A 57,671-nucleotide genomic window follows, 5' to 3' on the forward strand; every position below is an offset into this window, starting at 1 on the left:
GGCGGCATCGGGCACCATACAAAAACCACAGCGCAATTGATCCATCACCGTGACTGCATTTTTATGTTGTTTTCGCCAGCTGCAACAGCCCCCGGGACTTCTCTTTGTTACTTTCTCTTGGTCACAAGAGAAAGTAAGGCCAGGGGCCTGCGTTCCCTGTTCTACCGTGTACGACATTCACGCCCGCCTAGCCGTACTGGTGGCGATGCTCACACATTCAGCCAGTCAGACAAGCCAGCCTTCTCAGTGTGACAGCTTTTAATATCCGCCTCCCTCTCCTAATGCGTTAGGGGAGGGCAGGGTGGGGTCACCCGTTGGCCCCCTGGTCCAGGTCCATGTCCTCCACCTCGGGCAGGGCCGGCCGGCCCGGGCCCCCGGGCTTTTCCGGGGCGAACATCCCCAGCCCGGCCATTCTCCAGGTGAAGGCCAGCCAGGCCGCGGCCAGCAGGGCCGCCTGCTGCCAGGGCGGCAGGAAAAGGGCGGCATAGCCCAGGGCCGAAAAGAACAGCCCCAGGCCCCACATCATCCAGTCCACCCGCCAGACGCTTAAGGTCCTGGCCTGCAGCAGGTCGTAGACGTGCCGCCGGTCGCCGGTGAAGACGTCCCTTTTGCCCAGCAGACGCCGGACGATGGCCAGCCCGGTGTCCAGGACAAAGGGCGACAGCACCAGCAGCACCGGGATGATGGCCCCAGGTCCGGTCCTGACTATGTTCAGCCCCATGCCGGCCAGGTAAAAGCCCAGCATCAGGCTGCCGCAGTCGCCCATGAAGATCCGGGCCGGCGGCCGGTTGAAATGCAAAAAGCCCAGGGCCGCCCCCATGCACACCAGCTTCAGGCTGATGCCCTCGAAGGTCTGCAGCTGCAGGGACAGCAGCAGCAGCCCCAGGCCGGCGGCCACCGCCATCCCGGCGGCCAGCCCGTCCATCCCGTCCATCAGGTTGAAGGCGTTGCAGCCGCCCATCAGCACCAGCACCGCCAGCAGGAAATCCAGCCGCTCATAGCCGGTCAGCGGGACCGCGGTCATTATCAGCACCGTCACCAGGCAGGCGGCCAGCAGCAGCACCGCCTTGACCCAGGGCTTGATCTCGCGCAGGTCGTCCAGCAGGCCCACCAGGAACACCACCATCCCGCCGATCATGTAGGCGATCATGTTCCGGGAGCCCATCAGCCCGGGATTGATCAGCATTACCGCCAGCAGGCCGGCATAGAGCCCCATGGCTATGGCGATGCCCCCGGTCCGGGCCAGTTGGAACAGGTGGGTGCGGTATGACAGGCCGTCCGGGACGTCCCAGGCGTTCATCCGCCGGCCCATGATCTGGGCGAAAGGCATGGCCAGCACGGTGGTGGCCAGGGCCGTCAGGAAGATGAAAAGGTAGTTAATCATCGGTCATCCCTAGGTTGATGTTTGGGGTATCCGGGTACCTGCTGCCACCAAGACACTAAGACACCAAGATACTTGGATCGTTACAGCCATTGCGAAAACACTCCCTGCCGAACAAACGAAGCAATCCCCTATTGTCATCCCCGTCCTCTCCCTGCCTGCCGGCTTCCCTCTCCGCTGCGGGGAGGGAGTGAGGGTGGGGTTGGGGATCCAGGGTTTATTGGCCACAGAATGCACAAAAATCACAAGGAAACTTGGATCGTTACAGCCATTGCGAAAACACTCCCTGCCTTCCAGCGGAAGCAATCCCCTATATTGTCACCACTTCGAAAGTTTGTTTTTTGCCAACCTCAGTGCAGGCTCTGAGGTCTCTCTCATCAGGCGTGTCGAACGGGTGACGATACTCACACATTCAACTTGCCAGGCAAGCCAGTCTTCTCAGTGTGACAGGCCATTAACTTTGGTTACCCAGAAAAGATCCGTGTGAATCCGTATAGATCCGTTGAATCCGTGTTCTATTGGTCCCCCGGGTACCTTTAACCACAAAGGCACCAAGACACAAAAGATTTTATTTAATGCCACGTTTCATTGCTTTCGTCATTCTGGGCCCGGCGTCACGCCTTGCCAGCCGAAGGATCCTTTTGCCACAGAAGGCCTGCCCTAAAGACTTTTGATAACCTAGACGATCAGTTCTTTGGCCGCAGCCAGGAATTCTTCGGCATCATTGACCAGCTGGACGGCGCTGTCGAAAGAAAACCTTCCGTAATAATCGGCATTTTCCCTGAGCACTTTAGCTAGCTGCAGCGCTTCCACCAAACGGACATCCAGTTGTTTGGTTTTAACGTACAATTCCCGCAGGGCATATTGCAGGCAATGATGGCTTCTTTCGCGCAACCCGGCCCGGTACACCAATGCCCGGGCGGCATGAAACATGGCGTAATAGGCCTGAATGGATGCCCATTTATGGCTGCCCTGGGCCAGGCTCTGCCGGGCGGCCAAAAGATCCGCCGCCGCCTGCTCCAACTCGGCCGGGGCCAGACCGGCCGCCTGGGGGAATATTTTAAGCCGTCCCTTCTCCAGGCATTCCCGGTATTCCGGGCTTATGTTTTCTGCCACAGCACCATTCCCCGTTCTACTTCATGGTAAAATATTTCGCCGCGTTTCTGCATTCCGGCCCACTCCACCGGATCCTTGACCACGGTTTGGATCTTCGGGGCAAAGATGAGCGCCGCCCGGCGGGCCGCCTCAGGCTGGTTGGATAGTACCAAGATATCCACGTCGCTGTCTTCCTGATCCTGGCCCAAAGCGGCGCTGCCGTAAAGCACTATTTTTATCGACAGGGGGTTCAGTTTTTTCAAGAACCCCGCCAGTCCCATGATGGTGTCAGTTATTTTCACCTGGCAGACAGCCGGGTGCCCGGAAACCACCCGGTAATGTTTCATTCGGCCGCTGGACCGGACCGTTACCCAGCCCATATCCGCCAGCCGCCTCAAGGCATAGTTGGCGGCGCTTTTTCCCACCCCCGACCTGACGGCCGCCTCCCGGCCGTAAAACTCGGTTTGGGGATGCCGGGCCAGATGCAACAGCACTTTTTGTAAGGCGCTTTCCCAGAACAGGGAGCTGACGTTCTTTTTCATATGTGTCCTTTATAATGGATATATGTCCATTATATTGGTTTTATGTCCTTTTGTCAAGGGGTTCATTCTTAACCACAGAATGCCCAGAAATAACCAAGATACTCGGATCGTTACAGTCATTGCGAGCAGGCCTTCGTTTATTCTGACGAAGCAATCCCATATATTGTCACCCTGAGATCTCTTCCCGCCCGCCTAGCTGAACGGGTGACGATACTCACACATTCAACTTGCCAGGCAAGCCAGCCTTCTCAGTGTGACAGGCCATTAACTTTGGTTGTTCAGTAACGATCCGTGTGCATCCCCGCCATTAGCAAGTAGTCCATATAGGCGGGCAAGCCGCCCCATCCGTGTGAATCTGTGTTCCATGGTCCCCCGTCCTTTTGCCACCACGATACTCACACATTCAACTTGCCAGGCAAGCCAGCCTTCTCAGTGTGACAGGCTTTTACTCTTTCAACTTTTAACTTTGAACTTTAAGCTTAATACTGTCTACTGTATACTTCGGGAATGCTTTCTTCTTTTATCTTTCCGCTATTCGCTAACCGCTGCACGCTATCCGTTGGTTTCCGCTTTCCGCTTTTTGCTCTTTGATTTTTGATCTTTGATCTTTAACCTGCGTCTCCATCGGTTATCTCTTCAGCCAGCAGATCCGCCGGAACCGTCTTGACCAGGCATCCGTTTACTTTACGCTCCGAGACAGGCCCCGAAGAGCAGACGATCAGCGCCCGGGCCGGATGGTAATTATCTATGAAGGATGCCAGCCCGGACGGCCTGGCCCCGGGCTTAAGCTTGACCTCTACCGGCAGCAGCGACTGGCCGGTTTGAACCACAAAATCAACCTCGGCTCCGGCCTTGGTCCGCCAGTATTTTAACGAAACAGATTGCTTCAGCAGTTCGGTGAAAACATAGTTCTCAAAAAGGGCGCCTTGATCCTCCAGCGAAGCGGGATACTGGCCCAGCACCGCGTTCCTTAAGCCGTTATCGATAAAATATATCTTGGGCTGTTTGACGATCTCCTTGTTGGGGTTGGCGGCCAGGGGCGTGATCAGCCGGACCAGATAACTTTTTTCCAAAGCTTCCAGATATTTTTTAAGGGTGGGATACGAGACCCCGGTGGCCCGGGCGGCTGTTTGAAAGCTTAACAATGAGCCGATATTATTGGCCAAAAAGCGAACCAGGCGTTCCAGCCCCGCCAGATCCGTTATGGAAAAATTCTGGGCCACATCCTTATACAACAGGGTATTGTACAGGCTGTCCAGTATGGTCCTTTTATCCGCCAGTTCTGGAGTAAGGGCGGCTTTGGGATAACCGCCATAGACGGCATGTTCCCATAGCAGGCGATCCTTAATGGCGGGAGTGGTCTCCACCAGGCCGGCGGCCTGCCCAAACTCCGCCAGGGAAAAAGGGAAAAGCCGGATGATGCCCACCCGGCCCACCAACTGGGAAAGGATCTGTTTGCTGAGCATCAGCTCCGAAGAGGAGGAAATTATCAGCCGGTGCCCCCGGTCGGCCAGATATTTCAGCTTGCGCCCGGCTTCGCTTCCGTAATGCGCTTCATCCAGCCCGGTCAGCCCCCCCGCCACCAGATATTGCCTCTCAAAATGCTTGATGTCCCGGTCAAACAAGGCCAGGACGTCCGGGTCGTCAAAGGAAAGATACCGGCTGCCGGAGAGCGATTCCAAGCGCTTCCGCATCAGGGTGGTTTTCCCGGCCTGCCGGGGCCCCACCAGAGCCGTTACATTGAACAGCTTGATGTGCTTCTGCAATTCCGATTCTATGCTGCGTTTTATATACATTTCTATTGCGGTATGACTATAGTTTATATTGATTTTAAGTTTAGTTATTGTAACGCTAACGGGGTATTTTGTCAAGCGGTTAGAGAACCGGAAAATATTTTGACCCCCGAAACATGCCCTGAGTTAAACCACCAAGGCACTAAGACACCAAGGGTTTTTAGTTATTAGTTATTGGTTGCTGGTTATTCGGAAAAAATCCGTGTGCATCCGTATATATCCGTTGAATCCGTGTTCTATTGGTCCCCCGGGTACCTTTAACCACAAAGGGCACAAAGCGCACAAAGAGATTTAATTTATGTAACGATCCGTGTGAATCCCCGCCATTAGCAAGTAGTCCATATAGGCGGGCAAGCCGCCCCATCCGTGTGAATCCGTGTACCATGGTCCCCACTCACACATTCCGCTTTCGCTTCCATGTTTGGCTTCCACGTGTGCCAAAGCTTTAGCGGAGGCAATCCCCTATATTGTCACCCTGAGATCTCTTCCCGCCCGACAAGCTGAACGGGTGACGATACTCACACATTCCGCTTTCGCTTACATGTTTGGCTTCCACGAGTGCCAAAGCTTTAGCGGAGGCACTCAACCTGCCAGGCAATATCGAAAATTTAAACCCAAAACATCCTTGTTGTTTTAGTGTTTCCGTGATCAGGTTTTATTTAGTAATTCGTAATTCGTCTTTCGTAATTATCGCTTCTTTCTTGCCGCCCAGCAGGGAAGCGAGATGAGCCCCCATAGCGATCCCAGCCCGTAGGAAAAATGCAGGGTCATAAAGACGATCGGGAGCAACAGCAGGGAGCCGAAACTGAATGACGAATTACGAATTACAAATTCCGAACCACCGGGTTGTTTGTTTGTTTCCCCCGGTCCCCCAACCGTTTCAAACGTTTTGACCACCCCGCCCTTGGCAGCACCCTGTTTGCTGTACGCTGTACGCTGTACGCTGCGCCCTGCCCGACCTACAAAGTAAAGCATCGCGCCGAAGTAGGCCCCCAGCACCAGCGCCAATAGAAGCAGAGCTATCGGGCCAAAACCATTAACTAATCCCTCTCCGCTTCGGGGAGGGTAGGGAGGGGTCGGTCCGCTGAAACCCGTTGAACCTGTTGAACTTTTTAAACTTATTAAACTTGCCATTATCAGCAGCAGAATAGTCGAGACGAAGATCAGGGGGATGAAGTGGCGCAGGCTCAGCGCATAGGGCGCAATATATTTGGTATACACCACCCACTGGCCGTTCTTGAAGTTCTGGGACCATAAACCTGATAATGTATTCCGGCAGTAGTAATAGCTCTTGATCTTGGGGGTCAGATATATCTTGCCCGGGGCTTCTCTATCCGCAGATTGCGCAGATTTCCGCAGATTACTTTCTTTCTCGGTTTTTTCACTTTTTATGCCACACCCTCCTGTCATTCCCGACCCAATCGGGAATCCAGGCTCTTTTTCCTCACACAGAGCCGCAGAGACACCAAGATTACTTTCTCTCTCGATTTCTGAATTTTGAAATTTGAAATTTGAAATGAACTTAATTCCCCGCCTGATGCGGGAATTAAGTTCAATGTCCTGGTTCCTGGTCAGCCGGGCATCGTACAGGCCGTACCTGGCGAAGGTCTCCTTTTTGTAAAAACCCAAATACACCGTATCCACGTAACCTTCGAAATCCCCCAGACGGAAAGCACCGCCGCCCAGGCCGAACGGACTTAAGTGTGCCATACTGATTGCCCGGGCTATGCTGTCGTTTTTTAGATCTATTGGTATTGCCGGGCCGCCCACATTATCAGCGTCTTTATCTTTTATGGTTTTTATACATTGTGTTAAATAATCTGGTGCTATCAATGAATGCCCGCTTAATATAAGTATGTAATCCCCTTTGGCCTTGTTTATACCAATGTTCATTCCATAAGGCGCGGTCTTATGTGGATTATCAATTATTTCCCAGTGCTTAAGATTCTTGGCCAGAAGGTTGTTTTTTAAACAATTACCTGCTACCTCCTTGGTATTGTCTACAGAATTTCCATCGATCAACAGAACTTCAATGCTGTATAAAGGCAAGTCCTGGGAAATAATAGACCCCAGGCAATTTTCTATAAACTTGGCTTCATTTCTAATGGGCAGTATTATTGATACAGTTGGCTGCATTAAAATAAGGCGATTGTTTTTTAATTTTATATAAGGTTTTGTTATTTAGACAACCGTGTTACAAACAATTCTGCCATTGCCCGGCCATTCTCAGTTATATCGTACATTCTTTCTACTTTCCTTCTGCCATTTTTTCCAAATTCAGCGGCCCTTTGTGGTTCTTTCATTAATTTTATTATTGCATTGGCTAAAGCTTCTGGGTTTTTGGGCTCTACCAAGTAGCCAGTTGAACCATCCTCAACAATTTCCGGCACACCGGTTATCTTTGTAGCCACCACCGGCATTCCTGTTGCCATTGCTTCCATTATTACTACCGGGATGCCTTCGCTTAAGCTGGCCAGAACAAATATATCCGACTCATTGCAATATTTACTTATTTCCTCTTGCGGGCAATATCCCCTTAAAAATACTTTGTTGTCTAAATTATGGTCGGTGATAAATACCTTTAACTCGTCAAATAGTTGGCCATCACCTATAATATTTAGTATAAAATCCTGCCCGGTTTTATCAAGCAAGACACAAGCATTCAATAAGTATTGGTAGCCCTTTACCGGCGCCAACCGTCCCACACACAGTAATCGTAGCCTATCACTATACTGACGTTTCGGCACATATTTAAACTTCGCCAGGTCAACCCCGCAGCGTATTACCTTAATATCTGTATCTTTAAGGACCGCATATTTGCCAAGTAGAAACTTTTTATTGTATTCGGATATGGTGCGAAAAAATACGGCATTTTTTATCCTGTCAACCAGATCGTGAGGCGGCATAAAATGAAGGTCAAAACCATGCCCGCTAAAACTATACCCTATGCCGGTATATTTTGAGATCATTATGGCGATGGTGGCCGGCACCCCGGCAAATTCGGCATGGATATGTCCAACTTTTTTCTGCTGGCAGATAAAGGAATAATAGATGCCGATCGGCAGCAGCAATAAATTACGAATCCCGCTGGTGGTCCCCTTCTTAATTGAAAAAAGGTTAGTGCCGGTGGTTGTAATGGCATACTGGAAACAATGCCAATACTTGACAGGATGCATCAAAGGCGCAAGTAAATTGTAAAATACTGCCGTTAAAAAATGATCATACCAGGCAGTAACAAACGGTAATCCCTGCAGGGTCAATTGCGACGTTTTTTGTTTTGACCGTTTAACCGGAAATACTGAAACCCCAATGCCCTTTTGGGCAACAGCCAACACTTCACTTGCGGTAAAGGTGGGCAGCGGATAAATGCTTGCGATATAACCTATGTTTAGGCCTTTAATTTCCTGCGTCATATTACTTTTTATTGGCTTTTAGGTTATATATTTCCCGGTATATGTTCTCGGTTTTCCGGGCCAACTGCATAAAATCACAATTGGCCTGCACCCATTCTTTTCCTGCCTGCCCCATGGCCCTCGACTTGATTGGATCATTGAAAAGCTCCAGCAGTTTTTGGGCCATGGCCGGGGCATCGTCCGATGGCACCAGATAGCCTGTCTTGTCCGGCGTTATCAGATCCCGCACCCCGCCCACGTCAGTTGCCACTACTGGCAGGCCGGTGGCCATGTATTCCAGAATTGAATTAGAAAAGCCCTCCCATTTCGAGGTTAGTAAGCCCACATTTGACGCCGCCAGAAGGTTGGGCACATCAAGCCGCTGACCCAAGAACCTAAAATTATTCATCAACCCGGATTCTTTAACCAATTCCCTGATTTCTTTTTCGGCCACCCCTTGGCCGACAACCAGAAAAAAAATGTTTTTTTTCTTTTCGATTGCCATTGCAGCTGCTTTGACCAGCATTTGATGATTCTTAACCGGCTTGATGCTGCCGGTTATGACCGCCAAAAAGCAATCGTTTTTTAAATTCAGTTCCCGGCGTACCGCACCCCTTTCCGACAATGCATTAAACTTGTCAAGGTTATACCCGTTGGGAACAAAATATGTTTTGTTTTCGGGTATACCTATAAATTGTGTCAAACGTATACGGCCGATGTTGGTATTGCTGATGATGCCATCGGCCAAAGGCCATAACATTCGTTCAAACCATAATTCTTTTTTTTCGTAATGTATCCCACCGGATCGATTGGAGGTCAGCAATACTTTCACACCCACCAACCGGCCAGCCAATCTCCCCCATAGATCTGCCCCAAACAGAAAGGTTTGCAGAACATCAATGTTACGCTGCCGCAACAGACGGATCAGCTTGAAAATTACCCTTATATCGTATTTGGATTTTTTGTTAAGGCAAACAACTTCAGTGCCCCGGCTGGCCGCTTCATTGGCCAGTGGACCGAGCGAATTAAGGCAACATATTGTTACCTTGTGTCCCAGTTCTTTCAAGCCACAAGCCAGCTCTACCACCTGCCGTTCGGCCCCGCCGACCTCAAGGTTTTGAATTAATAATAAAAGGTTCATTCGTCTATTTTATTGTGCCCAGCAGATCTTCCAATATGGCATCCTCCGGGTGGGTATGCCCTTCATGCCAGTTTAATTTCTGATCCCAATGCCCGGGGCAGTCATAAACCGCTTTGGGCTGATAGCCGTAGCTGACCTCGACTATTTTAGGCTTGCCGTTTTCATCCTTTATAAAATCAAAGGCCATGCTCTGGGATCTCATTTTTTCAGCCACAGCAAAGGCAATTTTTACGTATTCCATGTCTAGGCGCTTTAGATCATAACTGATGGAACCACTCCCGGAGGCCCTGAAATCATTGGGCCGGACATCACGGGTAAATCCAAAAGCCCGGTTGCCGACCAACGTTATCCTGGTGTCGTATTGGTTGCCCGGCATAAACTCCTGAAAGTAGACATAATCCTTTTCCCGCGGCATTTGCTGTTTGGTAATGGCCGAGCTTAATAAATACTTGGGAAACCTTTTCAGCTTACCAACAAACTGGGGGAAAGTGCCAATTTTGCGAAGTTTTGTTTTGGCATCGCCAAAATACCCGTGGTATGAAACGAACCCCAGGCCAAATGCCTGTTGGCATAGTTTTATTGCCTCATTTTTATCTTTTACTAAACGGACATTGGCCGAACCGGCCCCGCTCTTCAGTTTAAATACCTTTGGATAGGTTGCCTGCTCTGCCCATTCAAGGGCTTTTTCTTTTTGGTAAAATACATAGCTGGGCACCAGCGGGGCGCCTAAAGCTTCCAATAAATATTTTTGGGCGATCTTATCGTCAAAGTGCCAGCAGGTAACCGTATCGGGAAAAACAATTATGCCGGCCTGTTCCGCAGACGCTATTATTTTTCGCGAATGAGCTATGTCTGCCAGTACATCATGCGTAATGGGCCATAGCAAATGGGTAAAGCCATTCAGTTGTTCAATGATGTCATTATCATAGCAATTAATTATTTTATGCCTTATGCCATGCAATTGGCAATATTCCAACCAACGATCGGAAAAACTGCCTGAACGGTGGTGAATGGCAATATGAATTTTATCCTTCAATATGTCCTCCCCAGCCCTTGGGCGGCGTAAAGTTAAAACCAGACTTGGGCAACTGGTTTATTTTGTCATTCCATTCTGGTTTATTACTGCTGACTGTCATGTCATGATAACTGACATCAGACAAGGGATATTTACCGTCCGCCAATGATTCACGCAAGGCCGGTATTTTATTGTGATCGTAGCCCATCAGCCAGCAGGCGGCGGCATCACCAGCTGCGGCATCCAGACCGGCGATGATGCACCCCACCGCCTTGGCCGCAGGCTCCAATGGCCCTTCTCCCTCGCCGGCAATTATGGCATCAACCAGATTTATTTGCACCCGTTGTCTTGCAGGTTTCAAAATACCATTTTTATCGGCAAAGATAAGTATTTTGTTGAGATCATTAACAGTCCGCCAGATAGTATCGTTGCCGTGCCAGCTGCCTTCACCGATATCAAAATGATGCCTGCTCGCACTTGAAGCCTTGAGTGAAGGTACCTTGGATAATGTTCTTAATACCCGCTTAAACGCCACGCCAACCAATAATATAAATTTGCCTACGGGTTTTGGCATTGTAGCCAATGCCTCTATGACACTACGTTCCGTTTTATTGTAAATTCCCCGCCCGGGGTATTCGTCGCCGCCTTGTCCTGACCCGCCGCGCCGGTGATGCGGCAGGTATTCCTTTTTTCCGTTGATGCCCACCATGTTTTTAAGACAGCAGGTCATTCCGGCCTTTTTGTGGGTCTTAAGTTTGGGCATGTTTATTACCACCTCAGACGAAAGCACCGTCTTGGAGATCAAATACTGGTGCTTGCCCGGGGCATGGCTGTTGATGGTGGTTTTTTGATCGTAACCGGAGACCTCAAACAGGCTGGAATCATTGCTTATCGGCTCCAGGGCGCTTTTATCCTTCAGGTCTATCAGGCAATAGCCCAAGGGATCTCCGGGTGTCTCATCCAGCATGGTTCTTCTGCCCAGGCTATCGAACCTGGTTCGGACCATTCGCAGGTCAATGATATCGACCGGAAGCCAGCCGGGCTGGCGTAGAGCCTCTAAATATTCATTTATTCTGTTAAAAGCCAACAGTCTTTCCCAGTCGGCGCCTTGGATCGGGGCATCGGCGATGGTGATCGTGCCCCTGCCCTGCAGGGCCGGTTGGACCAGGGAAACGGTAGCGGCTATCAGCGAACTATGGGTTATTAAGGCATCGGACCAAGAGCCGTCATCTTCCCTGACCCAGTTTGGTTTTATAACCACGGATTGACCCGGTTGGATATGTTTCCCAAAAATATTATTTTCGTCACCGACGCCAGCAAGACCCAGGGCATGCACAATTTCCCGGCGTAAAAGCCCCAAGCCTTCCACATCATCGGGTCGGGGATACCCTGAAATGGTAGTTTGCAAAAGTGAAACAATTTTTTGTCTATTTTGTGTCGTCAATTGTGGAATCCGTCTCTTTAATGGTTTCCCTAGCGCTTATGTTTGCCAGAACCACCGATATCCCGGCCATAATAAATATTAATTTATCCAACGGACCGCTGCCAAAAATACCGGCAACCGCCAACCCTATGGCTAGGGCCAAAAGATAACGGGAGCTGTCGGTCGTAACTGTATTTACTTTGATGGAAGTTTTAATATTTTTATATATGGTTGTAAAAAAAGCCAGATATAACGCCAAACCTATTATTCCCTGCTCGCAGAGCATGCCCAGATACCAGGAATGCATAACATAAGGTATTAGCGAACCATTAACCTTTGGGAAACTGAACGCCCCCCAGCCCCATAGCGGGCTTGCTAAAAATAATTCCCAGCCCCTTCTATACATCCAGGCCCTTATTCCCGTTTCGCTCTGTACGGAGCTGTAGACAGCATGGCCCGGCAACGGTATATACTGAAACCTCTGCCAGAATATCTCCGGCGCAATGTAAAGGAATAAAACAAACAGTGAAAATATCAATATCAGAGTGGATGGTTTTTTTATGAAGTTCCTTAAAAGGATGAAGGCAGCAACCAACAAACCGATGCTGGCGCTGCGGGAGGCGGCAAAGCCAAAGGCTAAAAGGAACATCCCGGCAAAACCGGTCAGTAGGGTGTTTTTTAACGAGAGAACGGGTTTTTTTAAAAATGACAGGGCCAGGGTCAAGCCGATTATGCAATTATAGGCCAAGGCATTGGCATTCCCGGTAAGGCCGGACATTCGCCCCTTGCTGTATATTACAAATCCGCTGACTGCTGTCACCAGGCAGGCCAGCATGATAACTGCCAACACTTTATTTAACTCTTCCCGATTCTCAACAAATAATACCACGGCCGCCAGCACTATCAAAGATGGTATGGTGTCAATAATAAACGTTCCGATATATTCCGGATAGCTTACCAGATCGGTAAAGGCGCCCCAGAGTACCAGGACAACGGCTATTGCCGTAGTTCTGTTGCTTTTAAGATTTTGCCAGCGTGACCGGTTGAAATGGGTGGCTATGGCCAGCAGCAACATCAGGCCAAATATCCGGGTGGGGGTTATGGGAAATGTTTGTCCCAGGGCTTGCTCAAAATTGGCCGGAAAGAAAATAGTGGCCAGGGTTACTAATAAAATGTAAAATGGCTTTTTTATAGCCAGGTAAGTAAAGAAACTCAATATCACCAGGGATCCCAGCGCTATGGCCCCAAAGCGCCAGACAAACCAGGCGGTAACGCCGAACAGAACTAAGTATGCGATAGCCGCAGATGGTTGCCGTTTTAAAATAACATTGGGGTTTATATTTCTGAGATCAATTATCATTTAAGCGCCGCCCCCTGCAAGACCAACTTCAACCGGGACGATTTTTCGGACCAACCGTTGGCCAGCGCTTCAAGCCGCCCGGCCCGGCCCATACGTTGGCAAAGGTCTGCATCACCCAATAATCGCAGGATCGCTCTGCTAATTTGCCCTGTATCGCTTCCGTCAACCAATAAACCGCTTACGCCATCTTCCACCGCGTCCGGCACCCCGCCGTCCCGGCCGCCGATAACCGGTTTCCCCCAATATCCCGCTTCCAAGTATACGATGCCAAAGCCCTCGTTATCGCCATTTGGCAAAGCACGGTTGGGCATTATAAATATTTGGCAATGCTGGTATAGGTATGCTACCTCTTCATCCGTGGCATCGGTTACGACGGTAACCTGTTTTTGCAAGCCAAGGTCTGCGATCAGGCCTTTCAGCCGGGCTTCCTCCTGGCCCGCCCCGGCGATCACATAATGAACCCCCGGGTGATCCTTTATTATTATCGGCAAAGACCGCAGGACCATATCCTGGCCCTTGCGTTCAATCAACCGTCCTACCGTCAGCAATATACTTTTATCCTTGATCCCAGACCAAATCCCGGGTTCCTTGGCGGAGGTTGCATTACATTTGGCGCTGTCAAACCCCGGGGTTAGCAGGGTGATCCTTCCCGGTTCAACGCCATGTTCGATCAGTTTATTTACCGCATATTTGCTGATGGTTAAAACCCCATCAGCCCGCCGCAAGGCCATCAACACTAATTTTCGCCTGATCGGACCTGCCGTATATATACCGGTCAGGTCTTCACCCATTACGGTTGCCACCCAATGCTTGCCGGTTGTCAACGACAACAGCCAACCAATAAATGCCCCAGGATAAAAATTGCCTATATGTATGACATCTGTTTTTTCTTTGACAATTAGACCCCAGGCGGCAAAGAACTGTTTTATAAGGTTAACTGCCTTGGCCAAGTGCGCTTCATTTATCGCTGTCCGTTTAATGAAGTTCCTGCGAATAACCCGATATGGCAGCAAAGCATCGAATTCTGCTGTACCTGGTGCTTGTGCGGTCAACACGACCAATTCCTCTGAAACAAACGCTGAATGAAGGTAATAATAATAAACAACCGACCCGCCAACCATGGGGGGCGGATAATCTGGATTTATGAATAGGCATTTCATAGCAGGCCCTTATACACGTCTATTGTCTGCCGGGCGCATTTCTCCCAGGAAAACAACGTTGCCCTCTTTTGCCCTTTAAGCCGGTAGTCACCGGCCAAAGCACTGTCCGTTGCAAACCGCTGTATCGCCGCGACCCAGCCCTCATGATCGTTGGCATCCAACAGCACCGCGGCCTCCCCGGCCACTTCAGGAAGGGACGAATTATTTGCCGCTATCACCGGACAGCCGCAGTTAAAGGCTTCCAGCACCGGCAGGCCAAAACCCTCCATCAGGCTGGGATAGCAAAAACAGGCGGCAGTATTATACAAACGAACCAGCACTTCCGTTGACGGGCTGTTTAAAACAGTGATGGATCCCCTGGCCGGACTGTCGGCCAATGCCTGGTGGAATCCGGGATACGGCAGGCTCTGGCGGCCCGCTATTACCAGTTTTAAGCCCGGTGCGCGTTTCAAGGCATCAGCAAATACTTCTACCAGAAATGTCAGGTTTTTTCTGGGCTCAATATTTCCCACGTATAATATGAACGGCAGGCCGATGCCAAGCTCTTTTTCCATTTCTGCGGCGCATTGGGACCGGTCCAGTTGCCGGTATTCCGGCCCGCAGCCCAGGGGAATGACATTTATTTTGCTTTCAGCTATTTCCCAAATATTGATCAGGTCGTGTTTTGTCGCCTGCGAGTCGGTTATCACCCTGTCCGCCAGCTTGGCGGATCTTAGCCCGTATTCACGGTAATGGTCGGTTTGTTTTGTCCGGGGGTAGAAGGTGGCAAACGACAGATCGTGCACCGTAAGCACGGTCTGGCAACGGGGGTATTTTGCACCTATCAGGCTGGGGAAATGAATGATGTCCGCGCCGCTCTTTTTCACAAACGAACCCAGGTACCAGCGATGCCACATTTGATACGCCAGCCGGTCGGACAGCGATTGCGGCACCCAGGCCTTGAAATATCTTGCTTTTGTTGTGGCAGGGAAATGCGGCAAGTCGCCGCTTTTTTTATAACGGTTGGCTATGAAATGTATCTCTTCAATTTCCGGCAAGCGGCACAGTTCCCCGGCCAGATGATACATATAATTACCCACGCCGGAGCGATTGCCCAACAGCAGGGTGGATTCAAAAGCCAGTTTCATTTCCGGCTCCGCTTGACTGCTATCGTGTGCAACCCTATGCCCCAGATCAATTGGGCCCAGTTCACCAGGAAATATTCCATGAGGCCTTTAAAATACCTGCTTTGCCAGAAAAAACTGCTGATCTTGAAACCAATTATCTTCAATGGATTTCGCAGATCGCGGGAGGAGGTTTCCAATTGTTTCCGCCAGGTTTCCGATAAAAACAACTTGGGCTTCAGGCCCGCCCGTTTCATTGCCTGCTTGTAACGGTTGATGGGATAGGCATGTTCGTTAATTCCCAGTTCTATTTCTTCCAGATCCTGGCCGTAATCAAACAACCCGGACACCGTATCGTTGATGGCTACGAACCGTCCTCCGGGCTTCAGCACCCGGCCGGCTTCGGCGCATAGCTGGTCAAGATCGGGTGAGTGATGCACGGTGGCGGTAGAGAAAACCAGGTCGAAGGACTTATCGGCAAAAGGCAGCCGTTCCATATCGGCCAGAATACGCTCAAAGAACAGTTTTTCTGTCAGATATACCTCTGCGCTCTCCAATCCTATATATTTGTCCCTGACCACGTCCAAAGCGGTCACTTTACAGCCCAGCCTTGCGAACGCGGCTGATGCCCAGCATCGCCCCGCACCCAGTTCCAGTACTTCCTCGTTGCCTACGAGGTTCAATTGTTTTAAGGCCAGGTCAAAATTATCGGCGTGTTGGTTCCAGGCTTCAATGCTTTCGGGGTCGGGGCTGACGCTGGCATCCAGCCTGGGGAGTTTAAGCAGCCATTGGTCTTTGAACTGTTCGGGGTTGCGCTGCGGGGTGTGATATTTCTTCCATCCGGCGATCTCGCTGCTGACCGTTTCCGAGGGTCGTGGCAGGAAGTCAATGATGCCCCTTGTGACGGGATACGAGGCCCGGCATGACCCGCACATCAACTTGGCATCGGTTATCTCCAACTGTCCCTGTTTGGCGTTCTGGAGCAGCAACCCGCTGGCTTTGCAATCAGGACATATCAGTTTATTTATGATACTGTCACGCATTAATTATCACCATAATCACTTCAATACCTCTTTGTACACTTCCATCACCTGAGCCGCGTGCCTTTGGGGGGAAAACAGTTTTATAGCCCGCTCCCTGCCGGCCCGGCCCATGGCCTTTGCCTTTTCGGGTTCGTTAAGGAGATATTGTACCTTTTCGGTAAAACCGTCAACGTCATCCGGGTCAACCAGGAAGCCGGTAACATTATCCTCCACCACTTCGGGCAAACCGCCCACCCGGGAGGCAACTACCGGCAGTCCGTACATCATGGCCTCGGCGGCCACTCTGCCGAACGGTTCTTTTTTAGAGGGAACTATGACCACCGAAGCCTTTTGATAGTATTTTTCAGGTTCTTTGACATGACCGGCAAATTCGATGATCGGCAACACCCCCAACTCTTCAGCCTTCTTCTTTATTTCATGCAAATAACCTTTTGCATGATATGGTTCATCCCCCAAAATCATAAGCCTTGGTTTTAATGGATGATTTTTGAGCTTTGAGGCTATCTGTATGAATGCGTCAACCCCTTTGTGGGGGCATATCTGCCCGACAAACAGAACCAAGCGTCTGTCTGTGTCCTGACCCAAAGCATCCACAGCAGGGATTTCTATGGGATTATGAATGACATGGCGTTTTTCCTGATCCATGCAGTTTATTAGGTCCGCCCCTGTAAACGATGAATTAGCAATTACCGCCAAGGCCTTGGTTACCAAGTCACGTTTGGCACCTGAACACGAAAGATCGTTCCGCAGATGGACAACTGTTGGAATGCCAAACAACCAGGCCACGGGTATTGCTATCTGTGCCACGGTTGCTGAATTGCAATGGATAATGTCGGGCTTAACTTTTCGAACTATCACCCACAGTCGAAGCACTGAATTTAAATAAATAAATACCGTGCGTTTGAAGAGGTTGCAAATTGGACATACAACGGTTTCAATGCCTTCTGCCTTTAAAAGATTTATAAACACGCCGGTCTCGGGGCAGACCACCGTAACGCGGACATTACGCTGTCGCAATTCACGCATCAATAGCAACAGGCTTTTTTCACCGCCATAAATTAGATTGCCGTGTGGTGTTATGAAAATAATATTCATTAAACTAAATTAAGTTGCCTCGCTTGTTTTTCATTGCATAAAAGATAATTGAAATAATCGCTTTTTGTTATTTCGTTAGTTTTTCTAATTCCACCGTTTTCATCTATATTGTAATACAAATAGTTGAGCCCTTTAACTAAGCTTCCAATTTGGTCTCCAAGGTCATCGCTTAATACTTCAATAATAATTGCAGGGCGCATTATTTGTATACATCTACCCAATCCATGCAATACTTCTTTTTCATGCCTTTCTGTATCAATTTTTATTACATCAATATTGCTTATCCCATGTTGGGTGATAAATGTATCAAGGCATATTTTATCAATTATTTCATAAATATCTGTATCTGTGAATGATTCTCTTTTATTATCTGTCAAGTGTGCACGATCTGACGTTTTAAATGATGAACAGTTTATGTGGCCTTTACCATTTACATTAGATGCGGCTATTTTGGTGGCACAAAACATCAAAATTGTTTAACCTGCAATTTTCGGTTAATATTTTATAATTCATACCTAGCGGCTCAAATGCGTGAACTACCACTTGGGGATTAGCAACTTTAGCTGCCAAGCTATATATACCAATGTTGGCACCAACATCAAAAACAACATTCGCAGTCTTACATAATGACAACCATAAACCAAGTGAAATTTTTTCCCACCCCTGATCTAGTCCTTTCCAAAACATGTTGTTTTCCAATGGCAAATCGTGGCTTAATATTTTTATTTGCGTATTGGCAATATTAATTCGTAATATACGGTTTCTTCCAAGTTGTTCACCAAGTGGGATATGTGCTGCAACAACATTCGGCTTTATACCCAAATCACGTATGAAATGCACCAACTGGTTTTTAAATGGCAGCCAGCGGTAAAAAAACCTATAAATTGCACGCAAATGGCTGTAAAACATCATAAGCTGTTTAACTTTATCCCTTCATAAGCTTTGGCCATTTTGATAAAACTAATATAAGCACATTGAACGCACATAACGAAACCGGGAAATCCATCACGCCACCCGCCCCTAATTAAATATCTCTCAATAAAAACGAACAATGGTGTTTTAACCAACATATATGGTTTTATCCCACCACGACGATTCCATTCTGCGACATCGTCTTCTAGAGAAAGATCGGTATATTGATTAATCTTTGCAAGGTGCTCTGAAACTGTACGGTAGGTGTCGTGTGATACCCATCCAGTGGTGATTACACCCGGTTCCCCCGGACAGACAACAAGTTCGTGCACCTTGTTGTCACTAAATCGGCATTCATCCTTTTTAAATAGTCTTACCAGAGGTATTGGTTTCCAAACATGATCCAGATAACGACCCCAGAAACGGGAACGTCTCGTAACTGCGTACGCCGGACAATTGCCTACCCTGCTTTTGACGATATTATTAATTTCCTGTTTTAGTTTTTGATCTACCCGTTCATCAGCATCCAGCATTAACACCCATTCTGTTTTAACATGTTCCAAGCTATATCTACGCTGTGCGGAAAAATTGTCAAACTTTCGTATATATACTTGTGCGCCATGCTGTTTTGCAATATCAACTGTCCGGTCGGTGCTGCCTCCGTCTACAATCACAATATCATCCACCCACCTACAGTTTTCCAATAAGCCGGGCAGGTCCCGCTCTTCATTTTGCACAATGGCAAGTAATGTAATTTTATTATCGTTCACTTGACCGTCCCTATCAAGCCGATATAATTACCCTTTAAATTCTTTCCTTTTCTTATCTTTCTCATAATGGGCAGCGCCATTTCCTTTAGAAATGGGTGGTTGATCCAGTAATTGTCAGTGACTTTTAGGATATTCATGTATTTACTGCACATTTTAGTTAATGTATCTATGCTGAAAGAATGCAAATGTCCTGCCGGTTCAAATTTGTGAAAACATTGCGGGCAAACCGTATGAACTATTTTCCCTTCGTTGGGTACGGTTATTAATACATACTTTTTTGATAACCGAACCATTTCCTTTATGCATTGTTCCACATCCTCAATATGCTCCAATACTTCAACTGCCGAAACGATATCAAATGATTTGCTTGAAATTGAATTTGACAATATATTGCTTTGGACAAAATTGCTTCCGGCAAATCTCTTTTTGCCAAAGCCAATCCGGCTTATGGCGCTATCGGCCCCCACTACAAACTCTATGCCCCATTTTTTGTAAAGGCTGCATAAATAGCCCTCACCACAACCCAGATCCAATGCACTGTCAATATTTTTAGCCCAGCCTATTAAGTACCGGACCATCGCAACTCTTGCCAACTCACCCTGGTCTTCCTCCGGCAGAAAGCGATATAATTCCGATAGGGCTTCATAAAACTTAAGCTGTTTATCCATTGTATTTAACCCAGATATTTTTTAACGCCACAACTTCTTTAATTTCATTTTTCATGATCAGCAACGCAAAACCAGTATATAATAATAGATAAATTATAATTTTAAAACTTAGCCATGGAATGGTTGCAGTTGCTGAGCCCGGTATATATTTGAATACGATCCACGCGATGATGCAAAACAAACCAGCTTTTATTATCGGCTTTATAAATATTAACGTACTGATTTTTAAAAGTTTGGCGGCATTTATAATGGATATGCTGCCGCCGACTATAACTGTCAGTAAAACAGCAATACTGGTGCCTGTTATACCCAACCATTTTGTGCCGGGGTATATCAACAGAACCAGCAATATCAAGTAGGATAATGGCACCAGGCTTATTAAATGATTTTTTCCTAAAGCCGGAAACACATTTGCAGCCGAAGAACTTATCAGTCTTAGCCCGGAAAAAACCAGCAGTATCTGAAATGGCAGGATCATCGGTAGCCATTTTGGGCCAACTATCAAAAGCACCAGATACTTTGCAAATATTATGACAAACATGAATAACGGGGGAATAATAATACCCAATAGTGTAAATATTTTTTTTACCGCTTTTGCTAATTTATCCCTGGCTTCGGCCAGGTCGTTATACATGGGTCCGGTGATTTTAGCAATTACGTTTCCTAAAAAGCTGCTGGGCATCATGGCGTAATTGTAACCGCGTGAATAATATCCCAACTGCTGTGGGCCCAACAATACTGCTACCGTAAAATTATCAAGGTTATTGTATAAATAAACTATAATCGATGAAAGGGTAAAGTGCCCGCCCATGTGAAGCACCTTGCTGTAATTTAAGCCCTTGAGTGTTATTTCCGGCTTCCAATATTCTTTTACATTTATATAATAACCTGCTGTTAAAACAACCGCCGCAAATTGCTGGGCAACTATCAGGCTCCATATACCCCACCCATAGAAGGCCAGGACAGTGGCAATAACTGAATAAGTAGTGGTTGAAATAGCCTCGGCAATGACTTTTTGACGAAACAATAACCGCCTTTGTAGATGGTTGTCAAAGGTGGACACTACGGAATTGATCAATGGATTTAAAGATAACAACCTTATGGCGTTCAGATACTGCTGGTCAATATTCATTTTTTGTGCAATTACATTTGCACCTGCAAAAAGGACCGCTGAAAATAATATTCCTACTGCCAGGTTGACTATGAAAGACATATTGGATGTTGCCGTCAACTCATCATCTTTGGAAAAAATAATACAACGTCCTATGCCAAAATCACGGAATATTTCAAATAATCCATTGATTGCCGCCATTGATGCCACCACCCCAAACATAAGGGGGTCTAGTTTTCTCATCAAAAATATGCTGGCTATAAAACCAACAAAAGAGATATACGCGTTTCCGCCAATAAGCCAAGTGCTGGAATTAAGTATTTTTTGGTTGTTAAAAGACATTTGTCTTTATTTTTCTCCGGTTAACATTATTGCATACCCAAATAAATTATCAAAACGGCTTGCTTTTAATTCCAGTATAGGCGTGATTAATGTCTCACGGCACTCATTAAAATTTATTTGTTTAACATCCTGGTGCGTTTTCAAATGTTCCCGTTTTCTAAGTTTTCTTATATATCTTGTCAGCCTGGGGAAATATTGATTTGCGGCACCTCTAACCAACGAACCAAATTTAAACCTTTCTTTTGCCTCTTTATAGTTTAAACCGACCGCGTACACATTCGCAAAACCAACACTTTGTGCTAAGCCGACCAGTTCTTTTTTGCTAAAAGGGAATTCTTTTTCCAAACTGCCGCCGGAAAAGGCTGAGATATTCATCAATACGTTATATCGCAAACATGCCGCGTTGGGCACGATAAAAAAAACAACGCCCTTGGTTTTAAGGACTTTGTAATGTGACTCAATTATCCGCTTTCTATTGACACCCGTAAAGTGCTCACCGGTTCCTAACGATAACGCAATATCATAATTATTCCAAAGTGCTTCAGGCAAGGCCAATGCATCAGCGTATACGAATTTTCCTTTACACCCTATATATGAAAATAAGTTTCCGGCTAGTTCAAGCGCTTTTTTATTGTTATCTACCAACGTAACATTTACACCCATCAACGCTAATAACGCACTTACCTTACCCATACCGGAACCAATTTCAATAGATCTGAGATTATTGAAGTTGCCATGTTTCCTTCGAATGGCATTTTCAATATAACACCATTGCTGCGACCTTTTTATACGCAGTAATGATGCGGCAAATGTTTCATAATTTGCATCATATACATAATCCCAATTATATTGTTCTTCACTTTTCATTATTTATACATTTTAAAATACATTATATGCGTTGATCTTCATGCTTTTTTTAGGTTATGTTATCGGATTTTTATCTGCTTTCCATAATCCCTTTGCTCAAATATCGCGCACCTCAAACAAACCCGCCCCCGGTTACTCAATACCGTCTACTGGCTACCGGATACTGACACATTCCTGCTGTTGCTTTTAATAACCCCTTGTCTTTTTTAACTTTACCATTGTTCTCTTGTTCAAATAGCCCCCTATCACCCTCCGATAGCTGGCTATTACTCCCCGATAGCTGGCTATTACTCCCCAATAGCTGGCTTTTACTCTCCAATAGCTGGCTATTACTCCCCAATAGCTGGCTATTACTCCCCGATAGCTGGCTATTGCCCTTCAATAGGACCCGTTCTCTCTCTGATCGGGCCCGGACCATTTGCCACAAAGACACTAAGACACAAAGACAATTTAGTTGATAGTTTTTAGTTATTCAGTAAATATCTGTGTGCATCCGTATAGATCCGTGTGTATCTGTGTTCCATGGTGCCCGGTATCCCATGCTCACACATTCAACCTGCCAGGCAAACCGGCTTTCTCAGTGTGACATGCTGACATCTTTTAGTTATTCAGAAAAGATCCGTATGCATCCTATATATCCGTGTGAATCCGCGTTCTATTGGTCCACCCGCCCCCGTAACCCCACACAAAAAAAATCCGTGTGAATCCTGCCCAATCAGTTGAATCCGTGTTCTATTGGTCCTTCTTCCCGTACACCCCCAGCGCAATGGCCGCCAGCAAAAACACTACGGTCATCTGTACCCAGGAGCTCGGCACCGTTCCCATGATATGCGGTACAGCGCCCAGTTTCATCAGGATCCCCGCCAGCAGGCTCAACCCCGCCAGGATCAGCATGGATAACATGGTCTTTTTCATCTGACTACCTCCCTTAAGACAGTTAACAGTTGTTCCGTTTACAGTTCAGCGTTTATGTTTTTACCTTCGGTTTCACAATTCACGATTCACACTTCACACCCTGCCGTTGCCTTGCCCCTTGCCGTGCCCCTCAAACCTATTTGTCCGCTGTTTCCAGCAGCTTCAAGTCATGGGGGCCGTTGAGCACTAGTTTTTTTCTGGCCGTCGTCAGTCGGAACAGCTCCTGCTGCCTGGCTGTCATGGCGCTGTTATACTTGGCTTCTATCAAAAGGCCCTTATCGGTTACGAAATCCAGCTCGATGCCGTCCTGGTAAACATAGCGCGGCCCCAGATGCTTGATCTTAAGATAGATGTAATTTTCAAACAGGCTTCCCAGATCGCGAAATCCGGTGAACTGGCTCCTTATTCCCAGATCGGCCGCGTAGATCTTTTTGGGGGCCAGCAATCGGGCATTGGTCTTTCCCTGGCGGGGAACCAAATGGATCAGATAGCTGTCGGCAAACAGCTCCAGGTAGCGTCCGGCGGTGTCCGGCGATACCGACAGGATGTTGGCCAGCTTGTTGATGCTGAATGCTTTGCCCGACCGTTCCATCAGCAGCAGAAAAAAATCCTTCAGCTGCTGCAGCGCCTTGATTCCGTGCAGGGCGGCAATATCCTTGTGGATGATGTCATCGGCCAGTTCCCTTAAGTAGGCCGGCTCCCGGCGCAACACATACTCCGGAATGCCGCCGGTGGCCAAGTATTGCTCAAAGTGTTTTTCGGTAAGATGCCGGTCCGCCTTGGATATGGTGAGGTTGGAGAATTTTAAGTATTCGCCAAAGTCCAGGGGCATTACCTCCACCAACCGGTGCCGCCCCACCAAGTGTGATTTTTTGCTTTTTAAAAGCGAGGCGCTGGATGACGAGGCGAAGACCTTGGCCCTCTGGCTGTCGTAAACATTTTTAAGCTGCTGCTCGTACCCGGGCAGATAGGTCACTTCGTCCAGGAACAGATATACCTTTTCCCGGTGGCTTAAGCCGTGGATCTTGCGGTAAGCCTCTATTATTTCGGGCAGGCTGCTCTTGGCCAGCAGATAATCATCCAGGCTTACGTAAAAAATACGCCGGGGTTCGGCCAGGCCCTTCTTTATCATCCGGTCTATCAGCAGGTGCATCAGGGTGGTCTTTCCGATACGGCGCAAGCCGGTCAGCATCACAATATCCCGGCTGTCCAGGGATGCTTCCATCGCCTCCAAATACCCGGCCCGCTGGTGAAGGCTTTCCAGCTGCCAGCCCGGCTCCCACCAGGGATTGTAACGGTACAGGATTTGCTCCATGGGGGTTTCCTTTTTAAAACATTATACGACACCATCGTATAATTTGTCAATAAGTTATCCGATGACATCGGATAACTATTTCCAGGGTCAGCGGCCGGCCTTCTCAGTGTGACAGGCTTTGAACTGCATCCCGGTCCCCGCCTTCAGCAATTTTGCCCGGGCAGAAACGGGCGTATAAAATTCATTGCGGAGCTTGGCTCCCCGCCCCGGTCAAGGAATTTAGTCCGGGGTTATCATTCCTGCCGGAAATTGCTGGGCGGTTAAGGCTCTTTTGTTACTTTTCTGGCCTACAGAAAAGTAAAGCAAGGTCGCTTGGTTCCCGGTATGGTGTTTGTTGCCCGGCACCGCAGGTGACTATATTCACACATTCAACCCGCCAGGCAAGCCGGCCTTCTCAGTGTGACAGGCTTTAAACTGTAAACTCGTACTGGCTTTAAACTTTAAACTTTAAACTGTTTGTTCCCACTTCCAGGCGCTGGACATCATCTCCTCCAGCCCGTGCCGGATCTCCCAGCCCAGCACTTCCCTGGCCTTCCGGTTGTCGGCATAGATGGCCGGCAGGTCGCCGGGCCGCCGCGGCCCGATCTTATAGTTCAGCTTGATCCCGTTGGCCCGCTCGAAGGCCTTCAGCAGTTCCAGCACCGTGGTGCCGGCGCCCGACCCCAGGTTGAAGAATTCATGGCGCCGGTCGGGCATTTTGTTCTTGATGTAGGACAGGGCGTCCACGTGGGCCCGGGCGATGTCCATCACGTGGATGTAGTCCCGGATGCAGCTGCCGTCCCGGGTGGGATAGTCGGAGCCGTGGACGGCCAGCCCCGGCAGGCGCCCGGCGGCGAAGCGGGTGATGTTGGGCACCAGGTTGTCCGGCCGGCCGGCGGGGTTCTCGCCGATCAGCCCGGAAAGGTGGGCCCCGGCCGGGTTGAAGTAGCGCAAAGAGACGAACCGCCCGGGGTAGCTGGCGGCCAGGTCCGAGATCATCTGCTCGCCCATCAGCTTGGTCCGGGCGTAGGGGCACTCCGGCTCCCCCAGGGGGGTCTGCTCGGTGGCCGGCAGTTCTTCCACCCGGCCGTAGACCGTGCAGGAGGAGGAGAACACCAGCTGTCTGACCCCCTGCTTTTCCATGGCCCCCAGCACCGACAGCAGCGAGCCGTTGTTGTTGGCAAAATACAGCAGGGGATGGGCCACCGATTCGCCCACCGCCTTGTAGGCCGCAAAATGGATCACCGCCTCGATGTCCGGATTTTCGGCGAAGATCCGCTGGGCGGCCGCCGGGTCCTTGAGGTCGGCCCGGTAATTTTTGACCTCTGTCCCGGTGATCTTCTTGATGCCCTCCAGGGCCGAGCCGTCCGAACGGGAAAGGTCGTCGGCCGAGACCACCTGGTATCCCCGCTCCAGCAGGCTGACCAGCGTATGCGAGCCTATGTATCCGCATCCCCCGGTGACCAGTACTTTACTCATGGCTGATATGAATGGTTGATAATGAAGATTAAAGACCTATTGTCGGTACCCGGTCTTTGGTTCCCCGCCTTCAGCAATTTTGCCCAGGCAGAAACGGGCGTATAAAATTCATTGCGGAGCTTGGCTCCCCGCCCCGGTCAAGGAATTTAGTCCGGGGATATCATTCCTGCCGGAAATTGCTGGGCGGTTAAGGCTTCCTTCGTTTGCTGTGCATGGGTCCTGCTCAGGACATGCTTTTGTTACTTTTCTGGCCTACAGAAAAGTAAATTAAGGACCGGCCGCCTGGTTACCATTCTGCCTCTGATCGGGTCCGTTCACCGCAAAGACGCAAAGGCCGCAAAGGCTACTCACTTACTTGCTTTGCTTTCATCTCCCCTAATAAGGGGAGGATAGGAGGGGTGTCTTGCCCCTATCAAGGGGAGAGACAGTGGGGTGTCCCCCGTCCCCGGTTACTGTCTACTGACACCTGTATACCGGCCTTTGTTCTTTCAACTTGTAACTTTCAGCTTTGAACTGCATCCCCGACCCCGGTCCTGGTTCCCCGCCTTCAGCAATTTTGCCCGGACGAACAGGGGCGTGAAAAATTCATTGCAGAGCTCATCTCCCCGCCCCGGTCAAGGAATTTAGGCCCTGGCCATCATGGCTTCCGAAATTGCTGGGCGGTTAAGGCTCTTTTGTTACTTTTCTGGCCTACAGAAAAGTAAATTAAGGACCGGCCGCCGGTCTGCAGCCGCCGGGCAGAGCTGCAGCGACGAGCTTTTTTCTTTTTGGTTCTTTTTCATTTTGGCGGCACAAAAAAGAAAAAGAACAACCAATAACGCACCCTGTCCCTACACGGTTATTTTACTTTGAACTTTAAACTTAATGCCGGATACTGCATACCGAATACTGTATACTTCAAATTGCCTTACTTCTTGCTCTCCACTTCCGCCTTCAGTTTCTCGATCAGCTCCTCGATGCTCATCTGCCCGATGTCCCCCTGGCCGTGCTTCCGCAGCGAGACCCTCCCGGTCTCCATCTCCCGGCCGCCCACCACCGCCATGTAGGGGATCTTCTCCATCTCGGCGTCCCGGATCTTGGCCCCCACCTTCTCCGACCCCAGGAACATCTTGACCCGGAATCCGGCTCCCTGTACGCTGTCCGCTAAACGCCTGGCATATTCCCCTTGGGCATCGGTGATGTTCATCACCGCCAGCTGGACCGGCGCCAGCCACAGCGGGAAGTTCCCGGCGTAGTGCTCGATCAGGATCCCGAAGAAGCGCTCCAGCGACCCCAGCAGGGCCCGGTGCACCATGTAGGGCCGGTGCTCCCTGCCGTCCTCGCCGATGTAGGTCATGTCGAAGCCCACCGGCATGTTGAAGTCGAACTGGATGGTGGTGCACTGCCACAGCCGCCCCAGGGAGTCCCGGATCTTGATGTCTATCTTGGGCCCGTAGAACACCGCCTCGCCCTCCATCCTTTCATAGTCGATGTGGCGGGCCTGGAGCGCTTTGACCAGCGATTCCTCGCCCTTGACCCACATCTCGTCCGAGCCGGCGTACTTGTCCGGATTTTTGGGGTCCCGCACCGACAGCTCTATCTTGACGTCCTTAAAGCCGAAATCGGCCATGATCGACAGCGAGAAGTCCAGCACCCGCAGTATCTCGTCGTCCATCTGGGCCGGGGTGCAGATGATGTGGGCGTCGTCCTGGGTGAAGCCCCGCACCCGGAACAGCCCGGTCAGGGTCCCGCTCCGTTCGTAGCGATAGACGGTACCCAGCTCGGCCCAGCGCAGCGGCAGGTCCCGGTAGGAGTAGTGCCCGGCCTTGTAGATCAGGATCTGCATCGGGCAGTTGACCGGTTTCAGGTAATAGTCGGTGCCGTCGATGTCCAGCGGGGAGTACATGTTCTCCTTGTAGAACTTTAAATGGCCCGAGGTCTGCCACACCCATTCCTTGCCGATATGCGGGGTGTAGACGATGTCGTAGCCCCCGGCGAAGTGCCGCTGGCGCCAGTGGTCCTCCACGATGGACCGCATCCTGGCCCCCTTGGGATGCCAGCACACCAGCCCGGCCCCGGCCTCCTCGTGCAGCGAGAACAGGTCCATCTCCTTGCCCAGCTTGCGGTGGTCCCGCTTTTTGATCTCCTCCAGCTTCTGGAGGTGGGCCTCCAGCTGCTCCTTCTTGTCGAAGGCGGTGCCGTAGATCCGCTGCAGCATCTTGCGCTTCTCGTCCCCCCGCCAGTAGGCCCCGGCCACCGACAGCAGCTTGTAGCAGCGCAGCCGCCCGGTGGACGGCAGGTGGGGCCCCCGGCACAGGTCGGCGAACTGGCCCTGGCGGTAGAGGGATATCTTCTGGCCCTCCGGCAGGTCGTTGATCAGCTCTACTTTATAGCTTTCCCCTTTAGACTTGAAGAACTCCAGCGCCTCGGCCCGCGACAGTTCCTGCCTGGTGATCGGCAGGTCGCGCTTTACGATCTCGGCCATCTGGGCCTCTATCCTGGCCAGGTCCTCCGGGGCAAAGGGGGTATCCCGGTCGAAATCGTAGTAGAAGCCGTCCTCGATGGAGGGGCCGATGGCCACCTTGACCCCGGGATACAGCTCGGTGACGGCCTGGGCCATCAGATGGCTGGCCGAATGGCGGTATATGTCCCTGCCCTCCGGGGAATCGAAGGTCAGGGCGGTGAAGGCGGCGTCATGGTCGATGGCGGTGCCCAGGTCCACGGGCTTACCGTCTATTGTGGCCGCCAGCGAAGCTTTGGCCAGTCCGCTGCCGATGGATCTTACCACCTCGGCGGCGCTGATCCCTTTGGGGTACTCCCTGACGCTGCCGTCCGGCAGGGTGATCTTGATGCTGTTGCTGTCCATGTTGGTTCCCTTTTTCTCTGGTGATAATGCATGTTTTTTAACATTTTATAATACCATTATATGCGGCTTAATGTCAATATATTTTAACAGGTTACGTGGGTTTATAATCGGCAGATCAATGCCGCCGGACCCGGATCATTTTCCGTCCTCTTTCCTCACACTAAGACACAGAGACTTTATTCTTTAAACTTTATACTGAGCACTGTCTCCTGTGTACTGTCTACTTAAAGAAGACTTTCTACTTTACAAACTTTCAACTTTTAACTATGTCACCACTTCGAAAGTTTGGTTTTTGCCAACCTCAGTGCAGGCTCTGAGATCTCTTCCCGCCCGACAAGCTGAACGGGCGACAACCTTCGATATTTGAAATTCTGCATTTCATGCCCACACATTCAACCTGTCAGGCAAGCCAGTCTTCTCAGTGTGACAGCCTCGGATCATTACAGTCATTGCGAGCAGGCCTTCGTTTATTCTGACGAAGCAATCCCATATTTTGTCACCCTGAGGTATCTCCCCGCCCGCCTAGCTGAACGGGTGACGATACTCATACATTCCGCTTTCGCTTCCATGTTTGGCTTCCACGAGCGCCAAAGCTTTAGCGGAAGCAATCCCCTATATTGTCATCCCGGGGCACCATTCAATTTCTAAATTCTAATATCGAAATCCTAAACAATATCAAATACCAAAGGATAAAACACTAAACCGTCACGAGTTTTGGATCTGGTGCTTAGTGCTTGTTTAGTGTTTAGTAATTCGTATTAAGTAATTACCGCTGCTGCTGCTTCCCGCCCGATCCGTATGCATCCGTACCGATCCGTGTTAATCTGTGTGCTATTGGTCCCCACTCACACATTCAACCTGTCAGGCAAGCCGGCCTTCTCAGTGTGACAGGCTTTCAGCTTTTCTCTTTAAGCTGCGTCCCAGTCCCCGGGGTCTTGGTACCCCGCCTTCAGCAATTTTGCCCGGGCGAACAGGGGCGTATAAAATTCATTGCGGAGCTTGGCTCCCCGCCCCGGTCAAGGAATTTAGACCCTGGCCTTCATGGCTTCCGAAATTGCTGGGCGGTCAAGGCTCTTTTGTTACTTTTCTGGCCCACAGAAAAGTAAATTAAGGTCCGGTCGGCTGGTTTCCGTTTCCCATTAAATGACATCCTTTGCCCGGCCTTTCAGGTGACTATGCCCACACATTCAACCTGTCAGGCCAGCCGGCCTTCTCAGTGTGACATGCCGTTAACTTTGGTTATCCAGTAAAGATCCGTATGCATCCAATAGATCCGTGTGAATCCCCGCCATTAGCAAGTGGTCCATATAAGCGGGCAAGCGCGTTCTATTGGTCCCCCGTCCGCTTGACTTTTCCCCCTTTATGGGTTATCTTTATCATGTCTTCACGTTTCGAACTTTAAACTTTAAACTGTAAACTTAAAAAGGGGGGGGCGACAGGTTTCGACGGATCAAGATAGATCAAAGTGGCATGTCGAGAAGGTCAGAGGGCTCGTTAAAATACTGGCAAGCCATCTAAATGGCAACTATAATTACGCTTTAGCAGCTTAATTTTAAGCGCTATGTCGCTGTAGGTCTCCGCCCATCGGGCCTGCAAACGACATCGTAAAGAAGGGCTGGTTCCGGGTGATGTCCCGACATTCGGAACGAGATCTCAGGGGCTGCTCCGACCAGGACCGTGTTTATGCGGGCCTTTAGGAAAAGACAAAACATAAACTAAACATGTAGAGGCTTCGGTTGTTCTTTTTTCGGACGTGGGTTCGATTCCCACCGCCTCCACCATTATTCCTCCCTGCTGGACGATAGTCCGCCGAAGTTTTGACGCAGGCGGGCACCATATCCGCTCCAGAGCTTGGCAGTAGTCCGCCGCCCTGTCCGCCGAAGCAAAAGCGCAGGAGGAAGGCGGGCACCATTCCAAAGTGTAGAGCTAGGCAGAAGCCCCGATAGCAGAAGCGTATCGGGGCTTCCTATTACACCCCGGCGTTTTCCCTGATCCGCCACAGGCGGATATGTGGGGTCCGGGGGCTTTGACGGCTTGGCACCAGGGACTATGCATTTCTCCGGCAAATACAACTTGACCGCTGATGCCAAAATCATGATATGTGACGTTAGTTCCAAAGCCCCCGGCGCTTCTTTGGTTCTTTCTTGGCGCCAAGAAAGAACAGGGACAGTTGAAATGCTTTCTTCTAAAAGTACCCGGTAAGAAACGCAGTTTGGCATCAAGCTCCAGAGCGCGGCAGAAGCCCCGATAGCATGACCTATCGGGGCTTTAATAATTTCTATTCTTGGTTATCACCTTTACTTGGCTGGCGAAGTATGAGCCGGACAAGCTGAACGGGCGGCAACCTTAGATATTCTAAATTCTGCATTCCACGCTCACACATTCAACCTGTCGGGCAATCCGACCTTCTCCGTGTGACAGGCTTTCCACTTTTCGCTTTCTGCTTTCAGCTTTAAGCTGGGTAGCGTCCCATTGTTCCCCGTTCTCTCCCGGCGCAGGTCCTTCATTTGTCAAAACTGATGGTCTTTTCAGGATGACGCGCCTTTTATGCTTTGAGCTTTCCGCTTTCCGCTTTTCGCTCAAAGTCCCCGTCCTTCCCCCGCTGACCCCTGCCCGGCCAGGCAACGCTACTGGGTCATCTGCTTGGCAAAGGCGGTGATGGTGGGTTTGAGGTCGATGTCGCTTACCGGGTATTCGAAGATCTTCTGCAGGTACGGTTTCATCTTCTGGTGGGCCTCGCCGAACCCCTGCGACGACTCCCGGGCGTCCCACCGCCACTTGTCGGCCAGGTCCACCTTGCGGTCGTATTCCCTGGCCCCGTTGGCCTGCTCCTCGCAGTCCAAAAACTCGGTGCCGAAGACAAAGCCCGCCTTCTTGGCCTTGCTCAGCAGGTCTATGAAGTCGGTGTTGAACCGCCGCAGCTTCTTCGAGGAGGGCGGGTACACCAGGATGGCCTGCTTGCGCAGCGTTTCGATGTTGGCCGAGAACTTGTCGAAATCGGCCGGCAGGTAGTTGTTGAAGTTGTTGGCCAGCTCGGCATACTGCACCACCAGCGGCCGCATGGCGCGGAGATACTCCTGGTCGCGGGGGGCCGGCCCGCAGCCGGCCGCTGAGAGGACGGCCGAAAAACATGCCGCGGCAATGATGAAATATCGCATTTTTACCTCCCGGTTAAATAATATCTATTTCCCTCTCCTAATGCTTTAGGGGAGGGTAGGGTGGGGTCCGTTCCCTGTCCGTTTTTCGATCCACCACCGAGCACACAGAGACGATTTAGTTAACAGTTATTTATTGGTTAATCCATAAAGATCAGCGGGTATCAGCGTCCCGTCCGCCCCCGTCCTAAATCACACAAATCTAACCACACTTTCCCCCCGATACCCCTGTCACCTGGTCCCCGTAATCTGATCCCTGTAATCCGATCTCACTCCTCCCGCCTCCGCTGGATGATCCTGGCCGGCAGGTCCCTCTCGATCCGGCCGTTGTCCAGCATCAGCACCCGGTAGGGCATCTTCTTCACCAGCTCCTGCTCGTGGGTGGCCATCAGCACCGCCGTCCCCCTGGCGTTGATGTCCTTCAGTATCTGGATGATCTCCAGGGTCCCCTGGGGATCCACGTTCCCGGTGGGCTCGTCGGCCAGCAGGATGAAGGGGTCGTTGACCAGGGCCCGGGCGATGGCCACCTTCTGCTGCTCTCCGCCCGACATCTGGTGCGGCAGGGAGTGCCGCTTGTGCGACAGCCCCACCTGGTTGAGGGCCGCCATGGATTTCTTGTGGACCATCCCGTGGGAGGCCCCGGTCACCTCCAGGGCGAAGGCCACGTTCTCGTAGACCGTCCGCTCCGGCAGCAGCTTGAAATCCTGGAAGATCACCCCCAGCTTCCGCCTCAGCTGGGGTATCTGCCGGCGTTTGATGCAGTCCGAGGCGAAACCGGCCACCTTGATCACCCCCCGGTCGGGAAACTCCTCCATCATCAACAGGCGCAGGATGGTGCTCTTGCCGGAGCCCGAGGGCCCGATCAGGAAGACGAACTCCCCCTTGTCGATGGTGAAGTTGATCTCGGCCAGCGCCTGCCAGCTGTTCTGGAAGGTCTTGGATACGTGCAATAATTCTATCATGCTCTCATTAATTTATTTTATCTTTTTGTTCTTCCCGCCAGCCGGGCCGCCAGCAGCACCGCTTTGACCATCGGCTCCGGGTCGGCCTGGTTCTTCCAGGCGATATCCCCGGCCGTCCCGTGGTCCGGCGAGGTCCGGATGAACGGCAGGCCCAGGGTGATGTTGGTGGCCCCGCCCAGGACCTTCAGGGGCAGCAGCCCCTGGTCGTGATACATGGCCAGCAGGGCGTCGACCTTCCCCTCCTGGCACCATCTGAACCCGGCCTCGGCCGACACCGGCCCGGCGGCATCGATGCCCGCCTTCGCCGCCCGGGCCACCGCCGGGGAGATGACGGCCATCTCCTCCCGGCCCAGCAGGCCCTGCTCACCGGCATGGGGATTGAGCCCCAGCACCGCGATCCGGGGCCTTTTGATGCCCCACATTTTTTTCAGGGCGGCGTCGGTCAGTGACAATTTATCCATTATCAACTGTCTGGTGATCAGTCCGGGAACCCTGGCCAGCGGCTGGTGGATGGTGGCCAGGGTCACCCTGAGCTTTCCGGCGGCGAACATCATGGCGCAGGGGCCCGAGCCGCACAGCTGGGCCAGCAGTTCGGTGTGGGCGGTCTGTTCATAGCCCGCCAGAGACAGGGCTTTCTTGGAGATGGGGGCGGTGGCCATCCCGGAGACGGCGTTGTCCAGGGCCATCACCGCGGCGGAGATGATTGATTCGGCCGCCATCCTCCCGGTCTGGGCGCTCTCCCGGCCCGGCCCGATGTTGAACCTGGGGCAGTAGATGTCGTGCACCGGGACATCTGTGAGCTTCAGCCCGAAGACCCCGGCAAATTCCTGCCACAGGTCCCTCGGGCCCACCAGCACCGGCTGGCAGGCCCGTCTGACCCGGCTGTCCAGGGCCGCTTTCAGGGCCACCTCCGGGCCGATCCCGGACGGGTCCCCCATGGTTATGGCTATTCTGGGTTTCATGCTTATCTATATTTTCCTTCTCACACTATGACACAAAGTTTTTCATTCGCGGGTCATTCCCGGCCCGATCGGGGATCCACGCCTTTTATAAATATTTTCCCTCTATCTCTCATATACCTTTCCCACCTTTCAAACATCGCCCGACAGCCTGAATAACCTCTCAAACTATTCGAACATTGCCCGGCACAATATCAGACTCCTCAAACCTTTTCCCCCATCTTTCAACCGCTGCCCGGCACAATGTCCGGCTACTCAAACGTTTCTTCCGGGCCGTTGCTTTTATTTGTTTCCTCCTCCATGGTCTGGTCCACCATCTCATCGAACCCCTCCCCGGCCTCGTCCCCCAGCTCTTTTCCCATTTTTTTGGCCCACCTGGCCACCGCCGAGGGATCGTTCTCGTCCAGCCCGGTGATGCAGGAGGGGTCGGCCAGCTTCTCCATCCGCCTTTCCTCTGACTGCGGGGTCCGGAAGCGGGACATCATCCGCTCCAGCTTGTCGCTGCCGCAGTTGGGGCACTTGGGCCGGCCGTAGCTGGAGGGATTCAGTATCAGCAGGCTGAAGCTCTTTTTACAATCGAGACACTGGTATTCGTATATCGGCATATTTCACTTTTCCTTTGGCCGGGAGCTTTCCCATTTTTCCACGATCTGGGAGATGATCTTGTTCTTGGTCAAAAAGCCCCTTCGCTCCTGTTCATCATTGATGTTCCGGGCCTTGGCCTGCACTTCGTTGTAGGCCAGTTCCAGATATTTCCCGGATTCCTCAGGCTTGCCCATCCGCTCCAATATCAGGCAGTGGGTGAAATAGCTGTTCTCCTTATAGACCTCAAAAAGCTCCTGCTTGGCTATCATTTCTATGGCCCGGTCGGAATGTTCAAAGGCCTGGTCCATTTCCCCGATATCGTAATAAATGTCGGCCAGCGAGGAGTAGAGCGTGACCATCTGGCTGTGGTTGCCCGAGTCATTGATGACCTTCAGGGCCTCCTGGCCCACGGCCTTGGCCCCCGGATAATCATTCAGGTTCTGGAGGTATCCTATCTTTTGGGTCAAAAAGTGCCCGTAGTAGCTGCGGCTGTTTATTCTCAGGCCTATCTCCAGCGCCCGGTCGATGTACTCCACCGCCCGGCGGTAGTCGTCGGTGATGGCATACAGCGTGGCCAGGTTGCCCAGCTTCCGCATCTGCCCGTCCTGGTTGCCGGTGGCGGTGTCTATCCTCAGGGCCTTTTCGAAATAGACCATGGCCTGGTCGTGCTTTCCCATCGAGCCCAGCATCACCGCTATGTTGTTCAGCTTGGATGCCTGGCCGGTCAGGTTGCCCAGCATCTCGTCCAGCTTGATTCCCTGGCTGTAATGCTCCATGGCCTTGGAGTAATCTGCCCGGCGGAACATGATGGCCCCCAGGTTATTGTGCAGGGTGCTCTGCTTGGCCAGGTCGCCGATGCGGCGGCAGATGGCCAGGGCCGCCAGATAGTTCTCCTGCGCTTTTTCCATTTCGTCGGTGGCCAGCAGCACGTTGGCGGTATTGGTCAGCACCCCCGCCATGGAGCGGTCCTCGCGTTCGGTCTCGAATATCAGCCGGGCCTGATCCAGGCGTGTCAGCGCCTCCTGAAAAAGTCCCATCTTCCATTGTATCAGCCCCGAATTGGCCAGGGAATTGCCCCAGCCGATCCGGTCGCCCCGGGACCGGTAGATCCCGGAGGCCAGTTCCCTGAATTCCAGCGCTTTTGGGTAGTTGGAAAGGCTTTGGTAGGCCTGCGACAGCTGCCCGTAGATCTCGGCCATTTTTGTATCATCCCTGTCCTGCCGGCACAGCTGCAGGGCCTCTTCGGAAAGCTCCAGCGCCCGGGCGTATTCACCGGAGAAGATGCAGACCTGTGAATTGTAGAGCCGGTCGCTGATGCCGTAGCGGGGGTGGTTCCGGGCCAGGGCGGAAATTTTGCCGGCGATCTCCCGGCTGCGGGCCCGGTCCCCGGCCACGTCGCATACCTCCCACTGCCTCTGCCAGATGACAAAGGGGATCGAGGCGGAGAGCTCTTCGGCGGTCCCCGATCCCCCCCGGTTGGTTTTTATCCAGTTCACTGCTCCGCTTCTCATCGGGTTTCCGCTGATCGGTTATTGCGGTTCGGCATCATCGGTCCGGCTCTTTCATCGCCATGACATATTCGATCATAGGTCGGCTTGTCCTGCTCGGCTCTTCTCCAGTTCCCCCCACTCCCGGATGATGGTCTGATTGGATTTATTATTATTATAGAATTTCTCCAGTTCCCGGGGGTCATTTATGTCCCGGGCCTTTTTTTGCACCTCCTGATACGCCATTTTCAGAAATTCCCGGGACTGCTGTCGGTTGCCCATCTTCCCCAGGATCAGGTGCCGCCGGTAGTACATCTTCTCCAGGGCCACCTCGAAGGTGGAATGCTTGGTTATCAATTCCATCGCCTGGTCGGAATACTCCAGGGCCTTGGCCGGCTGGCCCATGGCGTCGTAAAGATCGGCCATGTTGGACAGCCCCATGCTCAGTACCGAATTGCTGTCGATCTCCCGGGCCAGGGCGATGCCCTCCAGCCCGTAGGCGACCGCTTCCTGATATTTCTTCATCCAAATGCACAGCAGGACATTTCTGATCAGTGCGTGGGCCAGATAGCCCTTGGAATTTATCTGCCGGCTCAGGTCGACCGACCTCTGGCTGCAGTCGAAGGATTTTTGGAAATCCTCCTTCATGGCCCACAGGTCGGCGATGTTGTTCAGCTTGGAGATCTGCCCGTTGAGGTTGCCGGTCGAGACATCTATTTCCAGCGCCCTTTTCATGTATTCCAGCGATTGGTCATAATCGCCCAGGGTCCCCTGGAGCACCCCGATATTGTTCAGTTTTGTCGCCTGGGAGGTGATATCCCCAATGGTCCGGTCGATCTTCAGACCTTCTTGAAGCCTAACCAGGGCCTCCTGATACCGGCCCTTTCTTATCAATATGGCCCCCAAATTGTTCAAAATGTTGCTCTGCTTTTGGATATCACCCAATTGCCGGGCCTGGACCAGGGCTTCCTGGTAAAGATCATAGGCTTGGTCCGCTTGGTCTGTACGCAACATGGCCCCGGCCACATTGGCTTTATTGGTGGCCATCTTCCGGATATCGTTGAATTTTTGGTAAACGGACATGGCCTGGCGGTAAAAGTCCATAGCCTTTTGGTTATCTCCCATCCGCCAGTAGGCCAGCCCGATATCTCCTTTGACATCGCCCGCTCTCACTTCCATCCCCAACGATTGGTAGATGGCCAGGGCCTCCAGCCGGTGCTCGATGGCCTTGGGGTAATCGGACAGATTGTAGCAGGCCTCGCCCATCAGGCTGTACATCAGGGCGGTTTTTTCCCGCTCCCCATTTTCCATTGCCAGTTCCAATCCCTTCCGGGATAATTCCAGCGATTCAGGGTATCGGGCCTGGTATTTGGCTATGACGCATCGATAATGCCAGGCGTCTATCTGGTAGGCTGGGTTTTTCTCGGACAGCCGGTCCACCCGCCGGGATATCTCTTCGGATATTCTCCGGTTGGCTATTATATCGCAGACCTCCCACTGCCGCTGCCAGACGGCAAAGGGAAGGCCCTGCTCCAGGCGGCCTCCGGCCCCGGCCTCCCTGATGTTTCTTATGATCCAGTCGCCGAGTCTGCTCATTTGGCCAGGATCATTTTTACCGCGATAGCCAGCAGGAACACCCCGAATGAGCGCTGCAGCCAGACCCCGGAGATCTTCTCGGCCAGCACCGCCCCCAGCAGCCCGCCGAAGAAAAAGCACACCGCCATCACCGCCGCCGCCCTGACATCGACATGCCCGGCCGAATAATAACGCCAGGCCGCCAGCAGCCCTATGGGAAGCAGCAAAGTGGCCAGCGAGGTGCCCTGGGCCTGGTGCTGGGAAAATTTGAACAATATCACCAGCGCCGGCACGATCACCACCGCCCCGCCGATGCCGAACAGTCCGCTGACCGTCCCGGCCAGGGCCCCCAATAACGCATATCCCAGCCAAACCATCTAGCTATCCTCCATTATTTTTTTAAAAGCCCGGGGGAAATGATCGATGATGTCCCCGGCCAGCAGGCAGTATTCTGTCTTGTCTGCGGCCGCCAGGTCCCCGGCCAGGCCGTGCAGGTAGACCCCCAGCACCGCCGCCCTTTCTGCCGACAGCCCCTGGGCCAGCAGCCCGCCGATCAGCCCGGCCAGCACATCCCCCGACCCGGCGGTGGCCATGCCGCTGTTGCCGGTGGAGTTGATCCAGGCCCTCCCCTCCGGCCGGGCGGTGACGGTGGGGGCCCCCTTCAGCACTACTGTCTGGTTGAACCTCCTGGCCGCCTCCAGGGCGTATTTGAGAGGCTGGCGCTTTATCGGGGAGATGTCGGTTTTCAACAGCCGCGACAATTCCCCGTAGTGGGGGGTCAGGACCAGGTTTGCGGCGGACCCCAGCAGCTCCGGCCGGGCGGCCAGGGCGTTCAGCCCGTCGGCGTCCAATACTGCCGGGATCTTGATGGACTTGACCGCTGTCCGCACCAGTTCCGCGGTCTCGGGATGGCCGGACAGGCCGGGGCCGATGACCATCGAGTCGGCCTGTCCGGCCAGCTTGATGATCCTTTCCCCGGCCGCCAGCGACAGGGTCCGGTTTCTGGTCTCCGGCAGCGGCTTGGTGATGACCTCGGTCAGCTTGGCCTCCATGATATCGTTCAGGCTCTCTGGGATCCCCAGGCAGACCAGCCCGGCCCCGGAACGCATGGCCGAGGTCGATGCCAGGCTGGCCGCTCCGGTCATGCCGGCCGAGCCGGCCAGCACCAGCACCGTTCCGCAGCTGCCCTTGTGGGCATCGGGTTCTCTGGCCGGCATCCAGCCTTTTATTGCCGGGCCCCGAGCCAGCCGGATATTCGGTTTTTGTTCCGCAAGGCATTTTTCGGGAAAGCCGATATCGGCCACGATCACTTTTCCGGCCAGCGTTTTTCCCGGATGAAACAGCAGACCGGTCTTAATAAGACCCATGGTGACCGTGACCCTTGCCCTGATGGCCGGGCCGGCCGCCTGGCCGGTCTCGCCGTCCACCCCCGAGGGAATGTCGGCCGCCAGCACCGGCCGGCCCGAGGCATTGACGGCTTCTATGACCGCTGCCACATTTTTGTCGACCGGCCCCTTGAATCCCGTGCCGAATATGGCATCGACCACCAGATGGGAACCGGCCAGTTCTTTTTTCAGGGAGGCCGGCCCAGCGGCTGAAACCATCTCCCGGATTTTCAGCCCGCCCTTGTTAAGTTTTTTGGCCTGGCTGAGGGCTTCTCCCTTGACCGCGCCGATCCGGCCCAGCAAAAAAACCGTGGTCCGGAAATCTTTTTCCGCCAGCATCCTGGCGGCGGCGAAGCCGTCTCCCCCGTTGTTTCCCTTGCCGCAGATGACGGCGATCCTCCGCCGGTCCCCCGGCTTTCCCGCCCCCAGCATGGCCTGGGCCTGGTCGGCCAGGGCCCGGCCGGCGTTCTCCATCAGGGTCTGGCCGGAGATTTTATATTTCCTGATGGCCCGGGCGTCTATCTCCCGCATCTGCTGGGGGGTGACTACGAACATTTCAGTTCCTCCTTATTACCTGCCCACTAAAGGCACTAAAAAATGATGGGTTGGGCATCACCAACGCCTCTCCCTGCCTGATATTCCTTGCAGGACTTACTTTCCGCTCAGTTTTGTGCAAGCAACATCGACCAGTCTTACAAACTCGCGCGCATCTGTGAAGTAGTTTCGGAAAGCCAAGCGAACATCCTCGCTCGTGTCAGCACGGACTAGCACTATGTCGCGATCAGGCATTTGCTTTTCAAGTTGGAATAGAGCGCTTAGTGCGTCAGTTGCATCCCTGAAACTGCGGACCTCTAGCTCACCTACTTTTGAGAAAATGAGTATTGAATTCCGTTTGTCAGTGACGTCACTCTTCGCTCTATTAAGCCCTCTGAGTGTCTGCATGAGATGGAGTTCAGCATCAAGCAACAAGAACTCATCTAAAATCTCTCGATCTGATGCATTGGGGAAGGAAGCCGTTTGCTGTTCGTGAGCACGGGCAAGTAACTCGCTTGCTAAAGCCATTGCCCGCTCGTAACGTGTGTCTCCACGCTGAAACTTAGGCTGACTCTTGGTGATGAAACCAATAACCTCAACAGCAGTGGCCCAAGCGTGTTGAACCAAAGTACGGTACTGAATCTCGATGTAAAGGCCGGCAAGAGCTTTCCCGGCTTCAGAGTTGACGTCGTATTCATATACGTCATGAATACCACGATACCCAGTTTCTTTCGGACGCTTAATGTAATCGTACTTATCTGGCTCGTTGCGGAGTTTGTGATTGAATCTTGCTTTATGAAATTTTAACCGAAAGGCTTTCAGATCTTTGATTGAGCGAAAAATCAGTCGACACCCTGCGACATCATCCATTCTCGCAAGTTGCATCCCCGGCAACCGTGTTAGCTTGTCGTAAATCGTCGTCCTTCGTTTGTGGCGTTGGGCGACAGATACTTTCGTGCCCCGTGTGCGATTTCTAAGAATCGCTTGAAACGTATTCAGAACACCGCGATGCGCTGCTCGCCACGCTTCAATGACGCGTAAATCATCCGCGGTTGCGGTATCCTGCCGAATTCGCTCACCCGCAAGAGTTACCCTTGATTTAGACCCTCCAGGAAAGGTGGGTTCAGTCACTTGTATCCTCCAAATGATGCGCAACAGTTATTTTATTCTTTATCAGTCATTTCACAACATTGAATAATTTTATACAATAATTACTACAAAAACAATTTCCATCTATACCTTAAAATATTTCGCACTTTTCGTGTATTTCGTGGGCAACTCCCGTATTATGCTTTCTCCATCACCGCCACCGCCACCACCATGCTCCGGTCGTGGGACAGCGAGAGATGGATGGCATATCCCTTTCCGTGTTCAGCCGCCGCGCCGTGAAGTTTTACCGTGGGGCGGCTCTTTTCGTTATCCACGATCTCTATCAGGTTGGGATAGACCCCCCGCCTAAAACCCGTCCCCAGGCACTTGGACACCGCTTCCTTGGCGGCGAACCGGGCGGCATAGCTCTGGTACTTGTTGGGGCGGCCCTGGCAGAAGGCGATCTCGGACGGAGTGAAGACCTTGTCCAGGAACCTTTGCCCCCAGCGATTTATGGCCTGCTCGATCCTGCCGACCTCGGCGATGTCTATCCCGGTAGATGCTATCATAGAAAGTCGATCTCATTATGATGTGATTTATGGAATAATTTTCCATCGGTTCTTTTTGGGAAGGTTCCGGCCGGCTCCGCTTGGCCAGATGGGCGTCCGGTCCGGACAGCAGCCTGCCAACCTCCGGCCGGTAATTGATAAATTTATCATAATCTGGCGAAATGTCAAGAAATAATATTAAAACCGATGGCGGGGGAAATGTTGACAGCCGTGATAATTTAAGTTAAACTAACAGGATGATCGAACCGGAGGGAAAATCATTGGCCCTGATTACCGGGGCCAGCGGATTCATCGGCAGCCACCTGGCGGAAAATCTCTTGGAAAAAGGCTGCCGGGTCAGGGCATTGGTCCGGACCACCAGCAACTTAAGATGGCTCAAGGGGCTGGACCTGGAGCTGGCCTATGGGTCGTTTGACGACCAGGCCTCGCTGGTTGAAGCGGTCAATGGCGCGGATTACATATTTCACCTCGCCGCCGCCAAGTCCGGCAGCCGGGACAGGATTTTCCACCATAACGTGGCGGCCACTGTTGATCTGGCCAAGGCTGCCGTCAGGTCCGCTCCCGGACTGAAGAGATTTGTCTTTTCCTCCAGCCAGGCGGCGGCCGGACCATCGGCCTGCCTGGAGGAGCCCCGGTGCGAGTCCGACCAATGCCGGCCCATCTCCGATTATGGCCGGAGCAAGCTGGAGGCCGAGCGGCAATTGATGAGGTGGGCGGAGAAAATTCCCCTCACCATGATCCGCCCGCCCACGGTCTACGGCCCCCGGGACACCGATGTGTTATTATATTTCCAATGGATAAACCGGGGGCTGGCCCTGCTGCCGGGATTCAAAAAAAGGCTTGCCCAGCTGATATTCGTTCGGGACCTGACCGAGGGGATGATCGCCGCGGCTCGGTCCGATGCCGCAGCCGGCAAAACATATTTCCTGTCCCACCCCCAAAGTTATTCCTGGCAGGAGATATCCTGTTCCATCGCCCAGAGCCTGGGCAAAAAAGCTCTCCCCCTGAGGATCCCCCTGGGAATGGCGCTCTTTGGGGCCCTGCTGGCCGAGGGCGGAGCCGTGATGGCGGGGGGGAACAGCATTTTCAACCGCCAGAAGGTCCGGGAGATGTCCCAAAGATACTGGACCTGCTCTCCCGGCCAGGCCGAAAAGGATTTCGGCTTCAACTGCCGTCATGATCTGAAAAGGGGACTGGAGATCACCGCCCGGTGGTACCGGGAGAACGGCTGGCTGTAAGATGTTTACCCTCGGAAAACATTCGACCTTAAAAGCGGTTTGATCCTATGAAAAAAACAAAACTATACGCCCTCATCGGGCTTTCCCTAATGCTGCCGGCCTGCGGCACCGTCCGTCTGGACCGGGCCGTTACCACCGGCCCGGATACCGTGGCCGTCATCCTGCCGTCCGCGGATACCGCCGCAATGGGCCTGATGATCGATGGCCCGGCCTGGCCGGATTCATCGCCCAACGGCAGCTTCACCATCGCCGCGGTGGGCGATATCATGATGGGCAGCTGCTACCCGGCCCCGCTGCTGCCGCCGGAGGATGGCCGGCGCTTGTTCGACGACTGCCGGGAGATCCTTGAAAAAGCCGACCTGGCCTTCGGCAATCTGGAGGGGCCGTTGTGCGATTCCGGCAAACCGGCCAAGGTGGCAAAAAAGGGCAGGGCCTACGTCTTTCGCACCCCGACGTCTTTCGCTGACAATCTGGCCCGGGCCGGTTTCGACGTGATGTCCCTGGCCAACAATCATGCCAATGATTTTGGGTCCGGCGGCAGCCTCTCCACTCGAAAATCGCTGGAGGCCTCCGGGATACAGTTCACCGGCAAGGAGGGCGCTGTCGCCGAATTCAACCTAAAGGGAGTTTCCGTCGGGGTGATCGCCCTGGCCGCCGGGGCGCCTCCCCGCTCCATCGTCCATCCCGAAGAAGCGCTTAGCGAGATCGATTCCCTGGCCAGAATTTACGATATACTGATCGTCTCGATCCATGGCGGCGGGGAGGGGAAGGCCGCCCTGCATATCAAGGACGCCCCAGAGAAATACTTGAACGAGCCGCGGGGGCGCCTTATAAAATTCTCTCATGACGCCATTGATCGGGGGGCGGATATGATAATCGGCCACGGGCCCCATGTCCCCCGGGCCCTGGAGATCTATCGGGACCGGCTGATAGCCTACAGCCTGGGGAATTTTTGCACCTATGGCGGCATGAACTTGAGCGGGGAGTCCGGCTATGCCCCGCTGCTGTGGGCGGAACTTGACAGCCAAGGAAAATATTTGAGCTTCACGGTGCATTCTTTCATCCAAGCCCGGCCCGGCGGTCCGAAACTTGACCGGCTGAACCGGGCCTCCGAACTGATGCGTAAATTATCCCGCCAGGATTTCCCCCAAAGCCATCCCTATCCGGCAGAGGATATCTGAATGATCGTTGATCCAATTAAAAAAGGCCAGGAACTATCCTGGCCTTTAAAATTTCATTGCCCTCAGAACATCCGGGCGGAAAGGATATAATTGGCCGGGTCATTGGCCTTGCCGTTGGAAAGCACCTCATAGTGCAGATGGGGTCCGGTGGTCCTGCCGGTGGACCCTACCAGGGCGATGACCTGGCCCCGCGACACCTTGGAGCCCTGGCTGGCCCTGATCAGCGAACAATGGGCGAACCGGGTCGTTATCCCGTAGCCGTGGTCCACTTCCAGGCATAGTCCGTAATTGCCCCGGGAGCCTACCGATTTGACCACCCCGTCGGCCGGAGCGGTTATGATGGTCCCGGCCGGAGCGGCAATATCCACCCCTTCGTGCATCCTCATTTCGCCGGTCAGGGGATCCCGCCGGTAGCCGAAATCGCTGATGATCCATCCGGGGGTGGGCTGAATGGATGGCATATGGTTCCACTTTTGCTGCTGCTGCTCAAGAGCGGCTGTCAGCTCCTGAAAACTCTCGTTCTGCAGTTTGGCCTCCCTGATAAGCCGGCCCAGATCATCCTCCACCTCCCTGATGGAAGAGCCGGTCTTCACCGAAACCCCTTCGGGAAGCTCCTCCTGCCTGTCGCCCCCGATGCCCACCTGCCGGATGTCTGGATCTATGATCCGGAGTCCGGACATCATCCTGACCTTGGAGTCAAAATCAACGAACAACGCTATCTGTTCCTGCAGATCGGCCGATCTTGCCGCAAATTCGTTCAGCTTGGTCCTTAGTATGCGGTTTTCCATCTGCAGCTTCTGCAGCATTGAGACATCGACGAACTTATTGACATAGCCGGTGGTTACCATGCCCAGACCCAATAAAAGGAATATCCCAAAGCACCCCAGGCATACCAGAAGCCATTGGGGCACCCTGACGCTTACAGTATTGCCCCCGTGGTGGGGGATAAATACTATGGTAAGTTGTGTTTTTTCCTTTAGACCCATAAAACAAAAACAATCGCTAGGTTCAATATTTGAGCGATAACATTATAGACCATAGCATAGATCAGCGGTTCTTGTCAAGTAAAATATCAGCAAATGAGCTAAACTTTATAACTTATAAGGATCTTAATCATCTTACCAGTATCAGCTTCTGGGTCAAGGTGACCGTTCCGGCCGTCAGCCGGTAGAAATAGATGCCCGAAGCCATGCTGTTTCCCCGGCTGTCCCGGCCATCCCAATTGACCTGGTATAGGCCGGGAGCTTTTTCCCCGGAATCCAGCATTCTGATAGTTTGCCCCAGGATATTGTAGACCGTCAGGGTGATCGGTGATTTGCTGGGTATTTGGTATGATATCACGGCATTGGATCGCATGGGGTTGGGATGGCTGCGGTTAAGCCTTAAGACCCCTGAAAGCTTAGGCTCCTCCGGACGGACGGCCACTCCGGCGGGGGTGGTCACCGAGATATCATCTATATGCCAGCCGCTGTAATTCAGGGAATAATCGGATGTGAAGCGGAACCTCAGCATCACCCGGGAACCCAGTGGGATCCCGTTTATATCATAGGAGGCCTGGGTCCAGGTGCTCAAGTTTCCGGTATAGCTGGCCAGCTCGGCCCAACTGGAGCCTCCGTCGGTGCTGTATTCCAGAAAGCCGTAATCATATCCATTTTCGATGACATACTTATGCCAGAACGATACCGTGGCCTGGGAGCCCACTGCGAACTCGGGGGTGATCAGAGATGAGTTCATATTGTCAAGGTAATTTTGATCATCCCCCACCCCGCAGCGCCAGCAGGTGGTCGGGCTGTAGGAGGTGTACTCGGTGGTATGCCACAGATCACCGGCCTGGTATCGGTTGGTCAGAATGCTGTCCTCCACGTTGTCATAGAAGCCGGGACTGGCAATGGCCAGCATAAAACTGTCGTATTGCACCACTGCACCTCCCAGGGTTTTCATCTGGAGCCGGAGCCGGGCATAATACGGATTTTGCGGCGGGGTTCCGAAGGTCAGCAGATAGGGGATGACCGACCCGCCCGCGCTGTCGGGCTGTATGTTTCCGTAGCCTGAGCTGTCGCTCACTATGGTCAGATACGGATCACTGCTGGACAGAATGGCCGTGACATTGTCTGCCGTTTGCAGCCCTTTGTTCTTAAGAAATACCCTCAGGCTGTCGGTCTCCCCGGGCTCGGCAAAGCCGTTGTTGTTGGCCGGGGCCGGGTCGATTATGCAGTAGGTGCTGTACCACAGCTTGGGGGCCGAGACCTTCACCGAGAAATTTGTGGTCCAGCTGTTCTCGGTATCATGGCATTCCAGGGTGAAGGGGATCACGGCCCCGTTGGTGCAGGCCGGCGAGACGGTGAACTTGTATCCCGCAGCGTACTGGACCGAATCCCCGGAGTACACCAGACCGAAATTATAGAAGCTGTCGGTGACGGCGGCCTGGCTGCCGGTGGTCCTCAAGATGCCCTTGACCGTGCCGGTGGATATGGTGCTGCCGTAATTTTTCACCCATAGGGGCATGATCATAGATTCCCCGGGATTTGCCTCACCGTCGCCGTTGCCGGCCGGATCATCGACGGTGTGTTTGTAGTGCAACACACAGGGGCCGGTCACCGAAACATTGATCTGCCCGGCATACGGAGCACAGTTGTGGGCGGTCACCACCACCCCGATACTGTCGATGCTGGTGGTCACGATATCGAGCGATGCATTGCCCGAGGCATCGCTGTAGCCCGAGGCCAGGATGGCTCCGCTTGATTTATAGGTCAGGCAGACCAGGGCGTTCTGCACCGCGGCCCCGGCCGTTACATTGACATTCACCGTGGCCGGACCCAGCGTCACCGTGGCCGGGTGGCTGACGGTCAGGGCCAGGGGCTGCCGGGTGTACAGGTCGATGGCGCCGCTGCCCAGGATATTGTACATCTCAAAATATCTCTTGGTCGTTGGAATATTCCCCCAATAGCGGAAATAATCCAATTTTGATTTTACTATCATCCCGCCTATCCACGCATATCCGCTATCCAAGAACGTATTATATAAATACTTTTGCAGAATATCGTCTTCATCCCAATATGATTCCTCAGAGGAACCAAAAAACGCTACAGCCCCTTTATTAGCAACACGAATCCAGGTCTCGGCAAAACATTCACCGACATTATAATCACCGGTCAGACAGGCAAAGCTGGTGATGAAGGTATACATATTTTCATTGGTAAGCGCATTAACATTACTTTGATAAAAGGCTGGCGAAGCCCACAGATCGTAATTTCCATGACCGGTATAGGTCATGATTGTGGTCCCATCATTAAAAGCATTCGTGATATCAACGGTGGAACCGCCCAAACGCTGGTAAGCCGAGTCACATACAATACCGTGCGCCCGGCTCAAGGCTATGCAATAATTATCCGTTCCCTCTGTTATAGCGTAATTATCGTTTGAAGCAGTAAAAAATGCCTTCTGCATCCAGGAGCGGTCGCCGGTCCAGGACCCCTGCTGGTATCCTAGGTATTTGACAATGTAGTTATACAACTGGGTGGTATCGGCCACCGAAATCCTACTGACATAAAGATCCGGCAGATAATCTGACCCCGACATCGTGGAATAATAAAGATCCGATATTGGGTTGCCCACCGACGTCGTTATATGGGCCGGGATGACATCCACATCGCCCACCAGCAGGACGAAATCCGGCGGGTTCTCCCCGTCGTACTGGCTTTTGATATACTGGCGGATGCTGGCGGTGTCTGCCCCGCCCGGGATCTCCGAGGTCCTGGTAACGAATACCCGATACCCCTTCCGGGTGTCCCATTCAACCAGAGGCGTCAAAGCGTCATAATATTCATCGCCCACGATGATCAGCTGGTTGATGGGCAGGGCCGGGACGGCTTTGGCGGAAGATTCGTATGTGCCGTAATTGATCAAGGTCGATGACAATGGGCTGTCGTATGCCGCCGACCGGTATCTGGTTGCCATCTTCCGGGTCCGGGCAATATCGGAACCCGAAAGCTTCAGGATTATCCGGGCCTTGGTTATCACCTTGATATCGCCGCTGACCGGATTGTAGGCCACCGGCCAGAAACTGACCAACACCGCCCGGTGTCCCCGCATCTGAACCGGCTGGGATAGCGTGACCTGGGCTTTGCCGTAAAATTCGTTGTTGGAATATACGGTTTGATCGATTCTGAAGGGAACCTTCTCCTCCGCTCCCGGCATCTTGGGCACCGGCAGCTGGACCGGCATGATCTTTTTGTCAAAGCCCTTGTCCTTAAGATTGAAGCTCTGTTCAGCGATCACCTCCAGAAAGGCCTCTACCCTGGCTCCCTGCGGGATCTCCACCCATTCGGAGACCACCGGCAATTTGGGATGGCCCGGCTCGGTGTTATATCCCTGGTCCGGAACGGAGAGCAGGATATATGCCCCATCCTTGGTTTTTGCCTCTGAGATATCCAGCCCCGGCAGGGTCACATCCAGCGTGATGGCGTCCGGGCCGGCGCCTGATAATCCCACCGTCCGCCCGGGATGGCTGTCGGCGGCCAGCGGGACCCATTGCCCGGCCAAGGCCGCGGTGGCTGAAATTGCCAGGATCAGGGCGGCCAGTGATCTGATGGTTCTATGATTCATAGTTGGACCCCTAAGTCAGTTTGAATATATTGGTATAACTTTATATTACTTTTGCCTCTTTGTCAAGGGTTCGGGCTTATTTTACCTGCGATATGATATTGACAAAGCCGGCCTTCGGTAGTAACATTAGGCCTGGTGCGAAAATCGTACAATCAATAACAGAAAGGGTGATATATGAAAAAGTACCTTGCGTTTGCAGTCCTGCTCCTGACGGCTTCTTTCATCTCCGTCAGTCTGGCCGAAAGGCCCGGCAGCGCCGGCCAGCAGGTTTACCTTCCCGGGGTGGTGATATTCAAACTGAAGGCCCAGCCGGCTATGGACTCCAAGGGGATCTCCACCGGTAATGCGGCGGTTGACGGGATCCTGAACAGCTCCGGCGGGCAAGGGGTAAACCAGCTTTTCAAGACCAAGGAAAGGGCCAAGACACCTTTGGGTCGTTCGCTGGCCAATATCTGCCAGGCCAATGTCTCAAAACAGACCGACATTCTCCAGCTGTGCCGCGACCTGGTGAAGACCGGCCAGGTGGAATACGCCGAGCCGCGTTACGGTTATAAGATGGAGACCACCACCCCCAACGATCCTTCATTCGCCAGCCAGTGGTTCCTGAGCAAGATCCAGGCGCCCGATGCCTGGGACATCTCAAAAGGGGACACCGCCGTCTGGATCGGCATCGTGGACTGCGGGGTCCAGGTGACACACCCCGACCTGGCGGCCAATATCTGGATCAATCCGATAGAGGATATCAATCACAACGGAATATTTGACAACTTCCCGGTCGGCTCCGGCGGCGACATTGACTCCCTTGACAACGACATGAACGGCTTTGTTGACGACGTCCGGGGCTGGGATTTCGCCGGGCCGGATATCGCCGTTACCTATCCGGACGGAGACAATGATCCAAACGTTTACGACAGCAATAACGACCACGGCACCCATGTGGCCGGTGATGTTTCGGCTGTGACCAATAATGGGGTCGGGGTGGCCGGCATCGGCTGGAATTGCAGACCCATGGCCATCAAATGCAGCTACGATAATGATTACACCGCCACCGGCGGCAAGTCTTACATTTATTTCGGCTACGATGGTATAGTCTATGCGGCCGACAACGGGGCCAAGGCCATCAACTGCAGCTGGGGCGGCTCGGGCTACAGCCAGTTCGCCCAGGACATAGTCAACTACGCCTGGGAGGGCGGATCGGTGTTGATCTGCGCCGCCGGCAACGATAATGTCTCGGACCCTCACTATCCTTCGGCTTACGCCAATGTTGTTTCGGTGGCCGCCACCACCTCTGCGGATCTAAAATCCTCTTTTTCGAATTACGGCACCACGATCGATGTCTCGGCCCCCGGCTCGGCCATCCTGAGCACGGCCTATTTCAACAGCTATGCCTCCTGGGACGGCACCTCCATGGCCAGCCCGGTGGCGGCCGGGGTGGCCGGCCTGATCTGGGCCAACAATCCCACCTGGAACAATACCCAGGTGGCCACCCAGCTGATCATGACCACCGATAACATCGATGCTTTGAATCCCTCATATGCCGGCCTACTGGGCACCGGGAGGATAAACGCCTATAAGGCCCTGACCATCACCCCGGTCCCGCTGGTTAAATACCATTCCCACCAGGTCAGCGACGGCGGCAACGGCATCGCCGAAGCCGGAGAGGCAGTGGGACTTTCCCTGTCCCTGAAGAATTGGTGGGGCGATGCCGCCAATGTCAGTGCCATCATACACAGCGACGATTATGCGGTGCAGATCACAACCGCTTCGGCCAGCTATGGTGACATCAACGGCGGATTGACCGGCACGGTAACCAGCTTCGATTTCACGGTGGACAACACCGCCCTGCCCCACTGGGCCATGTTCACCGTGGACATCTCGGCCGATGCCCAGAACCGCACCGACACCTTCTACGTCCAGATCGAGCGCTCCCCCATCCTGCTGGTGGACGACGACACCGGGGCCCGCAACGTGGATGATTTCTACACCAACTCCATCTCTCAGCTGGGATATTTTTACGACCATTACGACCATTCCCAAAAAAGCGCCCCCGACACCGCCCTGTTGAATTCCTATAATACCGTCATCTGGCTGTGTGAATGGACCTTCCCCTCCCTGGATTCCATGGACCGAGCGGCATTGCGAACCTATCTGGACAACGGGGGCAATTTATACCTGTCCGGGCAGGATATCGGCTGGGACCTGGCTGATCCCACCGGCGAGCAGTACAGCCCCGAAGCCCTGTCCTTCTATCAGGACTACCTGCATGCCACCTACGGCGGCGACCACAGTGGGATTTCTTCGATAGTGGGAACGGCCAGCGATCCCGTCGGTGACGGGCTGGCCTTCTCCATCCTCCAGCCCTACATCACCACCAACCAGTATTACGATTACTTCACACCCCAGGCCGGGGCCGATGTGGTCCTGAGCTATTCGGGCTTCCCCTCGGGTCAGGCCGGGATAAAATATTCCGGGGCCCATAAGGTGGTCTACACCGGATTTGGCTTCGAGGCCATCACTTCGGGAACGGTCCGGGACACCGTCATGGACCGGATAATAAAATGGTTCATGGGTGATATCCAGATAGCCCACACCCCGCTGACCGACACCGAGGATACCCTGTCCCCCTACATCGTGCAGGTCAATGTGACCTCCAGCGCCGGGGTGGCCCAGGTCTACCTGTACTGGGACGACGACGGCACCCTGCCTTTCGCCAACCGGACCCTGATGGCCGACCTGGGCGGCGGCCTGTATCAGGGGTCGATCCCGGCCCACAGCGGCAACCAGCTGGATTACTTCGTCTATGCGGTCAACAGCAACGGTCTTGCCAAGACCCTGCCCGGCGGGGCCCCTTATAATTACTACTCCTTCTATGCCGGGCCGGATCCCTACGCCCCGGCCATCAGCCACACCCCGCTGGCCAACACCATCAACCTGTCCGGCCCCTACCGGGTTGAAGCCGTCATCACCGATAATTACGGGGTGTTTCCGGATTCCAGCTATATTCACTACAAAATAAATTCCGGCTCGGAATACCCCCCGGTCATGATGGTTTCGTCCGGCAGCGACTTCTCCGGCAACATCACCCTGCCGGCCCACATCTACACCGGGGACACGCTCAATTATTACCTTACGGCGGTGGACACCTCCGGCCAGCGCAACGTCGGGCGCAGCCCGGCCAGCGATTATCACTCGTTCCTGATGGTGGATTCGGTGCTGGTGACCAACTTCGACAGCCCGTCGATGCTGGCGGTGTTCGACACCCTGGCCGGCACCAACCCCTGGAGGACCTACCTTACCCAGCCCCATTCCGCCCCCAATTGCATGAGGACCGGAACGGGAGTTTATCCCAACAGCGCCCAGATCATTTTGCAGCTGAAACCGGAATACGGTTATAATCTGGATGCCTATGCCGACAACAACAATTGGGTGAAGCTCTATCTCTGGGTCAAGGGCATCATCAGCACCACTCCGGGAGATTCCATCTTCATTGAAGCCTCCAAAGACGGGTCATCCTGGATGCCCCTCAAATCCAGGACCTCTCTGACCACCTCCTGGGCCCTGGACAGCGTGGAACTGAACCCTATATTCTCGGCCAAGGGGACCAACGACAGCATCCTGTTCCGGATGCGTCTGCAATCTGACGCCGCCTCCAACGCCTTCGGCTGGCTGGTGGATGACGTTTATCTGAAAGTGAAGCCCTTCCCCAGCGGAGTTGCCGGTGCGCCGGGTGAGATGGCCGTCGGGATATTCGCCCTGGACCAGAACCGGCCCAACCCCTTCCGGGGCCAGACCGCCATAAAATACCAGCTGCCGTCCCAGAGCCCGGTTAGGCTCAACGTCTACAACATCTCCGGCCAGCTGGTGAGGACCCTGGTGGACGCCAAACAGCTTCCGGGTTATTATAACATCGCCTGGAACGGCCGGGATAATTCCGGCCGGCCGGTCTCGGCCGGGGTGTATTTCTATCGTCTCAACGCCGGCGATGTCGATTTGACCAGGAAGATGGTACTGTTGAAATAAAATTTCAGCAATAAAAAACCCCCTGCATTTGCAGGGGGCTTTTTATTCAATATCGGGATTCAGTGCCCTTCTTCATGCTCGCCGTGGCCGTGTTCCTGCCCGCCTTGCTTCAGCTCCAGCCCCGGCCGGCCGTTCTTGACCAGGTAATCGTTGATGGCCGCCCTCACCCCGTCCTCGGCCAGCACCGAGCAGTGCATCTTCACCGGGGGCAGGCCGTCCAGGGCCTCGGCCACCGCCTTGTTGGACACCTCCAGGGCCTCGGTCAGGGTCTTGCCCTTGACCAGCTCGGTGGCCATGCTGGAGGTGGCGATGGCCGCCCCGCAGCCGAAGGTCTTGAACTTGACGTCGGTGATGACATCCTTTTCTATCTTCAGCATGATCTTCATCATGTCTCCGCACACCGGGTTCCCCACCATCCCCACCCCGTCGGGGTTCTCGATCTCCCCCATGTTGCGGGGATTCATGAAATGGTCCATCACCTTTTCGCTGTACATCTACTCTCCAAAGAAAATATTATGATATTGGGGATTCTATTATATTTGATGCCAAAAGTCAACCAAAGGATTCAGACTGATTTATGGCTTTCCGCAGTTCACGGACCACCTGTTGGATGTTTCCCGCCTTGGTGACGGCGCTTACCACCGCTATCCTCCTGGCGCCCGCCTTCAGGACCTGTTCGATGTTCGATGAATTGATGCCGCCCATCACCGTAATGGGAATATTGATCTGCGGGATTATTTTTTTGATTGCCCCCGGGCCCAGCGGTTCCATGGAAACCTCCTTGGTCTGGGTGGCGAATATCGGCCCGATGTTCAGGTAATCGGCCCCCTGCTCCTGGGCCTCCAGGGCCTCTTCCAGGTTGTGGGTGGAAACGCCTATCAGCAGATGGGGGGCCAGCTTCTTTGCGGCGGACAGCGGCAGGTCGTCCTGCCCCAGATGCACCCCGTCCGCCCCGCAGGCCAGGGCGATGTCCAGATGGTCGTTGATGATCAGTAGCATCCCGGCTTTGGTTGTCTTTTCACGGAAGGCCTGGGCCAAGGGATAAAAGTCTTTTTTGGAGAGGTGTTTTTCCCTCAGCTGGACTATCCTGGCGCCCCCGGCGATCAGGCCGTCCAATATATCTAAATTGGAACGCCCCAAAGACAACTCTTGGTCGGTGACCGGATAGAGGTCAATTTGGTTAAAAGCTTCTATCCGTTGGTTTTTATTTTTCATTTTTGTATCTGTAAAATATGCTTGCTCTCAATTGAACTCGATATACATGCTTTCGTAATTGAGGATCATCTCATCGAATAAGCCTATATAATCTTGTCCTATAGAACCATAGAACATTTTACGATCAGAACGCAGATCTTCCGTATACACATCTATTGACGGCAAAATTGCCGTTTTGCCTCCTACCGAAATGGGAAACTCCTTCAACTTATATGTTTTCCGCGTTTTCGTTTCACCCAGGGCCGAATACTTCAGGGAATCCGGCGCCCCGTTTTTTTCAACATCTTTGTCATGTTCGCAATAATATTTTTTATACAATTCCGAGGCGTTCGCACCGGTATCCAAAAGGCAATATATCGTATCCTTTCCGGCGACAATATTTATAATGGATTTCGCCCCGCATAGCGCCATATTTTTCAATTTTTTTCTTACTGTTCTCCGGGGTATTGTCAGATTGCCATCCTTTGAAAAATGCAGTTCTTTCAACTGCCGGATGACTGGAAAACCGATTATGCCGTTGATCTGGTAATTTATCTGGGGAAAAGACAGCTTATCGTCAGGCAAGACCAGAAAAACAACATTTTTGACGGTGATCTTGCCGATTTTGATGCTGTCGGCGATCATCAGTTCGGTTTTGTTCTCTTTCCCGGTCGATCCCTTGACGGAAACCGAGGTCTCGATTTTCCTGAGTTTCAATTTTTCCGCTAAACCTTTTCTTAGAACGCAAAGATCCGCCCCAGTATCGACAATAAAATTGCATTCCCTGCCATGGACGGAGACCGGGACATTCGCCAAACCGGCTTTGTCCTTGCTAAGGGGTATTTGCGAGGTTTCGCCTATCTTGATTGTTTGGCCGGGAATGTTGGATAGCGGGATCCAAGTCTTCATGTTATTTTCTTCGTCGGCTACCTGACCGCTATCTAATACGTGAGCATATGATCTGACCAGCAATTCAGCCGTTTCTCCTGCCTGTTTATATTGGAATAATTTGGCATGGTTGTCTTCCTTGATAAGCAGAATTTTGGCGATCATTGAATCCGTTAGTTCGGACCTATGGTTGTGCAATAAATATTTAATTTCATCATTTGATTTCCGGGGATTTAAAAAGGCATTTTCCACCAAGGCATGATAAAAAAGACATGTGCTCTTGTCTAAAGCGGCTTTATTCTGGATCAAAGCGGTTCTGAGTCCAAAATAATTTTTTTGATCCAAAAGATCTTGGAGAACGGGGGCGATGTCTGAAATGTCTTTCATATTTGATCCGTTTTGAGTTTTATTCCCTGGAATATCTGCCATTGCTATTTGTCCTGAAAAGCATCTTTTGAAAACGGTTTCGGCCTGCAAGTTGCTGCTAAAAATGGCAAACAGCGGAATTGATAATAATATCCTCCTGGCCATTTTTCCTCTTATTGATTGTTTTTGGGATTTTGGCAAGTCCATTGAAAGCTATCCCCTGAATTTATGAGGTTACTGTCTATCGCTGTTATCAGTGAGTGACATTTCTTAGCTATCGCATGAAAAAGATTTATTTCTTAAGGTTGTTCTTCGAACCCCTGGTCCCAGTCCTTCCACACCGTATCGTAACCCTTGTTCCGGATGCTCTGAGCCACCGCCTCCACCGGCCGGTCGTCGAACACATTGAACTGCCCCTCGGCGGCCTGCCCCTGCCCACCCAGGTTGTTATCGAGCTTGTCGAGATACCCGCCCGGCGCGGTCTTGGATCCGGCGCTCATCCTGGTGATGCCCAGCCCGATCAGGCTGTCCCGCAAATGGGCCGGCTCCCGGGTGGACAGCACCAGCCCGGCATCGGGCAGCATCAGCCGGAAGGCGCAGATCATCTGCACCAGTTCCCGGTCGCTGATGGGGAACTCCGGGCTGTACCCCCCGGCCGCCGGCCTCAGGCGGGGGAAGGAGATCGAGACCTGGCTTTTCCAGTGATGCTTCATCAGGTAGGCGGCGTGGTGCGCCAGGTAATATGACTCCACCCGCCAGTCGTTCAGGCCCAGCAGCGACCCCAGGCCGATCTGCCGGAAGCCCGCGGCCGCGCCCCGCTCCGGGGCGCCCAGCCGGTATTGATAATCGCGCTTGGGCCCGGCCGGGTGTACCGTGGAATAAATATTTTGGTCGTAGGTCTCCTGGTAGATGGCCAGCCCGTCTATGCCAGCCCCATAAAGCCGCTGGTAGTCCGGAGTATCCAGGGGATATATCTCTATGGATAGTGAGGGGAACATTCCCTTGAGATCCCCGGCGATGCCTTCCAGCATTTCCACGCCGACCTGGCTGGGACATTCCCCGCTGACCAGCAAAAGCTGGGATATGTGCTTATTTCTTAACAGCCTGGCCTCCGACAGGATCTCTTCCCGGCCCGAGGTCCGGCGGTTGATCTTGTTGTGAACATTGAACCCGCAGTAGACGCAGGAATTGCTGCAGTGGTTGGAGATGTACAACGGGGCGTACATCTGGATGGTCTTTCCAAATCTTCTGGCGGTGATGGCCTGGGCCAGTTGGGCCATCGGCTCCAGAACTTCGGCGGCGGCCGGAGAGGTCAGGATCGCGATATCCCCGGGAGTTGGAATGTCCCCGGAGCTGATCGAACCCATAAGGGCCTTGACCTGTCCGGTGGTGGCATTCTGGGGATCGGTTTTTATCCGGGAGCCGTCCAAAGATCTTATTGTTTCATAAAACGGGGTCATCTTAAGAATCCGGTCAATGGGCTGGAGGCAGAAGCGGCATCGCCTTCGGTCATCGGCCCGGCCGCTATCCCGGCCAGGGATGCCTCCACCGCCAGCTTGAAGGCCTGGGCCATCTTCACCGGATCCTGGGCCACCGCCACCGCGGTGTTGACCAAGACGGCATCGGCCCCCAGCTCAAAGGCCTGGCAGATGTGGGAGGGCAGGCCCAGCCCGGCGTCCACCACCACCGGCACCGTGGCCTGGGCGATGATGATCCGGATCTGGTCGGCGGTCTTGATCCCCCGCCCGGAGCCGATGGGCGAGCCCAGCGGCATCACCGCCGCACAGCCCGCCTCCTGCAGGCGCTTGGCCAGCACCGGGTCGGCATTGATGTAGGGCAGCACGATGAAGCCTTCCTTGAGCAGGATCTCCGCCGCCTTCAGCGTCTCCACCGGATCGGGCAGAAGGTAATTGGGGTCTGGGGTAACCTCCAGTTTCAGCCAGTTCCAGCCGGAGGCCGCCCGGGCCAGCCGGGCAATGCGGACCGCTTCTTCGGCGTCGCGGGCCCCGGAGGTGTTGGGAAGCAGCAGGTATCTTTTCTGGTCGATGTGGGCGATGATGTCATCCTGGGGGTTGTCGAACTCCACCCGGCGCAGGGCCACGGTGACGATCTCAGCACCGGAAGCCTTTAGGGCATCCGCCATCACCTGCGGGCTGGGGAATTTCCCGGTGCCCAGAAACAGGCGTGATTTTATCTGCCGCCCGGCGATCACTAAATCTTTTAACATATTAATTCTGTATTTATTGATTTATTTTCTTTTCACACTAAGACCCAGAGAGCACAAAGATGATTTAGTTCTTGGTTTTTTTTATTAATACTGTTGTGATTATGAAATTACATTGCCAAAAATTGCCTGCCTACTATTCAGCGCTTATCAAATGTTCCTCATCTTCTTATCCTCTCAACATCGATTCTCCTGCCCCTCATTTTGCTTTCACCGGATCATCCCCCGCCCACCAGCCGGACCATCTCCAGGGAATCGCCCTCTTTCAGCACGGTCGCAGAATAAAGCTCTTTGTTAATGATTGTTGAGTTCAACTCCACCACCAAACGGCTACCATCATGCCCCAGATCTTTTAACAAATCTTCGATCGAGACCGGTCCGTTCAATTGGTATTCTTTTCCGTTTAAAATAATTTGCATGGGATAATGAGTATAAAGTAATGATTTTCTACAGTAGAACGGGCTTTAAAACCCTCTGCGTTCTCTGCGGTAAAGAAAACCGTTCCCTCCCGGCAAAAGGGTTGTCCGCGTTTTTCGCGGGTTTTCCGCCATTATCAGGATAGCCCATATAGACGGGCAGGCGTGGGCAAATGATCTTAAACAAAAAGACCTTTGCCCTGACTTCACGGAGCAAAAGCCTATAACTACCTGTTATTTGCGCTTCCCTCCGCTGGTGTTACCCAGTTCAGGTTAAGGGGTCGCCCTATCTTTCAATTGATCGGGCCTCTCAGCCTGGCATCTTACGCCTTATGCTCCCCCAGCTGTTACGAAGTATACGACTATCGAAAGATTTTGTCAATACGAAATGCCATCCGAATGGATTTGACTTTAATTTCTGCTTGTGATATAATCCGCATGAATTTAGGATAACAGAGGCCTCTGTCGAATATTCTGTGCTTTTTGCGGCTAT

General features: G+C 52.7%; 47 protein-coding genes, 1 other RNA gene and 1 other annotated feature (1 of these 49 running past the window's edge). Of the genes, 5 read left to right on the plus strand and 43 right to left on the minus strand.

Going from position 1 to position 57,671, the window contains the following annotated elements; translation table 11 throughout:
• Positions 1-307 precede the first annotated feature (307 nt).
• The 7 genes from A2273_01665 to A2273_01695 form a co-directional block, all read right to left on the minus strand.
• A complete protein-coding gene (locus A2273_01665) occupies positions 308-1,384 on the minus strand; it encodes a hypothetical protein (protein OGF07206.1) in 1,077 nt (358 codons plus the stop codon).
• Between the two features lie 675 nt (positions 1,385-2,059).
• Entirely contained in the window at positions 2,060-2,485 is a 426-nt protein-coding gene (locus A2273_01670) for a hypothetical protein (GenBank protein ID OGF07990.1), read from the minus strand.
• Complete coding sequence (locus tag A2273_01675; protein ID OGF07207.1) at positions 2,482-3,018, minus strand: hypothetical protein; 537 nt, start codon at positions 3,016-3,018, stop codon at positions 2,482-2,484. The genes A2273_01670 and A2273_01675 overlap by 4 nt, the downstream gene beginning before the upstream one ends.
• Positions 3,019-3,626: 608 nt before the next feature.
• Positions 3,627-4,814, minus strand: a complete 1,188-nt coding sequence (locus tag A2273_01680) for a hypothetical protein (GenBank protein ID OGF07208.1) — start codon at positions 4,812-4,814, stop codon at positions 3,627-3,629.
• A 684-nt stretch (positions 4,815-5,498) separates the two neighbouring features.
• Entirely contained in the window at positions 5,499-6,947 is a 1,449-nt protein-coding gene (locus A2273_01685) for a hypothetical protein (protein ID OGF07209.1), read from the minus strand.
• A gap of 41 nt (positions 6,948-6,988) precedes the next feature.
• Entirely contained in the window at positions 6,989-8,224 is a 1,236-nt protein-coding gene (locus A2273_01690) for a hypothetical protein (protein OGF07210.1), read from the minus strand.
• Between the two features lies 1 nt (position 8,225).
• A complete protein-coding gene (locus A2273_01695) occupies positions 8,226-8,963 on the minus strand; it encodes a hypothetical protein (GenBank protein ID OGF07211.1) in 738 nt (245 codons plus the stop codon).
• A 126-nt stretch (positions 8,964-9,089) separates the two neighbouring features.
• Here A2273_01695 and A2273_01700 point away from each other — a divergent pair, with 126 nt between their 5' ends.
• Positions 9,090-9,329: a hypothetical protein gene (locus A2273_01700; protein OGF07212.1), complete on the plus strand. Its 240-nt coding sequence runs from the start codon at positions 9,090-9,092 to the stop codon at positions 9,327-9,329.
• Positions 9,330-9,348: 19 nt separating this feature from the next.
• Here A2273_01700 and A2273_01705 read toward each other — a convergent pair whose 3' ends face one another.
• From A2273_01705 to A2273_01785, 17 genes are all read right to left on the minus strand, one after another.
• The gene (locus A2273_01705) at positions 9,349-10,368 is read right to left on the minus strand and encodes a hypothetical protein (protein OGF07991.1); all 1,020 of its coding nucleotides are present in this window, start codon (positions 10,366-10,368) and stop codon (positions 9,349-9,351) included.
• Between the two features lies 1 nt (position 10,369).
• On the minus strand, positions 10,370-11,719 hold the full coding sequence (locus A2273_01710) for a hypothetical protein (GenBank protein OGF07213.1): 1,350 nt from the start codon (positions 11,717-11,719) through the stop codon (positions 10,370-10,372).
• 67 nt (positions 11,720-11,786) lie between these two features.
• Positions 11,787-13,142, minus strand: coding sequence for a hypothetical protein (locus A2273_01715; GenBank protein OGF07214.1), 1,356 nt, complete (start codon positions 13,140-13,142; stop codon positions 11,787-11,789).
• On the minus strand, positions 13,139-14,263 hold the full coding sequence (locus A2273_01720; GenBank protein OGF07215.1) for a hypothetical protein: 1,125 nt from the start codon (positions 14,261-14,263) through the stop codon (positions 13,139-13,141). The genes A2273_01715 and A2273_01720 overlap by 4 nt, the downstream gene beginning before the upstream one ends.
• A 35-nt stretch (positions 14,264-14,298) precedes the next feature.
• Positions 14,299-15,429, minus strand: coding sequence for a hypothetical protein (locus tag A2273_01725; GenBank protein ID OGF07216.1), 1,131 nt, complete (start codon positions 15,427-15,429; stop codon positions 14,299-14,301).
• A complete protein-coding gene (locus A2273_01730) occupies positions 15,426-16,448 on the minus strand; it encodes a hypothetical protein (GenBank protein OGF07217.1) in 1,023 nt (340 codons plus the stop codon). Before A2273_01730 ends, A2273_01725 begins: the two co-directional genes overlap by 4 nt.
• Positions 16,449-16,463: 15 nt before the next feature.
• Positions 16,464-17,543 carry a hypothetical protein gene (locus A2273_01735; GenBank protein OGF07218.1) on the minus strand — a complete coding sequence of 360 codons (1,080 nt, stop codon included), beginning with the start codon at positions 17,541-17,543 and terminating at the stop codon, positions 16,464-16,466.
• Complete coding sequence (locus tag A2273_01740; protein OGF07219.1) at positions 17,543-17,743, minus strand: hypothetical protein; 201 nt, start codon at positions 17,741-17,743, stop codon at positions 17,543-17,545. The genes A2273_01735 and A2273_01740 overlap by 1 nt, the downstream gene beginning before the upstream one ends.
• A 235-nt stretch (positions 17,744-17,978) precedes the next feature.
• On the minus strand, positions 17,979-18,455 hold the full coding sequence (locus A2273_01745; GenBank protein OGF07220.1) for a hypothetical protein: 477 nt from the start codon (positions 18,453-18,455) through the stop codon (positions 17,979-17,981).
• On the minus strand, positions 18,452-19,225 hold the full coding sequence (locus tag A2273_01750) for a hypothetical protein (GenBank protein ID OGF07221.1): 774 nt from the start codon (positions 19,223-19,225) through the stop codon (positions 18,452-18,454). Before A2273_01750 ends, A2273_01745 begins: the two co-directional genes overlap by 4 nt.
• Positions 19,222-19,893 carry a hypothetical protein gene (locus A2273_01755; GenBank protein ID OGF07222.1) on the minus strand — a complete coding sequence of 224 codons (672 nt, stop codon included), beginning with the start codon at positions 19,891-19,893 and terminating at the stop codon, positions 19,222-19,224. The genes A2273_01750 and A2273_01755 overlap by 4 nt, the downstream gene beginning before the upstream one ends.
• Positions 19,886-21,346 (minus strand): hypothetical protein, encoded by a 1,461-nt coding sequence (locus tag A2273_01760; GenBank protein ID OGF07223.1) that lies wholly within the window; start codon positions 21,344-21,346, stop codon positions 19,886-19,888. Before A2273_01760 ends, A2273_01755 begins: the two co-directional genes overlap by 8 nt.
• Before the next feature lie 6 nt (positions 21,347-21,352).
• Entirely contained in the window at positions 21,353-22,213 is an 861-nt protein-coding gene (locus A2273_01765; protein OGF07224.1) for a hypothetical protein, read from the minus strand.
• Positions 22,214-22,945: 732 nt separating this feature from the next.
• Entirely contained in the window at positions 22,946-23,128 is a 183-nt protein-coding gene (locus tag A2273_01770; GenBank protein OGF07225.1) for a hypothetical protein, read from the minus strand.
• Positions 23,129-23,264: 136 nt separating this feature from the next.
• Complete coding sequence (locus A2273_01775) at positions 23,265-24,443, minus strand: AAA family ATPase (GenBank protein OGF07226.1); 1,179 nt, start codon at positions 24,441-24,443, stop codon at positions 23,265-23,267.
• A 447-nt stretch (positions 24,444-24,890) separates the two neighbouring features.
• Entirely contained in the window at positions 24,891-25,901 is a 1,011-nt protein-coding gene (locus tag A2273_01780) for a UDP-glucose 4-epimerase GalE (GenBank protein OGF07227.1), read from the minus strand.
• A 907-nt stretch (positions 25,902-26,808) separates the two neighbouring features.
• Positions 26,809-28,746, minus strand: coding sequence for a threonine--tRNA ligase (locus A2273_01785; protein OGF07228.1), 1,938 nt, complete (start codon positions 28,744-28,746; stop codon positions 26,809-26,811).
• 1,428 nt (positions 28,747-30,174) lie between these two features.
• Between A2273_01785 and ssrA the strand changes: the two genes are divergently transcribed.
• Positions 30,175-30,527: a transfer-messenger RNA gene (ssrA, locus tag A2273_01790) on the plus strand.
• 846 nt (positions 30,528-31,373) lie between these two features.
• Here ssrA and A2273_01795 read toward each other — a convergent pair.
• The 10 genes from A2273_01795 to A2273_01840 form a co-directional block, all read right to left on the minus strand.
• Entirely contained in the window at positions 31,374-31,904 is a 531-nt protein-coding gene (locus A2273_01795; protein OGF07229.1) for a hypothetical protein, read from the minus strand.
• A 266-nt stretch (positions 31,905-32,170) separates the two neighbouring features.
• A complete protein-coding gene (locus A2273_01800; protein OGF07230.1) occupies positions 32,171-32,863 on the minus strand; it encodes a cell division ATP-binding protein FtsE in 693 nt (230 codons plus the stop codon).
• Between the two features lie 17 nt (positions 32,864-32,880).
• Complete coding sequence (locus tag A2273_01805; protein OGF07231.1) at positions 32,881-33,831, minus strand: 4-hydroxythreonine-4-phosphate dehydrogenase PdxA; 951 nt, start codon at positions 33,829-33,831, stop codon at positions 32,881-32,883.
• A 242-nt stretch (positions 33,832-34,073) separates the two neighbouring features.
• Entirely contained in the window at positions 34,074-34,427 is a 354-nt protein-coding gene (locus tag A2273_01810; protein OGF07232.1) for an FmdB family transcriptional regulator, read from the minus strand.
• Between the two features lie 3 nt (positions 34,428-34,430).
• A complete protein-coding gene (locus tag A2273_01815; GenBank protein ID OGF07233.1) occupies positions 34,431-35,918 on the minus strand; it encodes a hypothetical protein in 1,488 nt (495 codons plus the stop codon).
• 72 nt (positions 35,919-35,990) lie between these two features.
• Positions 35,991-37,490: a hypothetical protein gene (locus A2273_01820; GenBank protein OGF07234.1), complete on the minus strand. Its 1,500-nt coding sequence runs from the start codon at positions 37,488-37,490 to the stop codon at positions 35,991-35,993.
• Positions 37,487-37,846 carry a permease gene (locus A2273_01825; GenBank protein ID OGF07235.1) on the minus strand — a complete coding sequence of 120 codons (360 nt, stop codon included), beginning with the start codon at positions 37,844-37,846 and terminating at the stop codon, positions 37,487-37,489. The genes A2273_01820 and A2273_01825 overlap by 4 nt, the downstream gene beginning before the upstream one ends.
• The gene (locus A2273_01830; protein OGF07236.1) at positions 37,847-39,409 is read right to left on the minus strand and encodes a hypothetical protein; all 1,563 of its coding nucleotides are present in this window, start codon (positions 39,407-39,409) and stop codon (positions 37,847-37,849) included.
• A 96-nt stretch (positions 39,410-39,505) separates the two neighbouring features.
• Positions 39,506-40,519, minus strand: a complete 1,014-nt coding sequence (locus tag A2273_01835; protein ID OGF07237.1) for a (p)ppGpp synthetase — start codon at positions 40,517-40,519, stop codon at positions 39,506-39,508.
• 155 nt (positions 40,520-40,674) lie between these two features.
• Positions 40,675-41,046, minus strand: a complete 372-nt coding sequence (locus tag A2273_01840) for a holo-[acyl-carrier-protein] synthase (GenBank protein OGF07238.1) — start codon at positions 41,044-41,046, stop codon at positions 40,675-40,677.
• A 236-nt stretch (positions 41,047-41,282) separates the two neighbouring features.
• On the opposite strand from A2273_01840, the gene A2273_01845 reads away from it, so the two are divergent.
• Positions 41,283-42,284: a hypothetical protein gene (locus A2273_01845; GenBank protein OGF07239.1), complete on the plus strand. Its 1,002-nt coding sequence runs from the start codon at positions 41,283-41,285 to the stop codon at positions 42,282-42,284.
• A 266-nt stretch (positions 42,285-42,550) separates the two neighbouring features.
• Positions 42,551-43,465 carry a capsule biosynthesis protein CapA gene (locus A2273_01850; protein OGF07992.1) on the plus strand — a complete coding sequence of 305 codons (915 nt, stop codon included), beginning with the start codon at positions 42,551-42,553 and terminating at the stop codon, positions 43,463-43,465.
• 62 nt (positions 43,466-43,527) lie between these two features.
• Here the strand turns inward: A2273_01850 and A2273_01855 are convergent, their stop codons facing one another.
• On the minus strand, positions 43,528-44,325 hold the full coding sequence (locus A2273_01855) for a hypothetical protein (GenBank protein OGF07240.1): 798 nt from the start codon (positions 44,323-44,325) through the stop codon (positions 43,528-43,530).
• Positions 44,326-44,578: 253 nt separating this feature from the next.
• Positions 44,579-48,070, minus strand: a complete 3,492-nt coding sequence (locus A2273_01860) for a hypothetical protein (GenBank protein OGF07241.1) — start codon at positions 48,068-48,070, stop codon at positions 44,579-44,581.
• Between the two features lie 174 nt (positions 48,071-48,244).
• Between A2273_01860 and A2273_01865 the strand changes: the two genes are divergently transcribed.
• Positions 48,245-52,090: a hypothetical protein gene (locus A2273_01865; GenBank protein OGF07242.1), complete on the plus strand. Its 3,846-nt coding sequence runs from the start codon at positions 48,245-48,247 to the stop codon at positions 52,088-52,090.
• Between the two features lie 59 nt (positions 52,091-52,149).
• On the opposite strand, the gene A2273_01870 is transcribed toward A2273_01865, so the two are convergent.
• The 7 genes from A2273_01870 to A2273_01900 all read right to left on the minus strand — a co-directional run.
• Entirely contained in the window at positions 52,150-52,584 is a 435-nt protein-coding gene (locus A2273_01870) for a Fe-S cluster assembly scaffold protein NifU (protein ID OGF07243.1), read from the minus strand.
• Positions 52,585-52,642: 58 nt separating this feature from the next.
• Positions 52,643-53,305: a thiamine-phosphate diphosphorylase gene (locus tag A2273_01875; GenBank protein ID OGF07244.1), complete on the minus strand. Its 663-nt coding sequence runs from the start codon at positions 53,303-53,305 to the stop codon at positions 52,643-52,645.
• Positions 53,306-53,332: 27 nt separating this feature from the next.
• A complete protein-coding gene (locus A2273_01880) occupies positions 53,333-54,703 on the minus strand; it encodes a hypothetical protein (GenBank protein ID OGF07245.1) in 1,371 nt (456 codons plus the stop codon).
• A 134-nt stretch (positions 54,704-54,837) separates the two neighbouring features.
• Positions 54,838-55,998, minus strand: a complete 1,161-nt coding sequence (locus tag A2273_01885) for a thiamine biosynthesis protein ThiH (GenBank protein ID OGF07246.1) — start codon at positions 55,996-55,998, stop codon at positions 54,838-54,840.
• Positions 55,995-56,765, minus strand: a complete 771-nt coding sequence (locus A2273_01890; protein OGF07247.1) for a thiazole synthase — start codon at positions 56,763-56,765, stop codon at positions 55,995-55,997. The genes A2273_01885 and A2273_01890 overlap by 4 nt, the downstream gene beginning before the upstream one ends.
• 215 nt (positions 56,766-56,980) lie before the next feature.
• Entirely contained in the window at positions 56,981-57,181 is a 201-nt protein-coding gene (locus A2273_01895) for a thiamine biosynthesis protein ThiS (GenBank protein ID OGF07248.1), read from the minus strand.
• A gap of 225 nt (positions 57,182-57,406) precedes the next feature.
• Positions 57,407-57,530 (minus strand) — a binding site (TPP riboswitch).
• A gap of 10 nt (positions 57,531-57,540) precedes the next feature.
• Positions 57,541-57,671 carry the 3' portion of a hypothetical protein gene (locus A2273_01900; protein ID OGF07249.1) on the minus strand. 52 nt of this gene lie beyond the right edge of the window, so 131 of the gene's 183 nt are visible here — the last part of the coding sequence; the start codon falls outside the window, past its right edge; the stop codon is at positions 57,541-57,543.

It is taken from the genome of Candidatus Edwardsbacteria bacterium RifOxyA12_full_54_48 (genome assembly GCA_001777915.1).
In the GTDB taxonomy this organism is placed as follows: domain Bacteria; phylum Edwardsbacteria; class AC1; order AC1; family EtOH8; genus UBA2226.

What these genes read in the sequence shown, in the direction of transcription:
- A2273_01665 (OGF07206.1), bottom strand. Translation starts at nt 1,384, where the DNA reads ATGATTAACTACCTTTTCATCTTCCTGACGGCCCTGGCCACCACCGTG.
- A2273_01675 (OGF07207.1), bottom strand. Translation starts at nt 3,018, where the DNA reads ATGAAAAAGAACGTCAGCTCCCTGTTCTGGGAAAGCGCCTTACAAAAA.
- A2273_01680 (OGF07208.1), bottom strand. Translation starts at nt 4,814, where the DNA reads ATGTATATAAAACGCAGCATAGAATCGGAATTGCAGAAGCACATCAAG.
- A2273_01685 (OGF07209.1), bottom strand. Translation starts at nt 6,947, where the DNA reads ATGCAGCCAACTGTATCAATAATACTGCCCATTAGAAATGAAGCCAAG.
- A2273_01690 (OGF07210.1), bottom strand. Translation starts at nt 8,224, where the DNA reads ATGACGCAGGAAATTAAAGGCCTAAACATAGGTTATATCGCAAGCATT.
- A2273_01695 (OGF07211.1), bottom strand. Translation starts at nt 8,963, where the DNA reads ATGTTATGGCCTTTGGCCGATGGCATCATCAGCAATACCAACATCGGC.
- A2273_01715 (OGF07214.1), bottom strand. Translation starts at nt 13,142, where the DNA reads ATGATAATTGATCTCAGAAATATAAACCCCAATGTTATTTTAAAACGG.
- A2273_01720 (OGF07215.1), bottom strand. Translation starts at nt 14,263, where the DNA reads ATGGTTGGCGGGTCGGTTGTTTATTATTATTACCTTCATTCAGCGTTT.
- A2273_01725 (OGF07216.1), bottom strand. Translation starts at nt 15,429, where the DNA reads ATGAAACTGGCTTTTGAATCCACCCTGCTGTTGGGCAATCGCTCCGGC.
- A2273_01730 (OGF07217.1), bottom strand. Translation starts at nt 16,448, where the DNA reads ATGCGTGACAGTATCATAAATAAACTGATATGTCCTGATTGCAAAGCC.
- A2273_01735 (OGF07218.1), bottom strand. Translation starts at nt 17,543, where the DNA reads ATGAATATTATTTTCATAACACCACACGGCAATCTAATTTATGGCGGT.
- A2273_01740 (OGF07219.1), bottom strand. Translation starts at nt 17,743, where the DNA reads ATGCGCCCTGCAATTATTATTGAAGTATTAAGCGATGACCTTGGAGAC.
- A2273_01745 (OGF07220.1), bottom strand. Translation starts at nt 18,455, where the DNA reads ATGATGTTTTACAGCCATTTGCGTGCAATTTATAGGTTTTTTTACCGC.
- A2273_01755 (OGF07222.1), bottom strand. Translation starts at nt 19,893, where the DNA reads ATGGATAAACAGCTTAAGTTTTATGAAGCCCTATCGGAATTATATCGC.
- A2273_01760 (OGF07223.1), bottom strand. Translation starts at nt 21,346, where the DNA reads ATGTCTTTTAACAACCAAAAAATACTTAATTCCAGCACTTGGCTTATT.
- A2273_01765 (OGF07224.1), bottom strand. Translation starts at nt 22,213, where the DNA reads ATGAAAAGTGAAGAACAATATAATTGGGATTATGTATATGATGCAAAT.
- A2273_01770 (OGF07225.1), bottom strand. Translation starts at nt 23,128, where the DNA reads ATGAAAAAGACCATGTTATCCATGCTGATCCTGGCGGGGTTGAGCCTG.
- A2273_01775 (OGF07226.1), bottom strand. Translation starts at nt 24,443, where the DNA reads ATGGAGCAAATCCTGTACCGTTACAATCCCTGGTGGGAGCCGGGCTGG.
- A2273_01780 (OGF07227.1), bottom strand. Translation starts at nt 25,901, where the DNA reads ATGAGTAAAGTACTGGTCACCGGGGGATGCGGATACATAGGCTCGCAT.
- A2273_01785 (OGF07228.1), bottom strand. Translation starts at nt 28,746, where the DNA reads ATGGACAGCAACAGCATCAAGATCACCCTGCCGGACGGCAGCGTCAGG.
- A2273_01795 (OGF07229.1), bottom strand. Translation starts at nt 31,904, where the DNA reads ATGCGATATTTCATCATTGCCGCGGCATGTTTTTCGGCCGTCCTCTCA.
- A2273_01800 (OGF07230.1), bottom strand. Translation starts at nt 32,863, where the DNA reads ATGATAGAATTATTGCACGTATCCAAGACCTTCCAGAACAGCTGGCAG.
- A2273_01810 (OGF07232.1), bottom strand. Translation starts at nt 34,427, where the DNA reads ATGCCGATATACGAATACCAGTGTCTCGATTGTAAAAAGAGCTTCAGC.
- A2273_01815 (OGF07233.1), bottom strand. Translation starts at nt 35,918, where the DNA reads ATGAGAAGCGGAGCAGTGAACTGGATAAAAACCAACCGGGGGGGATCG.
- A2273_01820 (OGF07234.1), bottom strand. Translation starts at nt 37,490, where the DNA reads ATGAGCAGACTCGGCGACTGGATCATAAGAAACATCAGGGAGGCCGGG.
- A2273_01825 (OGF07235.1), bottom strand. Translation starts at nt 37,846, where the DNA reads ATGGTTTGGCTGGGATATGCGTTATTGGGGGCCCTGGCCGGGACGGTC.
- A2273_01830 (OGF07236.1), bottom strand. Translation starts at nt 39,409, where the DNA reads ATGTTCGTAGTCACCCCCCAGCAGATGCGGGAGATAGACGCCCGGGCC.
- A2273_01840 (OGF07238.1), bottom strand. Translation starts at nt 41,046, where the DNA reads ATGATAGCATCTACCGGGATAGACATCGCCGAGGTCGGCAGGATCGAG.
- A2273_01845 (OGF07239.1), top strand. Translation starts at nt 41,283, where the DNA reads ATGATCGAACCGGAGGGAAAATCATTGGCCCTGATTACCGGGGCCAGC.
- A2273_01850 (OGF07992.1), top strand. Translation starts at nt 42,551, where the DNA reads ATGATGGGCAGCTGCTACCCGGCCCCGCTGCTGCCGCCGGAGGATGGC.
- A2273_01860 (OGF07241.1), bottom strand. Translation starts at nt 48,070, where the DNA reads ATGAATCATAGAACCATCAGATCACTGGCCGCCCTGATCCTGGCAATT.
- A2273_01865 (OGF07242.1), top strand. Translation starts at nt 48,245, where the DNA reads ATGAAAAAGTACCTTGCGTTTGCAGTCCTGCTCCTGACGGCTTCTTTC.
- A2273_01870 (OGF07243.1), bottom strand. Translation starts at nt 52,584, where the DNA reads ATGTACAGCGAAAAGGTGATGGACCATTTCATGAATCCCCGCAACATG.
- A2273_01875 (OGF07244.1), bottom strand. Translation starts at nt 53,305, where the DNA reads ATGAAAAATAAAAACCAACGGATAGAAGCTTTTAACCAAATTGACCTC.
- A2273_01880 (OGF07245.1), bottom strand. Translation starts at nt 54,703, where the DNA reads ATGGCCAGGAGGATATTATTATCAATTCCGCTGTTTGCCATTTTTAGC.
- A2273_01885 (OGF07246.1), bottom strand. Translation starts at nt 55,998, where the DNA reads ATGACCCCGTTTTATGAAACAATAAGATCTTTGGACGGCTCCCGGATA.
- A2273_01890 (OGF07247.1), bottom strand. Translation starts at nt 56,765, where the DNA reads ATGTTAAAAGATTTAGTGATCGCCGGGCGGCAGATAAAATCACGCCTG.
- A2273_01895 (OGF07248.1), bottom strand. Translation starts at nt 57,181, where the DNA reads ATGCAAATTATTTTAAACGGAAAAGAATACCAATTGAACGGACCGGTC.